A 57,671-nucleotide genomic window follows, 5' to 3' on the forward strand; every position below is an offset into this window, starting at 1 on the left:
CTTTGGTAATTTCTTGGTGAATATTATCTCAGGCCTTATTGCATATAGCTTCTTGCCCAAGAAACCTAGCATCAAATATCAAACCGTTAAAACAAATCAACTAGTTATGTTTTAATCGAACTCAGGTTATTAAATACTTAACCAACATGAATGCTCAATTTAACCACGCTGTATCAAAAGAAAAAGTACAAGTATACCGAAATGATTTTTTCAGCGGATTTTTAAGACTTACTAAAAAGTTATTTATGATATAACGTATTTTCTATCAGTTAAAAAAGAGCGACTTAGACAAGTCGCTCTTTTTTTTGCCAAATTTTACCAATTACTTAGAATCAAGTTATTCACATAGGAGAGGTATAAGTAGAATTTTGTTATCCTTCTCAACTAAACTTGTATAGCTACACAACAAGTATAGTGCGTTTTACCACAAATATTAAAATGTAAGAAAAAAGCTACATATATTTGTATTGTAATACAAAGTGAATCCCAAATCGCTTTATAAACTTAACCTAACATGAAATCCGTATTAAAGTGCATGCTCCTATTGGTACTGGTTAGCTCCTGTTCAAAAATTGAATTAAATGATGACCCGATTATTGGTATTTGGAAACATTCCGTAAAAACTGCCACCAATACTAATAAAATGGTGATAGACAATGAGGAATGGATTTTCAACGATGTCTATATGGGTCGTTTTCATGGCTATAGAAAAGGTCAAGTAGTTTTCTTAACCGATTTTAAATGGTCTGTAGAAAATGGAACTTATATAGTTAGGTATCCTGGCACCGATTTCCCAGATGACTTAGTTGAAATGAAAGAGACAGAAGATGGTACTGTTCTCATCAGAGCAGAAGGTAAAATATTCGCACAAAAAGAGAAATCTTAATAAAATATCTTTAGGTATGCAGTTTAATTAGGAAGAAAATATAGTAAAGTTGAAAATTGCCCTGTTAACGATTGACTTACTAATACGAGAAATTCCAAAGTGGTCAGAATAATTCGTTAACCCAAGTTTTAATTATTAAATTCCCCCGAATGGAGCAAAGAAATTTGCTCCTTTTTTTATTTTAGCGGTATGGTACTTAAATATAGAAAATGTAAGACTACTGATTTAAATCAATTGATTCAAATTTCACAACAAACCTTTGTTGAAGCTTTTGAAAAAGATAACAATCGCAATGATTTTGCAAACTACATAGAAAAGGCTTTTTCTGAAAATTCATTAAAAGGAGAGTTAGCAAATACAAACACTCAATTTTACTTTGTGTATAACAACGTAGAATTGGTAGCTTACTTCAAGCTTAATGTCGGAACCGCACAAACAGATGTTAAATTGAGTGATAGCTTAGAGCTTGAGCGCATTTATGTCTTGTCGATATATCAAGGGATGGGACTTGGGGCACAGCTTCTTGTTCAGGTCAAGAATATAGCAATTGAAGATGGTAAAAACATGCTTTGGTTAGGGGTCTGGGAAAAGAATGTACGGGCCATACAATTTTACCAAAGACACGGTTTTCAGAAATTTGGAACACATCCTTACTTTATAGGTCTAGATGAACAAACAGATTGGCTAATGCGTTTTGATTTAGGTAACTTGTAGGTTTAAATACTGTCCTATGAAAAAACGTTACCTAATTATACTCCTGTTTTGTTGTTTCCTGAAATTACATGCGCAAGAATATTATTTCCCAGAAGCTAATTCCAGCTGGGAACGTAAAACTCCTAAATCTTTTAAAATTAACGAAAAGGAACTGAATAGTGCAGTGGCATTCGCAGAGGCCAACGAATATTCTGGTTCACGAGATTTGCGTATCGCAATTTTAAAAGGATTTGAACTCGAACCTTTTCATCAGATTCTGGGGCCTACCAAAAAGCGCGGAGGTCCGGCTGGGATTATTCTTAAAAACGGTTATATCGTAGCACAATGGGGTGATACGAAAAGGGTAGATATGACTTTTAGTGTTACCAAAAGTTTTTTGAGTACTATGGCGGGTCTGGCAGAAGATGACGGTTTGATGTCCAATACCAAGGATAATGTTGCTCATTATATATGGGATGATACTTTTAAGGGCGCTCATAATTCTAAAATTACTTGGGAGCACTTATTACAACAAAATTCAGCTTGGTCGGGTGAGTTATGGGGCGGTAAGGATTGGGCCGATAGACCATCAAGTGAAGGTGATATTGATGATTGGAAGTTCGAGGAACCAAAAGAACCAGGTACGGTAATGGAGTATAATGACGTTCGTGTAAATGTTTTAGCCTATTCTCTAACCCATCTTTGGCGTAAGCCCATGCCACTTGTACTTAAAGAAAGAATAATGGACAAAATTGATGCATCAACTACTTGGCGATGGTTCGGGTATGATCATGCATGGACAGAAATCGATGGACTTAAAATGAAATCGGTTACCGGTGGAGGTCATTCTGGCGCTGGACTATTTATTAATACAGAAGATATGGCGCGATTTGGGCTGCTTTTTTTGAATAATGGTAAATGGCAAAACGAACAATTGATTTCCTCCTCATGGATTAAAAAAGCAACTACGCCATCTACTCCAAATCCTAATTATGGATATATGTGGTGGCTGAATAAAAAAGGTGACCGCCATTGGGAAGGACTTTCTGAAAATATTTATTATGCCGCCGGTTTTGGAGGTAACTTTATCGTAATTGACAAGGAACATGATGTAGTGGTCATAACCCGTTGGTTAGAACCCAATAAAATTGAAGAATTCATGAAGAAAGTTACTGCTGCCTTCAAGTAAAAGTTAACTGTATAAATTAAAAAGAGCAGAGTATTTCTATAGCCTTTTCTAAAGTATCCTGTTTTTTAGCAAAGCAAAACCGTAGCATATGGTCATTACGGTTCTTAATGTTAAATGAAGAAATCGGAATACTAGCTAATCGATGGTCTACAATCAATCGTTTTCCGAGAGATTCATCATTTTCCATGGTAATATCTGTGTAGTCTAGTAATTGAAAATAGGTTCCTTGGGAGGGAGTAAATTTAAATCGACTTGCTTTTATACCATTAAGAAAAAAATCTCTTTTCTGTTGATAGAAATTGTTTAATTCAAGATAATGGGCTGTATTTTTCAAATACATAGCTAAAGCACGTTGAACCGGATGGTCCACGCAAAAAACAGCGAATTGATGTACTTTTCTAAATTCATTCATGAGTTCAGCTGGAGCGGCACAATAACCAATTTTCCATCCAGTTACATGAAATGTTTTTCCGAAGGACGCACAGATAAAACTTCGTTCGGCCAAGTCTTTAAAACGGGAGGCACTGTGGTGGGTCTCTCCATCAAAAATGATATGTTCATAGACTTCATCACTGAGCAGAATACTATTAGTAGGCTTCAATAGTTCTTGAAGCATTAACATATCTTGCTTAGATAGTATTTTTCCACTCGGGTTGTGAGGAGTGTTAATAATTACCATCTTCGTTCGGTTACTGATTTTTTCTTTGAAATCTGACCAGTCAATAGTATAATCCGGAGCGTTTAATTGTACATATATAGCTTTCCCTCCGTTTAAGGCAATTGCGGGCTCATAACAGTCGTACGCAGGTTTAATGACAATTACCTCATCCCCCAAGCCAATAAAGGCAGTAATGGCTGTATAGATAGCTTGAGTTGCGCCTACAGTTACAGTAATCTCATTTTCCGGATTATAACGGTGGTTATGTAGCGTTTCGATTTTTTCTGAGATAACTTCTCTAAGGCCCAAATAACCGGGCATAGGTGCGTATTGGTTATGTCCACTCTCCATAGCATCGGTAACTAAGGAAAGTAATTTGGGGTCAGCGTCAAAATTTGGAAAACCCTGTGAGAGGTCAATCGCATTATGTTTTCGGGCTAAAGTTCCTACAGTTGTAAAAATTGTCGTCTTTACATCTGGCAGTTTAGATTTGGAAGTAAGCAAAGCATAGTTCATAAAAGTAAATGTATGAAATTTAGAAAAGGTCATAAAATAAAGCCAAACCATTTGGTTAAGCTTTCTTCTTCCTTTAAAGTATGCATGTTGCACTTCATGTTTACCTACTTTAATCCCTTCGATTAGTTCAGCATTTAATAAATCATCTTTAACTGAATAGAAAGATGTCATTTCCTTCCTTTTAATACTCCGGCGCTAATTAAGATCCATTGTGTATGACATATAGCAGCAACAGGTTTTTTTATTTTAAAGAATTCACGAACATACTCTAAGACATTCTCGTTTGGTCTTAACATATTTGGATTTATTACCCCACCTTGTTAGTACAAAGGCGGAATAGTCTTCTGCTTTGACTTCCTATAAGCTCTTACCTAACTTATAACTGTTTGACTAAATCCAATCGGCCCAACCTTTGATTACACCGCTTTCTGGGCTTACTATTTCTACAGCAAAGCCTTTTCTTAGCATTGCTTCCTTTGGTGATGTTAATTCACTTTCTTCAAATCCATTGGTAGCTAAAAGTGCTATCCTCTTTATATGTAGTTTTAATGATTAAAACATTCTTTGATACTTAATTACAAATAATAAGGGGTAGATGCCGTTAAATGCACATTAAATAATAGACCCCAAGGGTTGAGGATTTCCTAATGGAGCTCATATATAATCAGTTTTCGCTCAATTAAACTGATTTTAAAGGTACAATGGTTTCTCCTAGTCATTTTGACAAGTTTTTTTTAACATCAATTTCCCAATACCGGATTACGGTATAGCCAAGTTTCTTTAATTCAGTAGTTACCTCTTTATCACGTTTCATATTACGTTCAATTTTGGCAATTTAAAATTCTCTATTTGTTTTTATTTTGGGTTTGCGTTCTTCCCAATTCTTTAAATGTCAGTATGCACCATCTATAAAAAAGATTGTTTTGTATCTGGGTAAGGCAATTTCTGATTAACTTTTTATAATCGATACGGTATCGGAAGCCAGCGGCATACAAATTTTTTCTAAAGGCTAATTCGGGTTTTGTATTCTTACCCCGAATTTAACTCATGATTTTAGAACACTGGGTGTGGTGAAAAAGCCAGATTCTTCGTTAAAACCCTGAACCTTAATGTGGTTTTCTTTATAGTCTTCAGGCAAAGTCTAAAACTAAAAAATCCCACGCCTTTTAGCATGGGATTTTTAGATTTATTATGAGTGGTAATTATCCTTTTAAAGTAGCACTTAAATATTCACGGTTCATACGGGCAATGTTTTCTAATGAAATGCCCTTTGGACATTCAACCTCACAAGCCCCGGTATTGGTACAATTACCAAAACCTTCAAGATCCATCTGGCGAACCATATTCTGTACACGCTCGGTAGCTTCTACTTGACCTTGCGGTAGAAGTGCATATTGAGAAATCTTAGCTGAAGTAAACAACATAGCACTCGCATTTTTACAAGCTGCGACACATGCTCCGCAACCAATACAAGCTGCTGAATAGAAAGCATCATCAGCTTTTTCCTTCGCAATAGGAATAGCGTTAGCATCTTGTGTGTTTCCTGAGGTATTTACAGAGATAAAACCACCTGCTTGTTGAATTCTATCAAAAGAAGTGCGGTCAACAATTAAATCTTTGATTACCGGAAAAGCTTTTGCTCTAAATGGTTCTATTACGATAGTATCACCATCATTGAACTTTCTCATGTGTAATTGACAGGTAGTTACTGCCCTGTCTGGACCATGTGGCTCACCATTAATTTGCAATGAACAAGACCCACAAATACCTTCTCGACAATCATGATCAAATTCAACGGGTTCTTCATCCTTATTAATCAAATCCTCATTAAGAACGTCCATCATTTCAAGAAAAGACATGTCGCCGTCTATACCATCTATGGTATAGTTCATCATGCTTCCTTTGGATTTGGCATCTTTTTGACGCCATATTTTTAGATTCAGCTTCATAGCTTCTTATTTATAACTTCTAGTTTTTAGTTCGATGTTTTCGTACTTCAGTTCTTCCTTATGCAATACTGCATCTTTAGGTTCCCCTTTGTATTCCCAAGCGGATACGAACTTAAAGTTTTCATCATCACGCAAAGCCTCTCCGTCTGGAGTTTGGTATTCTTCACGGAAGTGACCGCCACAAGATTCATTTCTAGCTAATGCATCTTTTGCGAACAATTCACCCAATTCAAGGAAATCGGCAACTCTACCAGCTTTTTCTAATTCTTGGTTTTTACTATTTGCGGTTCCAGGTACTTTTACATTTTCCCAGAAATCTTTTCTCAAAGCAGAAATCTCATCAATTGCTTCCTGTAAATCTTTTGCATTCCGAGACATACCACATTTGTCCCACATAATTTTACCAAGCTTTTTGTGATAAAAATCTACGGAGTGCAATCCTTTACCGGTCATCAATTTATCCATACGGTCACGAACCTCTTTTTCTGCCTGATTGAATTCAGGGGAATCCGTAGGAATTTTTCCGGTTCTAATATCATTAGAAAGATAATCTCCAATCGTATAAGGTAGCACAAAATAACCATCTGCTAAACCTTGCATTAAAGCAGAAGCACCCAATCTGTTTGCACCGTGGTCGCTAAAATTAGCCTCTCCCGCAGCATAACATCCTTCTATAGTGGTCTGTAAATTATAATCTACCCAAAGTCCACCCATCGTATAATGAACCGCAGGATAGATCATCATTGGCGTCTTATAAGGATTTTCATCAACAATCTTCTCATACATTTGAAAAAGATTGCCATATTTGGCCTCTACAACCTCTTCACCTAAAGCTCTTAATTCTTTGTCCGTGGGATCTTTATGACCACTTGTCAAGGCTTTTTCTCTACCGTAACGCATGATAGCAGCATCAAAATCTAAATAAACTGCTTCGCCTGTTTTATTTACACCAAAACCAGCATCACAACGCTCTTTTGCTGCTCTAGAAGCTACATCACGAGGCACCAAGTTACCGAAAGCAGGGTAACGTCTTTCCAAGTAGTAATCCCTATCCTCTTCCTTAATTTGAGTTGGCTTTAATTTACCCTCACGAATTGCGAGTGAATCTTCTTTTTTGTTAGGTACCCAAATACGTCCATCATTTCGAAGCGATTCTGACATTAAAGTCAATTTCGATTGATGATCTCCAGAAACTGGTATACAGGTTGGGTGTATCTGCGTATAGCAAGGATTAGCGAAATGCGCACCTCTACGGTGTGCTCGCCAAGCAGCCATAACATTGCTTCCCATAGCATTTGTAGATAGGAAAAAGACATTACCATATCCGCCAGTAGCCAAAACTACAGCATGTGCTGAGTGACGTTCTATTTCACCGGTTACCAAGTTACGTGCAATTATACCACGGGCCTTGCCATCAACCTTTACCAAATCCATCATTTCATGACGGTTAAACGGTTGAATCTTACCTCTATTTATTTGACGGTTCATAGCAGAGTATGCACCTAACAATAATTGTTGTCCTGTTTGTCCTTTTGCATAAAATGTTCTGGAAACCAAAACCCCACCAAAAGAGCGATTGTCTAAAAGGCCACCATATTCACGTGCAAAAGGAACCCCTTGTGCTACGCATTGATCAATTATTTGACCCGATACTTCTGCTAAACGATATACATTACCTTCTCTAGAGCGGTAATCACCACCTTTTACAGTATCATAGAACAAGCGATAATTACTATCCCCATCTCCTTGATAGTTCTTTGCGGCGTTAATACCACCTTGTGCAGCAATAGAGTGCGCACGCCGAGGTGAATCTTGATAGCAAAACGTTTTTACATTATATCCTAATTCTGCTAACGTTGCCGCAGCAGACCCGCCAGCTAATCCTGTGCCAACAACGATAATATCTATATTACGTTTGTTCGCTGGGTTAACCAGGTTAATTTTGTTTTTATGTGAAGTCCACTTGTCGGCCAATGGCCCAGCAGGAACTTTTGCATCCAATATGCCCATACTTAGTGTGTTATTGGGTTAAGGTGATGATATATAGCAATGAATGCAAAGCCAAGTGGTATTGCAATGGCATATATCTTTGTAAATGTTTGTATTGCCGGAGAGTATTTATTATTGAGACCCATTGACTGAAATGAGGATGCAAAACCATGTAATAAATGCAAAGCCAATAGACCAAAGGCAATTACATAAAGAACTGTTCTCCATATCGGTTCGAATTTTTCTACCGTCTCTGCATAATAACGTGTTGGATCTTCTAAGCTACCCTCTATGTATTTATAGGCCATTTCATGTACCCAAAAGTCATACATGTGTAATCCAAGAAAAGCAAGTACAACCAGCCCAGTAATAAACATATTTCTGGAAATCCAAGAGGAGTTGGCACCACCATTATACTTTGCATAGCTTATAGCTCTTGCTCTATTGTTTCTAATTTCCAAAATAATTCCCATAACAAAATGTACAATGACACCGGCAATTAATATTGGTTGTAAAACAAATTGTACCAAAGGATTATAACCCATAAAATGGGACCAAGAATTAAATGTATCTGGGGCAATCACAGAGGTAATATTGATGACGAAGTGTTGGCCTAGGAAGAAGACCAAAAAAAGACCAGAAAGTGCCATCACTACTTTTCGGGCTATTGAAGATTTTATCAATCTACTCATTATGTTGATTTTTTTTGCGATGTAAAGTTACGGTACAGGTAAGTTATTAACAAGTTTTCAAGAACTTTAGTATCTCTATTTAGACTGATTTTAAGATCAATTTTTTCGGTGTTGAAGAATTTAATAGAATATCGACTCAAAGAATTAAATTTATTAAACAAAAACTCAGAGGTTTATTCTTCGGTAGGTTGGTTAATGGCATTTGATTTATCTAATGCCCATAGTAGGGCATCGTCTAAATCTTGAAAATGAGCGATGAAATTCTTAAAGAATATTCGTTCTAACACAACACTGGCAAAACTTCCTTTTGTTTGCCCTACGCCTGCACAGTATGCCAACTCATTTCTATTTTTATAAAACATCACCCAACTAGATGGAACAACGTAGTAACTGTTAATACGATTGGCAATGTAAATTATGGGAATTTCCATTCCAAAAATGTCTTGTGCCGCAGACATAACCTTTTCGGCATTTTCCCATTTAAAAAGAACACCTTCATTTATTTCCGATATTATTATTCCTCCCTTGAAGAAATAAAAAACACCAAATTCAAACTCCCTTATTTCTCGAATGCGTTTAAATATATCAAGTTCCTTAACCCGCTTCATAAATGGAAATTTATTGGGGGTAAATGTAATTATTATTAATAAAATAGCTTGTCAAATCCTTTATAAAGGTCACATTTAAGGGCCACAATATTATTCTAAAATTGACACATATTTTAATGTCCTTAAAGTTGAATGGATATTGCTTTGGGGGGGGGAGTATAAAACTAACAACTAAAGTAATTTCACCTACTGCCGAATACTAATTTCACTCCTATTTTTAGAATTAAAAGATAGTAGTACCATGGCGTTAATATGTAGCGATGTAAAAATAGCATCGACTTACATTTGTCTCTTATGGGTTTTCTTGGGTATGTAGTTCACTTGGATCTGTAGGAATACAGTTCCGGGGCCGACTTCAAACTCTTTGCCTTCTATTGCGAAAATAGCGTTGCCGGTTTGTCTAAAAAAAACTTCATACCTTGTATTAGATTTATGAAGCTCCACTTTTTGACAAGGTTTAAAGATGGCAGTACCTAACATGATTAATAGTTGAATTTCATTAGAACCGATTAACATTCTTTTTTTAATTTAGGGGTTATGGATAACCAGTAAATTTGGTAATATATTCTAATCAACTATTTTCATGTTCACTACTCAATTTCAAAAGTAATCTGTTCTGTTTCTCCATTACCTTGAAGTTCTAGAGAATAGGAGCCTTTGGGAAGATAGGTTTTTCCATTATCGGCTTGCTTCAACGCTGTTTTGTGCTTTTTAAGGTAGTTCAATTTCCCAATTTTAGAAAAGGCCATGTCAGAGGATAAAATGTTTAATCCTTGGTCAGATATAATATCGGTTTCACTCACTACAATATCATCGGAAGATTTTATTGTAGCATGATATACTTCATCAGTTCCCGAATAAAAGGAAATGTTCAGACCGGGCGTGCTCGATTTGGACCATGAGCCCCGCGAATTCCCCCATCTGCTTGAAAATCTTATGTTTTCCAGCGGATAGAGGTGCAACCCTTTTTGTAAGATTTCTGGAGTTAATTTTTCTATTTGAGAGATATCTGCTTTGTATATACTTCTACCATGTGTGCCCACTAATAAATGTTTGGCTTCTGACTGAATAGCAAGATCGTGAACAGCCACATAAGGCATTCCGTTTTGAAATGACTCCCACGATGCTCCTTGATTAAGGGAAAGATAAAGTCCGTTATCGGTTCCTACGAACAGTAAATTTTCATTTTGTGGATCTTCGATAATTACGTTTACGGGCGATGTAGGAATGTTACTTGTAATATCTTTCCAAGTCACTCCTTTATTTTCACTAACATAAATATATGATGTAAAATCGTCTGCGCGATAGCCATTTAAGGTAACATATACCCTTTCCTCTTTATGTTTAGATGCGATGACCCTGCTTACCCATAAATTTTGTGGTAAACTTTTAGAAATCACGTGCCAACTATCACCACCGTTGTCGCTACGCTGAATGAGTCCGTCATCACTACCGGTGTATAATAAACCAAATTTGAATGGAGATTCGCTTATAGTAGCTAAGGTGCCGTAAGCCACGTTTCCATTTTTCCCACCATGTGTCAAATCATCAGATATAGTTTCCCAGTCATCACCTTGGTTTAAAGAGCGATGTAGTTTATTACCGCCCATGTATATAATATCTTGATTATGTGTGGATAATAAAATTGGAGACTGCCAATTGAATCTATAGGGTGTTTCACCTAACTCATGCTTTGGTTGTATGTATTTGTTATTCTTGGTTTCGAGATTTAACCTGTAGTAATTTCCAAACTGATACCCTGTGTAGAGAATATTAGGGTTGCGATTGTCTATTTGAACCTGCATACCATCACCTCCCATAATTGATTTCCATGGATACTGACCATCTTGATGCCATTCTGAATTTTCATCCGCATTATGTGGCCCCATCCACACACCATTATCTTGCAAGCCACCATATACATTATATGGTTTTTGGTTATCTACCGCAATTGCATAAAACTGACCTACTACCGGAGAATTATTTTTAACCCAATGTTCACCATCATCATAGGTTGTATTTACACCACCGTCGTTTCCATTGATTAAATGACCCTTTAACTTTGGGTTGATCCAAAGTGCATGATGATCAGAATGTACATTGTCACTATTAATAGATTTGTAGGTATTGCCGCCATCTTTGGAAGAAATAATGGGAACACCGGCCAAATAAATCGCGTTGGCATTATTTGGGTCTACATTAATTTGTGCAAAATAATAGCCATAACTATAGAAAAGGTCATCGATGTATTCGTCATTTTGTTTTTTCCAGGTTTTACCGCCGTTATTGCTTCGGTATACCTCGGCACCAATAACTGGTGTATCGAATAACATAGCATTTGCATTTTCTAAATAAAGCGCTAGGTCTGCAGGTTTAACCGCATCGCTCTGTATCATTTGCTTTACATTGGCAGCGCGGTACTTTTCTTGAAAATTGTTAGTCTTTAAAAAATCGTTCAGTTCTTTATCATTCAGGTTGAGGAATGCTTCTTTTGAAAGTGATTTAAAATCGTCTTTTGACAAGCCTTGCTGTTTATCTTTTTTTTCTTCAGATTTTTTTCTTCTATTTTGATTGTCATGTACGGCATAAACCGTGTTTTCATCAAAGACCGCCAGTCCTATTCTACCAACACCTTCACCCGTAGGAAATCCGCTGGATGATGTAGAAACTTTATTCCATGTACTACCAGCATCAATACTTTTATAAATGCCAGAACCTTCACCGTTACCGATAAAATTCCATGCTTTTCTATCCTTTTGCCATGCTGCGGCGTATTGTATGTTGAAATTATTAGGAGCAAAAGCCACATCTATTATACCCGTCTTATTATTGATAAATAAGGTCTTTTTCCATGATTTTCCACCATCGGTAGTTTTATAGACCCCACGCTCTTCATTTGGTGAATAGAGGTGACCTACTACACCAACCGTAACTTCATCTGCATTATTAGGATTGACCAAAATACGGCCGATATGATGCGAATCGGACAGGCCCATATGTTGCCAAGTTTTACCTTTATCCGTAGATTTTAAAATACCGATACCTGCATAAGAAGAACGTGAGGCGTTATTTTCTCCGGTTCCCACCCAAATGGTCCCACTAGCCCAGTGCACAGCAATATCTCCCAAATTTTGGGTTTGAGTTTCGTCCATTACAGGAGAAAAGGACGTGCCGTTATTATTGGTATACCATAATCCACCAGAGGCATAGGCTACATAATATTCTGTTGGCTTATCTTCGTTTACCGCCAAATCTACCACACGGCCGCTCATAATCGACGGGCCAATATTTTTTAATGGAACATTCTTGACCAATGAATTTGCCTCCATTGCCTTTTTAGAGACAAGTGACTCATCAACTTTTTGGGATGCTGTAGGTCGTATTTGAGCCGTAGCCATTGAAATGCCAGCGAGTAGAAGAAAGTAAAATTGTTTCATTTTGTAGCGTATACTATTGTTGATGGTAAGTTAAGGAATAGTTTGTCCCTTGGTAATAATGAAAAGAGAGCGATTGGGCTTATAGTGCGCTCAGTTTTTCTAATAAAGCATCCGATTTCGATTCGATTTTTTTTTGTGCATCATTAATCGCGTTCTTTACAGAACTATCGTCTTCATTCACAACATCGATTACGGATGCAATGGCCTTATTATACCAATCATTCCATGCATTTAGTATTTGAATTTCATGGGCTAATTTTTCGCCATTTTCAATTGCTGTTTTACTTAATTCAAATTCATTTGACAATCGAAGTAACGCTTGCTCTTTTAAAACTGATATCTGTTCTAGTGCAAAACTCGAATCTGAATTGACCAATTTTAAACCACTTACCAACGCTGCAGTTCCTACATTTTTTAAGGTTTCTTGCGACACCTTATCTATTCGGTCATTATCGGTATGGTAGAATTGGTCTGTAAAATGCCAAAGTAGGAGTCCGGGAATATTTGCTTCTAAAAATGGAGTGTGATCACTACCGCCCTCAAACGGATTCGTTCCAACTACCCAGTTAGCAAAATTGCCCTGTTCTTTGAAAGTGGTATATATAAAATCGTTGAGGTAATGGGGTTTCATATCTTCTAAGGACAAAACGTCACCGCCCCATTCCGTATGCTTATCCGCACCACGTGTCCAAATTGCACTTGGGTCAGGCATTTTCTCAATTAAAAACGAACCACCCGTTATTGATGTATTTTCACCTACCATATCTAAACTTATGCCCCATCTTATGCCTATGGCACGTTCTTGATTTTCTTGAATATACCTGCGCGTAGAGATGATTTCATCGCCCCATAAAAAAGTCATGGTACGATCTAATTCTATAGTTCCATTCCTGAAAAGTTTTGCGGCCACTTTAGCAATTTCTAATTGCGCACCAATTCCGGTGGCGTTGTCATTGGCACCCGGTTCTTGAATATGTGCGCTGAATACAAGTCGCTCATCTGGTTTCTTTGAACCTTTGATATTTGCTACAATGGTCAATTCTTCGGATGTGTACCGTTTGGTTTGAATAGTAACTAGCACCTTGGTTTTTCCTTTTTGTAATTGGCTAGTCAATTTTTCTTTTGCTTCATAGGAAAGTGCAATACCCCAAAAATTAGTTGAATCTTGTGATGGTAGACTTCTAAATTGTATTGATGTTTTGTTTTTTTTCGGTTGTAGATAATTCGGATTATCATAAGTGATGATGCCTAACGCTCCGTTTTCTAATACAGTTTCAAAAATTCTTCTGGCGCTTAATTCGGTAAAAACTATTTTATCCTTAATCGTTATAGTAGCTAACTCATCAATACTTTGAATATGTACAATTTCAGCTTCAACTCCATTTTCAGGAGTAGATGCCGAATTTAGGTAGGTCATATTTCGGTTCGAGACAGACTCTAAAAAAGGTTCGTCTTCACCAACGATTTGCAAAGATGCGGAAACCGGTTCCCACGTTTGGTGGTCCATTGTTCTCTTTTCAATGCGATAGGTTAGTCGGTCTGTAGTACTTGCTTTTTCTTCTAATACATAGCCAGCGGCTTTTAAAGTATCGGCAATGAGATAGATCGTATTATTAAATCCGGTATTCCCCACAACGCGCCAATAATCTTCCACAAAGTCCGTGGTTTCATAGGCAAGTTTTCCCGTAAATTCTGGACGTATCAATTCAAAATAATTGACCGATTTTTCTTCTGAATATTGCGAACATCCAATTAAAAAAGAAAAGCAGAGCAAAATGGGAATAATGCCCTGCTTAAACATTTTTTTTAATAAGGATTGTAGAATTTTTATTTCTCCCATTTCCAATCATTACCAATAATCAATTTTTCTTTCAAGTTATTTTTGATCATGAATTCTTTAGTAGTTTCACTATCCATTTTGGTTGCAGGTAATTTGTCTGCATTGGCTACTGAATAAAGCATCATTGTTCCAAAACGAGCGGTATTGGTCATGTGGTCTTTATTCACCAGATTGAAATTATCACAATCAGAATGGTAGCAGCCATAAATAGAACGGTCTAAATTGCTGTTTACGGATAGAATTGGAACACCTTCTAGCATAAATGGTTGATGATCGCTATGCAACCCAGAATTATTCGAAAAAGTATTTTGGTAGATGGTATCTTGTTGTTGAATCGCAGCACCTAACTCCTTAAAAAACTGCTCATCGTCTAATTTGCCACCAGCGTTCATACCTATTGGGTTACCAGACATATCTAGATTCATCATATACTTTATTTTGTCTATGGTGTTGTTTTTAATAGCTTGCTCTACTAAATATGTAGAACCTAAAAGCCCTTGTTCTTCCCCCATGAACATCACAAATTTTACGGTACGTTTTGGGTGCAAATTATTGGCTTTAAAAGCTCGTGCTATATCTATAACAGCAAAAGAACCAATACCATTATCGATAGCACCGGTTGCCAAATCCCAAGAATCTAAATGACCACCAAGTACTATTTCCTCTTCTGGAATTTCACTACCTGGTAACGTCGCTACGACATTTCTGGCTTTTATAACATCACTTTTGTTGGTCATTGCTATTTTAGCAGTGGCTTTTTTAGTTTTCAAGGATTCTTTTAGAGCCATACCATCTTCCTTGCCAATACAAACTGCAGGAATTGGGATTAACTCTCCGGTTACAGACGCAGTACCCGTTAATAGCACTCCGTTATCCACTTGATTAACGATGATGATACCGATAGCACCATTTTTAATAGCCAAGGCTGATTTTTCACTTCGATGAAGATTGGTCAACCCTTCTGGACTATCAGGTAAAATATTAATATACACCAAGGCAATTTTTCCCTTTACGGCATCTGGGTTGACAGTATAATTTGCATCCAAACCATTACCCATATCTACGATTTCTCCTGATACAATAGCTTCAATAGGAGAATGACCTAGCGTAACAACTTTTACAGGTTCATTATTGATTTCTAAGGAAACGTTACCTCTAGACCATGCTTCCACCTCAAAAGTTTGATATTCTACATTTTCAAAACCATATTCCTTAAACTTATTATAGGTGTATTCTTCGGCTTTTTCGCCGTTAGAAGACCCCGTCAATCTATGGCCGATTGTTTCGGTAGCCTCTTTTAAAGTACTATAGCCTTTAGTGTTTGCTATGATTTCAGTATCTATCCGTTTAAATAATTCGGCTTGTGATTCTTCTTTTTTGGTTTCACCGCAAGAACTCATCAAGATTGCTAATAAGGCGAAAGAGATTGGTTTTTTCATGTTTTGATGTATTATGTTATAATTTGAGTTTTTTGTTATTTTGGATTTGTAGTTCACTTTTTTTCAATTGAGTATTCAATTTTTTGATTTCAACATCCATAAACTTTTTGAACCTTGCATCCACATCTTTCAAACGTTTGTTAAAAATAGCATATACTTCTCTCTGTTGGTCTGTGGGTTTGAAATCGGCTCCGTATCCGCCAATATCACTAGCTAGAGCGCTCAACCTTCCATATAATTTCATAGGTGACCTAAAAGCATCTTCTCGTGCTCCGGTTAGTTGAATATCATATAGCGAGCTTACAATATTTTCGGCCAATTTTCTTAACTCTTGTGATTTTTTACGATCAGTACTACGCTTTAATTTTGGAATTATTTCGTTTAACTCTGCTCTAATGGTCTCCATATCATTTATCATCGTAACGGCAAGGTTCATGGCATCTCGTAGTTCTAATGAGAAAGCTACCTGCTCTTCTATTTCCTTTATAGTTCCTTCAGAACTAGGGTCCTTTAAAACCTTTAGTTCTCTGACAAATTCTTCTTCTCCGACAATCAGTTTTACTTTGTAATTTTTTGGTACCACACGTGGGCCAAATTGACCTCTCCATAAATCTAGATCCCAAGTAACTAAAGGGCGCCAACCTTCTCCATTCAATTGTACCCATGGTCTTCCCGGAGGCGTGGTTTGTAACTTTGCGGTATAGGTGGGTTCGTACCTTAAATCCCACATCACACGATGGATTCCTTCATTCTGTTTACCTTCTAAAGTTCTGATTATCTCATCGGAATCCGTCAATATTTGAATTTCAACTTTTCGGTCTGTACTATCCTTTAAATAATAATGGATATCCGCGCCGTATTCCGGGTTAGTTCCGGAGTTTAAACTAGGGCCATCGGTTTTTATACTTTGTTGGTCTATAAATCGATATGCAGGTCGAAGACTAAATAAATGAGCTGATTTATCTTTTGCATCTAAATCAAATTCACGTAATGGCGCCACATTGTCTAAAATGTAATAGCCGCGGCCATAGGTGCCCACTACTAAATCATCGAACCGTTCTTGTATTTCAAGCCAATATACAGGTGCTGGAGGTAGGTTGTTTCGAAAGCGCATCCAACTATTTCCATCATCATGACTTATATAGAGCCCATTGTCAACTCCCAAATATAACATTCCTTCCCTTTTGGGGTCTTCCTTTATAACATGTGCAAAACTATGCACTGATTTAGGTACAGACGCACTTATCAATTTCCATGTTACTCCGTAATCTTCCGTTTTATATACATAAGGGTCAAAACTGCCCATTTGATGTAAATCTACCGCTATATAGACAGATCCTTTTTTATAACGCGATACTTCAATATTGGCAATTGTTCCCCATTTTGGTAAATCTGGAATATTTGCTGTAACATTGGTCCAATTCGTACCCCCATTTTTAGTCAATTGTACCTGCCCATCATTACTACCTGTCCATATAAGGCCAGGTTCCAATTCAGATTCTTCAATACTAAATAATACAGAACCATCAAAAGTCATTAGGTTGTCTACTGCTATTCCCCCAGAATTTTGTTGGTGTGTTTTATCATTCAAAGTTAAATCAGGACTAATTACTTGCCAACTTTGGCCACCATCATCACTTTTATGAACGTATTGACTACCTACATAAACTCTATGTTTGGTATGAGGTGAAAAGGCTAATGGAAAGTTCCAATGCCATCGATATTTTAGTTTGCCTGGCTCCCAACCATACCCTGCCTCTGGCCAAACACGAACGTCACGAACATGTCCTGTTTTTGCATTATAACGTTGCAGCCCGCCATCATAGCAACCAGACCATACAATGTTATTATCAAAAGGATCTGGTTGAGCAAAACCGCTTTCACAGCCTCCGACGCTTTCCCACAATCCTAAAGGAATATAGCCTTGTCGGCTATTACTAGGACCTTTATAAGAATAGCCATCTTGTCGATTTCCATAAACATTATAAGGAATCTGATCATCAACTGATACGTGGTACATTTGTGCGATAGGCAGCACAATACGTTGAAAAGTTTCACCGTGATTCATACTAATACTCGCACCTCCGTCATGAGCGACCATTATACGGTCGGCATTGGTAGGGTCTACCCAAATATCATGATTATCACCCCCTGCACTATACCCACTCTTAATTGTTTTTCCGCCATCCTTTGAAATACTGAATTTTACACTTGCAAAATATAGCTCGTTCGGATCCGTGGTAGAAACCGCCATTCGGGTGTAATAGGGAGCACGTTCTGCAATGTCATGATTGTGTGTTTGTAATGCCCAAGTTTCTCCAAAATCTTCAGAACGATAAAGTGCAGGACTATCCATTTCAAAAAGGGCATATACGATGTTAGGTTGTGATTGAGAAATGGCAACTGCTGTTTTGCCTACCGGATTATCTTTACCGCCGGGAAGACCTTTTTCATTAAGTGGCTCCCAATGTTCACCACCATCTATTGTTCTATATACTCCGCCGCCAGGCCCGCCGCTATTCAACCCCCAGGTATTTATTTTTATAGACCACATGCCTACTAAAAGGCGATCCGGGTTTTTAGGATCTATGGCTAGTTCGGCAGCACCTGTGTTTTCATCTACAAAAAATATACGTTTCCAAGTCTTCCCTCCATCTTCAGTTTTATAAACGCCACGTTCTTGTTGTTTGCCATAGGTGTGGCCTAAAGCGGCGGCGTAAACAATATCTGGATTGGTAGGATGCACGATAACTCGACCTATACGACCTGTCTTTTCTAGACCCATGTTTTTCCACGTCTTTCCTCCGTCAATAGATTTATATATGCCGTCACCCATGGCATGGGCTGGTCTAATAATGAAGGTTTCACCTGTACCGACCCATACAATATCTGGGTTGGTTGGCGTGATTGCTAAAGAACCAATAGAAGATACATTCTGGTCATCGAAAATAGGTTTCCAAGTAATTCCTGCATCAGTGGTTTTCCACAACCCGCCAGATGCTGCGCCAATATAAGTGGTCATTGGGTCTCCGGGTATTCCCGCTATTGCAATAGTACGATTGCCTTCGGGTCCAATAAAGCGGAAGTTTAGATTCTCAAAAACTGAGTTTTTGGTTTGTGCTATAGTGAAACAGAAAGCTAAAAAAAAGAAAGGAGTAAGAAGTAGCCTATTTTTCATTAGTTGTTTGTTTTTGGTTGAAGCATCCAAGTTAACCAATTAGATGCTAAAATTAAGGGGAATATTATGTGTAAATTTTATTATTCTATGCCCTATTTTCTAAGTAAACAACTCATTATCCGTAATTTCATATCAAAATATAAATTCATGAAATACGAACAGATACCTAATTCCTTATTTGTAAAGAACCGAAGGAAGTTTATGGAACGCATGCAGCCAAAAACTATTGCCGTTTTTAATTCGAATGATGTTTACCCAATTGGTGCCGATAGTGTATTGCCTTTTGAGCAACATAGAGATATCTTTTACCTGTCTGGAGCGGATCAAGAAGAGACTATTTTAGTATTGTTCCCAAATGCAATAGATAGAAAACACCGCGAAATTCTTTTCGTACGCGAAACCAATAAACACATTGCCGTTTGGGAGGGTGCTAAATTGACGAAAGAAAAGGGAACTGAAGTTTCAGGGATACAGACCATTTATTGGTTAAAGGAATTTGACAAGGTATTCTTTGATTTAATGACCGAGGCCGAAACTATTTCGTTCAATACCAACGAACATTATAGACAGGCTGTTGAAACACAGACCCGTGAAGATCGCTTTATAGAAAAATGTAAAAAAGAATACCCGGCTCACAAAGTAGCGAAAAGCAATACTATTCTTCAAGAAATTCGTGGTATAAAGGAGCCAGAAGAATTAGTTTTGATGCAAACTGCTTGTAATATCACTGAAAAGGGTTTTCGCAGGTTACTTGGTTTTGTAAGACCAGGCGTAATGGAATACGAAATTGAGGCTGAATTATTACATGAGTTCATCAGCAACCGCTCAAAGGGATTTGCATACCCACCAATTATTGCTTCTGGAAATAATGCCAATGTGTTGCACTATTTGGAGAATAACAGACCTTGCAATGATGGGGATATGATTTTGTTGGATGTTGCAGCAGAATACGCAAACTACTCTAGTGATTTGACCAGAACCGTTCCTGTCAACGGAAAATTCACCAAGCGACAAAAAGAAGTGTATAATGCAGTTTTGCGTGTAAAGGATGATGCTACTAAAATGCTGGTTCCTGGTACGCTTTGGGCAGAGTACCACAAAGAGTGTGGTAAACTAATGACATCTGAGTTAGTCGGGTTGGGATTACTTGATAAGGCCGATGTTCAAAATGAGAATCCAGATTGGCCCGCATATAAAAAATACTTCATGCATGGTACCAGCCATCATATTGGTTTAAATACGCACGATTATGGCACATTAAAAACCCCTATGAAAGCTAATATGGTTTTTACAGTAGAACCAGGTATTTATATTCCTGAAGAGCAAATAGGTGTTCGTTTAGAAGATGATGTGGTGGTTCAAGAATCTGGAGAACCATTTAACCTAATGGGCAACATTCCTATACGTGCAGAGGAGATTGAAGAATTGATGAATTAATACTATAGCATAATGAAATTAGTATCGTGGAACGTTAATGGTATAAGGGCTTCTGTAAAAAAAGGGTTTGAACAAATTGTTTCAGATTTTGATGCGGATATTTTCTGTATTCAAGAAACCAAGGCACAAGATGATCAGGTGAGTGAAGCTTTGAAGGATTTAGATGGCTATGAACTATGTACCAATAGCGCTGATAAGAAAGGATATTCAGGTACCGGAATATTAGCGAAGCAAAAGCCCATAAAATTCGATAAGAACATGGGCGTGGAAGAGCATGATATGGAGGGGCGTATTACACATTCTGAATTTGAACAGTTCCATTTAGTTAATGTATATGTTCCGAATAGCGGAAGTGGCTTGAAAAGACTCGATTATAGGGCAGGATGGGACACCGATTTTACCAAATATTTATCCAAATTATCTAAAAGCAAACCGTTAATTATTACCGGTGATTTTAATGTAGCCCACACAGCGAATGATTTGGCCAATCCCAAAAGTAATTATAACAAAAATTCTGGATTTACGCAGGTAGAAATTGACGGTTTTGATACGATATTAAATGATTTGAATTTGGTGGATAGTTTTAGAACTTTACACCCAACAACTTTTGACAAATATACATTTTGGAGTATGCGTGGTGGTGCTAGAGGGCGAAATGTGGGCTGGCGTCTCGATTATTTTTTGGTGAGTGAATCAATATGGTCTAAAGTGAAATCTGCCCAGATTCATGATCAAATTATGGGAAGTGATCATTGCCCTATTAGTTTGGAAATAGAATTTTAGTTTTTAGAATAAAAAACGGCCCATATTTTATGGGCCGTTCATTTAAATTAGAGGAATTTTATTTTTACATTCCTGGTAGAACTACAGAATCAACAACATGAATTACTCCATTTGATTGATTAACATCTGCGATAGTAACCATTGACATGTTACCGGCAGCATCTTTTAATTCTACATTCTTACCTTTTAACATCGCAGTTAATTTACCACCATTGACTGTAGTCAATTCGGCTTTACCTTTACCTTCTTTAATCATTTTTATTAAATCCAAGGCACTGATTTTTCCAGCAACCACGTGATATGTAAGTACAGATTGTAATTTCGCCTTGTTCTCTGCCATTAGTAACGTTTCAACTGTTCCTTTAGGTAATTTTTCAAATGAGGAATTAGTAGGTGCAAAAACTGTAAAAGGACCATCACCTTGTAACGTCTCAACTAAACCTGCTGCTTTTACTGCGGCAACTAAAGTTGTGTGGTCTTTTGAATTCACTGCATTTTCAATAATGTTTTTATCTGGAAACATTTCTGCACCACCAACCATTTTGGTATGCATCACCATTTTAACCTCTTTCATCATTTTCTTTTCTGCCTTCATCATTTTTTCACTCTTCTTCATTTCCATGCCACCATCTTGAGCAAAAGAAGAAGCGCTTAATCCTAATGTTAGGGCAAGTGTCGCTAGTTTAATAGTTTTTGAAATTTTCATATTGATTTATTTTTTTAGTATACCCTATCTACGCAACCTTTTTAGTGAAGGTTTGGTTTTAACACTTTTAATTTCTAAAGGATGTTTTAAACTTTAGAGACAAACCGGTAGTATTATAACCTTAACAATGGTAGATTTTCTAATTAATTTATGAAAGGAAATTTTCTATTAGTAAGAATTTCAAAATAAAGAATATGAGTTTTTATTTCCTTAAATAAACTTTTTCCAAAAAAATGGAGCGTTCTGCCCTGTCCGAATGTTTTCTAATTTGGGAAACCTCAAGCTCTCTAAGAAAAATAAAGGAAGGGACTAAATGGATTCTAGCATTAGAAAAGTTGAACTAATTAAATGAATTTTATTTTTTCTTGGACAAAAGAATAGTGTTTAAAAAAACAAATACCACCAATGCAGGTAAAACCCATCCTAAACTATATTGCTGCAATGGAATCCAAAAGAACGTTTCGGGTGAAGGGGCAATAGCACTAATACTTCCTAAAAAATCGGGTACACTAAAAAGAATAGTCGCAATAGTAACTACTTTGAACACTAGCGGAGAGGCAAATCTATCTGGTACTACATTCAACAAAATCAAAATGATAGTAATGGGGTAAATAAACATCAAGGAGGGTAACGCCACCGCAATAATATAACCAACATTGAATTGGCCCATAAGTACGCCCAAAACGCTACCTATGATTGCTGTAATGTTATAAGCTGTTTGAGAATTGTTGAATCTTGATTTTACAAAATCTGCGGTTCCTGTAACGATTCCTACGGCTGTGGTAAAACATGCGATACCTACCAATACGCTAAGAAAAAAATTTCCGACATTGCCTAAACTCTGTATTGCCAATCCCGAAAGTAGGGCAGTTCTTGTGGTATCCGCATCAAAGACTGAGTGGACCAAAGCTCCAGAAAGTATTAAGCCCATATAAATTAGAAATAGCGCCAAACCAGCTAGCCATCCGGCATTACGAATTAATGATTTTTTGTCTTCGTATGAAGCATGGGTGTGCTTTAAATTGATGGAGATAATAATTACGCCACCTACCACTACTGCGCCTATTGCATCAAATGTTTGGTACCCTTCCAAAATACCATTGGTAAACGGACTTACAATTGTTGTTGTTCCAAAATCGAACGGAAAAGAAAATAGTGTAATTCCGATTACAAAAATCAAAATCAGGATGATGGCAGGGGTCAATAGTTTACCCAATATGCCCAATATTTTCGAACGATTCATGGCAAAAATAAATACTAAGCCAAAATAAATACTGCTCGTAAACCAAGGAGAAATATCCCAAAATGGCTGTATTGCCATCTCATGGGTCACGGAAGCCGTTCTTGGTCCAGGTAAGGTAATAGCAATTGTATAAATGAAAAAAGAATAGACCAGGCTAAAGGTGGGTGATATTTTTTTTCCAAAATCGATCAAAGTACCTTGAAGTTTGGCATGTGCCAAAATACCCAAAAGAGGAATCACCATTGCGGAAAGACAAAAGCCAATTGTAACAATAAGCCATTGGCCCCCAGCTTTAAAGCCTAGCAACGGAGGTAAAATTAAATTACCGGCGCCAAAAAAAAGCGAGAATAGCGCAAAGGCCGTAACCAAAATTTCCTTTTTCTTGAACATGGCTACAAATTAAGTGAAAGATTATGATATAATTGGCTAGCCGAGGTTTTTGATTTGGTAAGACACCAAAAAAAAGTAGGTTGACAACAGGTTGGGGAACACTCACAACAATTACTGGTACAGTCCTTTAATATACAGTACATTAACACAAGGAAGTTTAGTATTATCGAATTTCTGAACAATTTTAATCTAATAAATTTTTAATCGCATTTCTCGATAACCCAAATCGAAACCCTTGCAACAAAAACCTATCGCATGAAAAAATTATTCTGCAACATTTTTGGTCACCATTACTCTATTTCAAAAAAGGTAACATCACACATCAAAGAATACAAATGTATTCATTGCCAAAAACAAGTAACAACAGATGTACGTGGAAACCTTTCTAGTTTGACACCTGAGTTAGAGGACATCAATAGAACTTTAGAACATATTTACCAAAGTAGGCATACTGCCACGCAACAAGTGGCCTAAACGTCATTTTTTAGGTGAATGAATTCCAACCCTGAGCGGTCAATGGAATCTTCGTATTATTCCTAGAGATCAAGAAAGCATCTTCATCTTTACCCGTCGTATGCCCCACAACGGTTAAATTAGGATTGCCCTTTATTTTTGGGAATTCTTTTTGGTCTAAAGTGAATAACAGTTCATAATCCTCACCACCACTAAGTGCAATAAGGGTACTGTCCATTTTAAATTCCTCACAGGCAGCAATAACCGTTGGGTCTAATGGAATTTTATCTTCATATAAATCGATACCCAATCTACTGCTTTTGCTCAAGTGCAATATTTCTGATGAAAGACCGTCGCTTATATCTATCATCGACGTAGGGTGAACATCTAATTTTTTCAATAATTCAATAATATCCTTTCGTGCTTCTGGCTTTAATTGCCGTTCTACGAGATAGGAATAAGGTTCTAAGTCGGGTTGGCTATTAGGGTTAACCTTGAAAACTTCTTTTTCACGTTCTAAAACCTGTAAACCCATGTAGGCAGCACCAAGATCACCAGATACGACTAAAAGGTCGTTTGGTTTAGCGCCTGATCTATAGGCAATATTTACTTCATTGGCTTCTCCAATTGCGGTTACACTGATCATTAAGCCGGTTTTAGACGAGGTAGTGTCACCTCCAACTAAATCTACGTTATATGTTTTGCACGCCATGGCTACACCGGCATACAATTCTTCTAATGCTTCTAAAGGAAATCTATTTGAAACTGCAATAGAAATGGTGATTTGAGTAGCCGTCGCATTCATAGCATAAATATCGGACAGATTTACCATCACGGCCTTATATCCTAAATGCTTTAGAGGCATGTAGCTGAGGTCAAAATGAACCCCTTCAATTAATAAGTCGGTACTAATGACTGCCTTTTTGTCTTTGAAATCTAAAACTGTGGCATCATCACCAATACCTTTTATAGTCGATTTTTGTTCAATCTTAAAATCTTTGGTGAGGTGTTCTATGAGTCCAAATTCTCCTAGTTTTTCTATGGATGTCCTTTCTTGATCTTTGTCTTCTAACATGCTGCAAATTTAAGAAGTAAAATAAGACTAGAGAATAAAAAAACTGGAGCTTTTCAACTCCAGTTTTAATTCTTGATTAATTAAAAGGTATTTGGCCTATCCTACTGAATATCCATCCCTGTACGTGCGTTTTACATATTTATTCGCAGGTTCAAAATTGGTGATTTTCATATTTTCTGCATCCCATAGTAAACGTTTTCTGCCATAGTATTGTTTGCCACTACCCCAGAAACCTTTGTTTTCGGCACTTGGATCTACTTCAAAATATGATTTTAATGCCAAGTTACCAATTAGAATACTTTCTGTAAATGGCCCTGCATAATCAAAGGAAGAACTGGTCTCTGCATTGCCATAACCAGCCATACATGCATTTACCCACTGTAAATAATGACCTTCTGGTACACGAGCAATGGTTTCTTCCACCTCAAATTGTTCATTAAGGCTTAATGGAAGAAGTCTTGGATTTGCTCCATAACAATCGGCCATTAATTTTCCTTTGGTACCAATAAACATCACACCACCATCCCAATTGCCTAAAGATTCATCATCTCCCATTTCTTCGGGTCTTTCGGGTAATAATCCGCCATCCATCCAGGTAACTTTAATTTTACCTTTTCCATCTGTTCTAGGATAGCTTAAATGTATCTTACTGGAATTAGGAAAACTTTTTGGGTAATCTTTATATTCAAAATTACCGCTAAAAGAATCCGAAACGCTACATTCCACATGTTCGGGATATAAAATCGGCAATATTCTATAAACAGGATCCATAATATGGCAGGCCATATCACCTAAAGCACCAGTACCAAAATCTGACCATCCTCTCCAATCAAAAGGTAGGTAAGCGTTATTGTAATCGCGCATTGCCGCAGTCCCTAGCCAAAGATTCCAATCTAATCCTTTTGGTACCCTATCTTTTTTAGAAGGGGTTTGTAATGCTTGTGGCCATATGGCCCTATTAGTCCAGCATTTGACAGTATGTACATCTCCAATAATACCGGTATCATACATTTCTTTCATTGTACGAACACCATCACCAGAACCTCCTTGATTCCCCATTTGTGTGACAACCTTATATTTTTTTGCAGCCTCAGTTAGCATTCTTGCTTCCCAAATATCATGGGTCAATGGTTTTTGTACATAGACATGTTTGCCCATTGCCATAGCCTGGTAAGCTGCTACCGCATGGTTATGGTCAGGTGTTGAAACAGATACTGCATCGATATTGCTTCCTTCTTTTTCAAGCATATCCCTAAAATCACTATAATAACTGGCCTTTGGGAACGCTTCTCTAGATGCAATTGCCTGCCTATCGTCAACATCACAAAGAGATACTATATTTACGTTTGGACTTTCAGCAAAAGAAGCAATATCACTTTGGCCTTTCCCACCAACTCCAATTCCTGCAATATTCAATTTATCACTGGGCGCCACATACCCTGGTCCGCCCAACACATGTCTTGGAACTATCATAAAGCCGGCTGCTGCCATACCGGTGTTTTTTATAAATTTTCTACGGGTGTTTTTTTTTAAATCGGTCTTTTTGTTTGACATAAGGTACTATTGTTTTATTCTTAGTTGATTTGACCGTTAATATAATTCAATTCTTTCAGTTACATGACGGTAGCGGCGGATTTATCAATAATTAAATGATGCAATTAGTATCTTTAGGTATTGAATATAAATTGATTGCATGAAAAACGTGTTGTGGTTTTTAACTTATTTTATTTTTGGTGGATGTTCAACAAATGACGCTATGCAGGAAACTTCTGTTTCCAATGGTGATATTAATACTATTGTACCATGCGAAAATGGTATGGCTGGGATATATCCATGCAGCGGTTATGATTTATTGGCTACTATTTCATTAGAAGTCATGTCTGCAGAAGCAGCAAATGATATTTGGGGATGGACGGATGCAGAGACAGGGAATGAATATGCCATAATGGGATTGGATAACGGTACTGCTTTTATTGACATATCGAATTCAGTAAACCCTATATATCTTGGAAAACTGCCCACGGCAACTACGTCAAGTTCTTGGAGGGATGTTAAGGTGTATGGCGATTATGTCTATATAGTTGCGGAAGCAAATAATCATGGAATACAGGTTTTTGACCTCAAAAAATTAAGAGATGTAGACAACGCTTCTCAGACTTTTTCTGCAGATGGGAATTATAGGGGCTTTGGCAATGCACATAATATCGTTATTAATGAACTATCTGGTTTTGCGTATCCTGTTGGTACCGATAGAGATGATCAGTTTAATGGTGGTGTACATTTCTTAAATCTTCAAAACCCTTTAATCCCTACTCTTGTGGGTGGTTGGGGTTTGAATGGGTATACGCATGATGCACAGGTTGTCACCTATAAAGGTCCCGATGCCAATTTTGTCGGAGCAGAACTATTTGTCGGCGCGAATGAAGATCAAGTGGTAGTTGTTGATATTTCGAATAAGGAAACTCCAATAACATTGTCGACATTGCCCTACCCGAATATTGGATATACGCACCAAGGGTGGTTTACAGAGGACCATCGCTATTTTATTTTAGGCGATGAGTTAGATGAGGTACGGCAAGGTTTTAAAACCCGAACACTAATTTTTGATATGGCAGATTTAGAGAATCCGGTTTTGCATCATACCTATTTGGGGCCAACAAATGCTATTGATCATAATGGGTATGTTTTAGGAGATGCGTTTTTCTTGGCAAATTATACTGCTGGTGTTCGCGTTCTGGATATTACCGATATTGAAGGAAGAGTAGTAGTCGAGAAGGCTTTCTTTGACACCTATCCAGCAAACAACAACACTCAATTCGCTGGGGTGTGGAGTGTTTACCCGTATTTTGAAAGTGGTAAAATTATCATCAGTGATATCAATAGCGGGTTTTTTGTAATTCGAAAATCGAACTGATTATGCGAAATATGTTTTTACTAGTATTCGCTTTCTTCATCTTTTCCTGTGCTAAAGAAGATGCTGAAATAGCATTTGATTCGGTGGATACTGAATTTAAAGGGGAGCTTGATTGGTCTAAGAATTTTGGGGGAAGTGGAAATGAAAGTGCACAAGCAATTATTAAAACAATTGATGGTGGTTATGCCATATTGGGATATACAAGCAGTACCAATGGAGATATCTCAACAAAGTCACAGAAGGAAAATGATTATTGGTTTTTAAAGTTTGATGGAAATGGAAATTTAAAATGGAACAAAACCCATGGTGGCAGTAAGGATGATATCGGTCAAAGCCTAGCACAAACAAGTGATGGAGGTTATATTTTGACAGGCTATTCTATGAGTAGTGATGGCGATGCTTCCAATAACGAAGGTTTTCATGATAATTGGATTCTGAAATTGGATGCTCAGGGTGATTTGGAATGGGAAAGCAGTTATGGCTTTTCAGGGCATGATCATTCATATGATATTCTCGAAGCATCGCAAGGTGGATATTTCTTTACTGGGTTTTTAGACATAACATCGGCCAGGTCAGATGGAAATACAGAAAAAGGAAGTTCATTGACAAGCCATGGTGTTGGAGAGTTTTGGGGGACTAAAATTGATGAGGAAGGTAACGTTCAATGGAGAGGTTATTTTGGAGGCACGAATAATGATCGGGCACATGGTGTTGTGCAAACGGATGATGGCGGCTTTGTAATGGCAGGTTTTACCGAGAGTGATGATTTCGATATTACTAACACCAATGGTAGTTACGATTTTTGGGTGGTCAAAGTAGATTCATTCGGTAATTTAATTTGGGAGCAATCTTTTGGTGGCGAAGGTATCGAGGTGTCTTATGATATCGGCAAAACAGCAGATAAGGGCTTCGTAGTAGTGGGAAATACGTTCAGTACCAATGGTGATATTCTGCTAAACCATGGAGAATCAGACATGTGGATGATAAAACTTGATGAAGAGGGAAATTTGATTTGGGAACAAACCTATGGAGGCAGGCAGTTCGATTTAGCTCAAGCAGTCGTTCAAAGTAAAGATGGCGGATTCCTTATAACGGGGAATACTAAAAGTGATGATCAAGATAGTACTTTCAATAGGGGTGAAAACGATATTTGGGTGGTTAAAACCAATAGGGTAGGTGACCTTGTTTGGGAAAAATCCTTTGGAGGTTCTGGCCTTGATTTTGGTTTTGATTTACTAGAAAATTTTGATGGAAGTATTTTGGTAGTAGGTGAATCTTCAAGCACAGATTTCAATTCATTGACCTCTAAAGGAAACACTGACTTAATTTTACTTAAAATCAAATAGTTAGTAGATCCTGCTCATTTCTTATAGGATTCTTCTATACGGATATACGTTATAATAATGTTAGGATCCATGGAATAAGCTTACATATAGTGTACATTTGTATATCTATTTAGATTAAATCTAGTTAATTATGATTCAAGTATCAGAAACGGCAAAACAGAAAGTCATTAACCTTATGACAGAAGAAGGTTTTGATGCGTCAACGGATTATGTACGTGTGGGTGTGAAAAGTGGTGGATGTAGCGGATTATCTTATGAATTAAACTTCGATAGTAAGAAGGATGATGCCGATAAGGTTTTTGAGGATAATAACGTTCGAATTATTATAGACAAAAAGAGCTTTTTATATTTAGTAGGTACTGTCTTAGAATACTCTGGTGGCCTCAATGGTAAGGGTTTTGTTTTTAATAACCCAAATGCCCAACGAACTTGTGGTTGCGGAGAGAGTTTTTCATTATAAATCGATAATTGTTAATTGAGTAAAACCAATTAACTAATTAAACTATATGGCATATACAGAAGAAGAATTAAAAAAAGAATTGGAAACCAAAGAGTACGAATATGGTTTCTATACAGACATTGAATCTGATACATTTCCTATTGGCTTAAGCGAAGAAATAGTTATTGCCATTTCAAAGAAAAAGGAAGAACCAGAGTGGATGACACTATGGCGTTTAGAAGCTTTTCGGATTTGGAAAAAAATGGAAGAACCTGAATGGGCTAATGTTCATTATGATAAACCAGATTTTCAGGCAATCAGCTATTATTCAGCTCCAAAATCTGCGGACCCTAATAAATCATTAGATGATGTAGATCCTGATTTATTAGAAATGTATCGCAAGCTCGGTATTTCGGTTGATGAGCAAAAGAAATTACAAAACGTTGCGGTAGATATTGTTGTAGATTCAGTTTCTGTAGCAACTACTTTCAAAAAGACGTTAGCAGAAAAAGGAATTATTTTTATGCCTATTTCAGAAGCTATTCAAGAGCATCCTGAATTGGTGAAGAAATATATGGGTACGGTTGTACCGAAGACGGATAATTTTTATGCCGCTTTAAATTCAGCGGTCTTTACAGATGGTAGTTTCTGTTACATTCCAAAAGGCGTAAGATGCCCAATGGAACTTTCGACATACTTTAGAATCAATCAGGCTAACACGGGTCAGTTCGAACGTACCCTGCTTATTGCTGACGAGGATAGTTATGTTAGTTATTTAGAAGGGTGTACCGCTCCATCAAGAGATGAGAATCAATTGCATGCCGCAGTGGTAGAATTGATTGCTTTGGACGGTGCAGAAATTAAGTACTCAACAGTACAGAACTGGTTCCCTGGAGGTAAAGATGGTAAAGGTGGGGTATTCAATTTTGTAACAAAAAGAGCGTTGTGTGAAAAGAACGCTAAAGTGTCTTGGACACAAGTTGAAACAGGTTCAGCCGTTACTTGGAAATATCCATCTTGTATCTTAAAAGGAGATAATTCAATTGGAGAATTTTATTCAATAGCCGTCACCAACAATTACCAACAAGCAGATACGGGTACTAAAATGATCCATATCGGTAAGAATACAAGAAGTACCATTATCTCAAAAGGTGTTTCTGCTGGAAAATCACAAAATAGTTACCGAGGTTTGGTGCAAATAAATAGTCGTGCCGACAATGCACGTAATTTTTCTCAATGTGATTCACTATTGATGGGAAATGAATGTGGCGCTCATACTTTTCCTTATATAGAGGTGAAAAATAAGACTGCCCAAGTAGAGCATGAGGCTACCACTAGTAAGATTGGTGAGGATCAAATATTTTATTGTAATCAAAGAGGTATAAGCACCGAAAAGGCTATCGCCCTAATCGTTAATGGCTTTAGCAAAGAAGTGCTAAATAAATTACCGATGGAATTTGCTATAGAGGCCCAAAAACTGTTGGAAATTAGTTTAGAAGGTTCTGTTGGATAAATTAAATCGCTATTTCTAATTTGTGTTGTACAACAATAATGAAGAGATTTTTAGTTATAGTAGTACTTATAGCCGCTTTTAGCTGTAAGGAAAATAAAAGTAAATCTAAAGTCCCTACAGGGATAGCGGAGATAGTTAAGCCTGAGGTGAAATTATATACCTTTAATGGGGGTACTGTAATGGTTAATAATTTAGAGTTGTTCTCTCAGGATACGACGTATCATGGTCAGACAAAGGAATTTTCAGATCCTTTTTATGTAATTAGTCATCCTAAAGGAAATTTAATGTGGGATGCCGGGCTTCCAGAGAATTTGGTTGAAGCCAAAGCACCATATACTACCCCAAATGGTAATTTTACGATTTCCCGAAAAGAGCGTGTTCTAGACCAGTTGAAAAATATTGGAATGTCGACTTTGGATATTAATTATATAGCCTTGTCACATACACATTTTGATCATACGGGACATGCCAATGTTTTTGAAAATTCAGTATGGTTGGTACAAGGAGATGAACATGATTTTATAACTAGTGCGGAAGTTATGAATGGTAATGCAGACCTATACAATGCAATATCTAAATTGGATAATGTACAAAGACTAGATGGTGATTTCGATGTTTTTGGAGATGGTACTGTGGTCATCAAATCGATGCCAGGCCATACACCTGGACATCAAGTTTTATATTTGGATTTATCGGAAAACGGTCCGACTCTTTTAACAGGAGATTTATATCATTTGTATGAAAATAGAGAACACAAGCGTGTACCAAGTTTTAACACCAGCTTAAATCAAACCCTTGCAAGTATGGAAGCGTTTGAAGTGTTTGCAAAAGAGAAGAAAGCAAAAGTGTATTTGCATCACTCAAAAGAAGATTTTAATAAAATGCCTAAGGCACCAGAATATTTAAAGTAGCATATTATGTTGAAAATTAAAGATTTACACGCAAGTGTAGAGGGTAAGGAAATATTAAGAGGAATAAACCTAGAGGTCAAGGCCGGGGAAGTACATGCAATCATGGGACCGAATGGTTCTGGAAAAAGTACGTTGGCGTCTGTAATCGCTGGTAAAGAAGAATTCGAGGTAACTCAAGGTTCAGTTGAGTTATATGGCGAAGATTTAGAAGAGGTTTCTCCAGAGGGAAGAGCGCACAAGGGTCTTTTCCTTTCGTTTCAATATCCTATTGAGATTCCGGGGGTTTCTGTGACTAACTTTATAAAGACGGCTATTAATGAGTCTCGTAAAGCAAATGGTTTGGAGGATATGCCTGCCAAGGACATGCTGAAAATGATTCGTGAAAAATCTGAACTACTAGAAATTGATCGTAAGTTTTTATCTCGATCATTGAACGAAGGCTTTTCAGGTGGTGAGAAAAAACGTAATGAAGTATTCCAAATGGCAATGTTAGAGCCTAAAGTGGCCATTTTGGATGAAACCGATTCAGGGTTGGATATTGATGCCTTGCGTATTGTAGCCAATGGTGTAAATAAGTTGAAGAGTAAGGATAACGCTGTAATTTTAATTACGCATTACCAACGTTTGTTGGAATATATTGTTCCAGATTTTGTACATGTTTTACACAATGGTAAAATCGTTAAGTCTGGGGGTAAAGATTTAGCTCTTCAGCTTGAAGAGAAAGGCTACGATTGGTTAAAGCAGGAGACAGCGGTTTAAAAATAGTACATGGTATAACGTAATAAGTATTTAGTATATACGCTAAATCAAATTATTGCTTTGTACCTGATACTTAATACTAAATATAATGGATTTAAAAGATAAATTAATTTCCTCCTTTATAGCGTTTGAGAATAATGTCGATGTTGAGCATCCAATACACGATGTTCGTATGGCCGCTATAAAGAATTTTGAGGCAAAGGGTTTTCCTTCTAAAAAAGAAGAGGCTTGGAAGTATACATCACTTAATAGTTTGCAAAAAGTAGATTTCAGTATTTTTCCTAAACAGGAAAACACATTGGAATACAAAGATGTAAAGCGTTATTTTCTTCATGAAATCGATTCATATAAAATTGTTTTCGTTGATGGAATATATAGCTCTTTCCTTTCTGAAACTACGCATGATGGGGTTGATATCTGTTTGATGAGCTCAGCATTGACAAAGCCAATGTATAAGCAGGTGATTGATGTTTATTTTAATAAAATAGCATCAAAAGATGAGTCTTTAACTACGCTTAATACTGCGTTTAGTCGTGAGGGTGCTTATATCTATATTCCAAAAAATAAGATGCCTAAAAAACCGATAGAGATTTTGCATTTTTCTACGGGAAATGAAGCGTCATTAATGTTACAACCAAGAAACCTGGTTGTGGTAGAGGAAAATGCAGAAGTTCAAATTATTGAGCGTCATCAAAGTTTAACTTCAAACGAAGTGCTCACTAATGCCGTTACTGAAATATACGCAGCAAAAAGTGCGATTGTTGATTTTTACAAAATTCAAAATGACGTTGCTACAGCGTCTTTAATCGATAACACGTATATTGACCAAAAGGATAAAAGTGTTGTTCGTTTACATACGTTTTCCTTTGGCGGTAAAATGACGCGTAACAATCTTAATTTCTATCAAAATGGTGAGTATATCGACTCTACCATGAAAGGAGTAACGATTTTAGGTGAGAAGCAACATGTTGATCATCATACTTTAGTACATCATATAGAACCAAATTGCGAAAGTCACCAAGATTACAAAGGTATTTATGGGGACAGCTCGACAGGTGTATTTAATGGTAAAATTATCGTAGATAAAATTGCTCAAAAAACGAATGCCTTTCAGAAAAACAATAATATTTTGATTAGCGATAAGGCAAGCATCAATTCAAAACCTCAGTTAGAAATTTTTGCGGATGATGTGAAATGTTCACATGGGTGTACCATTGGTCAGTTAGATGAGGATGCAATGTTCTATCTACGATCTAGAGGTATCCCAGAAAAAGAGGCTAGAGCATTGTTAATGTATGCTTTTGCGAACAATGTATTGGCAACGGTAAGAATACCAGAGTTGAAGAAAAGAATCAATAAATTGATAGCAAAAAAGCTTGGAGTAAATCTTGGTTTTGATTTGTAAGATTACTAAAGAAAAAATGTTAATGTCATTAGAAAAGGATAGTTAAAACATTTTAACTATCCTTTTCTATTTTGTAATAACTAAATATACATCAAGCCACATCCTGAATGTTTTCATTATCTGGTATCTTTGTATATAACAAGATTGACTATGTTAGATATTAAAAAAGTAAGGGAAGATTTTCCTATTCTTAAGCGAGAAGTAAACGGGAAACCATTGGTTTATTTAGATAATGCTGCTACTTCACAAACGCCACAGCAGGTCATAGATGCCATTGTGGATTACTACCAGAATTATAATGCCAATATTCATCGTGGTGTACATACACTTTCACAGGAAGCTACGGATAAATACGAACAGGCTCGTCTGAAAATTCAGAATCATTTTAATGCGGCGGAGTCTCATGAGATAATTTTTACTTCTGGCACAACGCACAGTATAAACCTTGTTGCAAATGGTTTTTCTTCATTTATCAAAAAGGGAGACGAGGTACTGGTATCTGCCATGGAGCATCACTCTAATATTGTGCCTTGGCAAATGCTATGCGAACGAACAGGCGCTATTTTAAAGGTGATTCCTATGAGCCAAGAAGGTGAATTGCGAATGGATGTTTATGACGAATTGCTGTGTGATAAAACTAAATTGGTTTTTTGTAATCATATCTCCAATGCCTTAGGGACGATTAATCCTATTGAAGAAATTATAGAAAAAGCACATCACGTTGGTGCAGCCGTTTTAATTGATGGTGCACAAGCAGTACCTCATTTGGTAGCTGATGTTCAAGCGTTAGACGTAGATTTCTATACCTGTTCCGCACATAAAATATGTGGACCTACGGGTGTCGGTATGCTATATGGAAAAGAAGAATGGTTGAATAAACTACCACCTTACCAAGGTGGTGGGGAAATGATTGCTGAGGTAACTTTTGAAAAGACGACCTATGCAGATTTGCCCCATAAATTTGAAGCTGGTACACCCAATATTTGTGGCGGTATTGCCTTTGGCGCAGCATTAGATTATATGAATGCCATCGGTTTTGAAGAAATTGCGAAGTATGAACACGAGCTTTTGGAATATGCTACACAAGAATTATTGAAAATAGAAGGACTGAAGATTTATGGTACTGCCAAAAATAAGACCTCTGTGATTTCATTTAACATAGAGAGCATCCATCCATATGACATCGGTAGTATTTTAGATAAATTGGGGATTGCGGTTCGTACGGGTCACCACTGTGCTCAGCCCATTATGGATTTTTATAAAATACCGGGAACGGTTCGCGCAAGTTTTGCTTTTTACAATACGAAAGAAGAAGTAGATGTTCTAATAGCAGGAGTATTGAAAGCTAAAAGTATGCTGTTGTAAAACAACGATTTATCGACTAAGCTAACTGTTGAAATCCACCAATTGTTATCGTATTTTTGTATAAAATAAAGCAATGGATATTAAAGAGATACAAGAAGAAATTATCGACGAATTTTCAATATTCGATGATTGGATGCAGCGTTATGAGTATATGATAGACCTCGGTAAGTCCCTTCCATTAATTCAAGAAGAATATAAAACCGAAGATAATATTATTAAAGGGTGTCAGAGTAAGGTTTGGGTTCATGCAGAGCTAGAGCATAATAAATTGGTGTTTACCGCCGATAGTGATGCAATCATCACTAAAGGGATTATTGCCATTTTAATACGTGTTTTTAGCAATCAAAAGCCACAGGATATTTTGAATGCCGATACCCAGTTTATTGACGAAATAGGGTTGAAGGAACATTTATCTCCAACCAGGGCAAACGGATTGGTGAGTATGATAAAACAGTTGAAGTTATACGCCGTAGCGTATCAAACACAAATTGAAAAATAAAGATTATGAGCGAAGAGATTATAGCAGAAGACAGTTCAGAATTAGGAGAGAAAATTGTTAGGGTAATTAAAACAATTTATGATCCAGAAATTCCGGTTGATATATATGAGTTAGGATTGATTTATGATGTTTTGGTCAATGAAGATAACGAGGTTAAGATATTAATGACTTTAACCTCCCCCAATTGTCCTGTGGCAGAATCTTTACCCGCAGAGGTGGAAGAAAAAGTAAAGTCAATTAATGAGATTAAAGACGCTGAAGTCGAAATCACCTTTGACCCACCTTGGACTCAAGATTTGATGAGTGAAGAAGCAAAATTAGAACTAGGCCTTTTATAAGTAACCAAAAAAGAGGTCTAGTTTTTTATAATTAAACTGTGTTCGTATGCAAGACGAAATTATTAATAGAGTAGCCCAGAGTAAACTAATAACATTTAATCTTGAGGATCACTATCCAAAAGGAGATAGGATGGTTTTGGATATTAAAGATTGGCTTTTTGAAGGGTTTATTTTAAAAGAAAAAGACTTTAGAAACTTAGCAGAGCTACATGATTGGCCCCAGTATGAAGGTGCCTTTGTAGCAATGCAGTGCTCTACAGATGCGATTATCCCAGGTTGGGCGTATCTATTGCTATCGATAAAACTCAGTGCTTTTGCAAAGAAGTCTGTGCAAGGTACGTTGGGCGATTTAGAAACGAGTATCTATCAATCTATTATTGAAAATTTGGATGTGTCTGAGTTTCAAGATAAATCAATTATAATCAAAGGGTGTAGTAAAAAGCCCGTTCCATCAAATGCGTATTTGTTTCTTGCAGAAAAATTAAGACCAGTCGCAAAGTCCATTATGTATGGGGAAGCTTGTTCTTCGGTACCTTTGTACAAAAGAAAATAATAATCTCCTATTTAAAGATTTTAGTTACAATTCTTACCTTTGTGCTACTATAAACTATAAACACTAGTAGTATGAAGAAGATTATTTTAACCATAGCACTTGCATTTGTTGCAAGCGTTGGTTTTTCTCAAACAGAAGAGGAACTTAAAGGGCAAATAGGACCGAAAAAGGATTCTATTGCTGCAATTCAAGGTAGGGTTGACGCTTTACAAGGTCAAATAGCAAAATTACCAGGTTGGAAAAAAGGGGCTTTTGGAACTATTGGTGCTAACATCAGTAGTTTTAACAATTGGTACGCACAGGGTTCTCCTAACAACTCCACTGGTAATATTGGAGTTACTGTAAATGGATTCGCAAATCTTAATCAAGATAAATATTTCTGGAGAAACTCTGGGAATCTCAACCTAGGATGGGTAAAATTTGACGACAAAGATGATCCTGCAGATGATGATAGCTTTAGACAAGCAGCAGATGTATTTACTATTACATCATTGTACGGTCGTAAATTAAGCGAAAAATTAGCTATATCAGGTTTAGGAGAATACCGAAGCACAATTCTTGATAATTTTAACGATCCGGGGTATTTGGATTTAGGTGTTGGTGCTACGTGGACACCAGTTACTGACCTTGTAGTGGTTGTACACCCACTTAACTACAACTTCGTGTTTAGTAGTAATGATGCTGTGTTTGAGTCTTCTTTAGGAGCTAAGATCGTTGCAGATTACACTAAAAAAATTGCAGCAGTTAATTTCAAGACAAATTTTTCTATGTTCCAGAGTTATAAAAGTGGGGATTTGTCAAATTTTACTTGGATTAATAGTTTAGGATATACGCTATGGAACGGAATAGGTCTTGGTTTTGAATTCGGATTACGGAATAATAAGCAAGAAGCTTTGAACTATGCATTAACAGGTCCAATACCAGATGGTACAGCTACGTTTGATAATGTAGATAATAAATTGCAAACATACCTATTGTTCGGTTTGAACTATGCGTTCTAGGTTTTGAAATAACAAACGTAATAATTATAAAAAAGCCCTCTTTAAAAGAGGGCTTTTTTCGGTTAAGTAATTATCGTAAAATTTGGGATTTTACTATTGGTCTTTATCAGTTAAATATCGATTTGAATCAACATTAGAACTAGACCCAGGGTAAAATTAAAGCTATACCTTAATTATTGATAATTTATGTTGTGAACCGAACGTAAATTGTTGTGAGATTTATTAGCGGTTCGTTTTCATCGGTGAACTGCGCAATTTAGATTATAATTGGTAATTAATATTCGTCCAAATGCTCAGGATAAAGAAAATTGTTATATGGAAAACGGGTTACATGAATATCTCTTACCTCGTCATAAACTCGTTTTCTGAATTCATCAAGATTTTCCTTATTCAAGGCTGATATAAAAATTGCCCGATCACCGACTTTTTCCATCCATGTATTTTTCCAATCGGTAATGGTAAAATGTTTGCCGGTACGTTCTGTAATCAAATCATCATCATCTATAGTTTCATACTCGTACTGATCGATCTTATTAAAGACCATGATGATTTTCTTATCTGAACTTTTTATTTCAGCCAAAATCTTGTTTACTGATTCAATATGCTCATCAAATTGAGGGTGTGAAATATCTACTACATGCAATAACAAATCTGCTTCACGCACTTCATCCAAAGTGCTTTTAAAGCTTTCTACCAGCTGCGTAGGTAATTTTCGAATAAAGCCTACCGTGTCACTTAAAAGGAAAGGTAGGTTGCCGACAACAACTTTCCTTACTGTAGTATCTAAAGTAGCAAAAAGTTTATCCTCTGCGAATACGTCACTTTTGCTTATAACATTCATCAACGTAGATTTCCCTACATTGGTATACCCAACAAGGGCAACTCTAACCAAGGCACCGCGGTTACCCCTTTGAGTTTCCATTTGCCTGTCTATTTTGGTTAATTTCTTTTTGAGCAACGTGATACGATCACGAACGATACGTCTATCCGTTTCTATTTCAGTTTCACCGGGTCCACGCATACCAATACCCCCTTTTTGGCGCTCTAAGTGAGTCCAAAGTCCGGTAAGTCTAGGTAGTAAATACTGATATTGTGCGAGCTCTACTTGCGTGCGAGAATAACTTGTTTGTGCTCTTTGCGCAAAAATGTCTAAAATTAAACTCGTTCGATCAATGATTTTACAACGTAGTTGTTTTTCTATATTACGCTGTTGACCAGGGCTAAGTTCATCATCAAAAATAACAGAACCGATTTCATGTTCTTCAACATATTTTTCGATTTCCTCCATTTTTCCAGTTCCAATCATGGTCTTGGGATTAGGGATGTCCATCCGTTGAGTAAAGCGCTTTAAAACCTCTCCTCCGGCAGTATAGGTTAGAAACTCTAGCTCATCTAGATATTCCTTGACCTTTTCCTCATTTTGGTCTTTATTGATTATACCAATAAGAACCGCTTTTTCATAATCTATACTTTTCTTTTCTATCATAATAACGTAAAGTGCAAAATTAAGCATTTAGCTATAAGCCATTTTGTATTTTTATTGACCCAATAAATAGCGACATGCGAATACCATTTTTTAATAAAAAGGCTAAAAAGCAACGATATACCATCGCATTCTACAATTTAGAGAATCTATTTGATCCAGAACGAAATACAAGCACATTAGATAGGGATTATACGCCAAATGGTTTAAAAAAGTGGACTCCAGAAAGATATCATCGAAAACTTTCCAAACTAGCAAAAACGATTGCAAAGATTGGGGAAGAAGGGCATCAGTATCCACCTGTATTAATAGGAGTGGCAGAAGCTGAAAACAAGAGCGTTCTTAGAGATCTTTTGGATACACAACCGATGGATGATTTGGATTATGATTTTATTCATTTTGATTCTCCCGATGAACGTGGTATTGATACCGGTCTAATTTTTCGTAAAAAGTTTTTTAAAGTGTTACATGCTGAACCGCTTGCATTAATGGTCAATAACCCTGGGGGTATTAGAGATACAACTAGGGACATTTTATATGTAAAAGGAGAATTAAATAAAGAGGTGGTTCACATTTTTGTAAATCATTGGCCATCTAGACGAGATGGGGATATTGAAACTGAGTACAAGCGAATAGTGGCTGCGAAGCAAATTATAGAAAAGGTTCAAGAAATCAAGTTGTCGGAGGTAGATCCCAATATTTTGGTTATGGGTGATTTTAATGATGATCCATCTTCAACAAGTGTTGAATTATTATCACAGGATGCTGGTTTGTACAACTCAATGAAAAGCTTGCATATCCCTAATAGTAAAGGGACTTCAATTTATAATATGAAATGGAATTTGTTCGATCAAATCTTGATTTCCAATTCTTTTTTCAATTATGTAAAAAACACCCATAGTTTCGACAGTGCTGCTATCTACGATCATAAATCTTTAAAGGAAAAAGAAGGCAAGTATAGAGGTACCCCATATAGAACTTTTGTATCACATAGATATATGGGTGGGTATAGCGATCATTTTCCCGTATACGCAGTTTTTACTTTAAATTCTTGACCCTCGAAACGTGAAAGAAAAAACCTACACATCATAAAAACGCATTTTCACAACAGTTCGCCTACACTCTAGGTGTATTTCGTCGAATAAAAACGTTGTTTCATCTAGCGTAAGCATAGTATTATATATTTGTAGTCCAATACTTACAAAATATAATTTACTCATGAATTTAAAAAATTCAACCCACCAGATAAAAAGTATTTTCCTATTAATATGTATCGTTTTTTGTTGTTCTAGTATTCTAAGAGCACAATCTAAAAAACAACGCTTAGAAATAACATCTAGTTATAAAAGTGCTAAGTTGAACAATTTCAAATCTAATTTGATTTCTGAGCACGCTGCTAAAACATTACGCATTAGCGAACTTGCGAAGCTGAATAATTGGAAAATCAAGGAAACATTAGCTAACGGTAAGAAAATAGAATTAAAGGAGATAGGTTCTGACGGTAGTCCTTTATATTATGAAACCTATTCTGATCAAGCAGGCTTAGTATCTAGAGCAAGTACTTTAAATACCAACGGTATGATGGGACTACATTTAGATGGTGAAGGAATGGAGGTAGGTGTTTGGGATTCTGGTATTGCATTAGAAAACCATGTTGAATACAATTCAAGAATTATAATTGGTGACGAAAGTACAGAGGTTGATGCCCACGCTACACGTGTTACGGGAAGTATAATCTCTGCAGGGTATAAAAACGAAGCAAGAGGAGTTGCAAATAAGGCGAAAGTTTTAAGCCACGATTGGAGTAGGGATAAGATTGAGGTTACTGAAGCTGCAGCAAATGGATTGTTACTATCTAATCACTCTTATGGTATTAAGGCCGACCGTGTGCCAGACTGGTATTTCGGTGCTTACACGAAAGTTGCGCAAGATTGGGATAAGATAATGTATAACGCACCGTATTACTTAATGGTTTCTGCTGCGGGTAATGCACAAAAAAGCAGGGATAACGACGTACCTAGTTTTGGTGCTAGTACAGATGGTTTTGATGTATTGCTAGGGTTCACCTTGGCTAAAAATGCGATTACTGTGGCGGGTGCAGATTCTAAAATTGATAGAAATGGTAATTTAAAAAAAGCGAATGTATCTGCGTATAGCAGTTTCGGCCCTGTAGATGATGGAAGAATTAAGCCGGATATCGCTGGTAATGGTTCTTCGGTACTTTCCACTGACTCCTATAGTAACACAAGTTATAATACTTCTTCTGGCACTTCAATGGCTACCCCTGGGGTTACCGGTTCTTTGTTATTGCTACAACAATATAACGAACAATTATATGGTTCTTATATGAAAGCAGCGACCTTGAAAGGTTTGGCGCTTCATACAGCAGACGATGTTCACGAGCAAGGTCCTGATTATAAAATGGGTTGGGGTGTAATGAATGCCAAAAAAGCTGCGGAGGTTCTTTTTAATAAAGATTTCAGTAGTTATGTTGCCGAGGAATCACTAGAAAATGGAGAAACATTTTCATTCACTGTTTCTGCAGAAGGTAATGAGACGCTTATTGCTTCTATTTCTTGGACAGATATAGAGTCAAATTTCATTAATAGAGGTGAATTAAATAATACTAAAGCAGCGTTAGTTAATGACCTTGATATTCGAATCACTAAAAACGGGGAAACTTTTTTACCTTGGAAATTAAACCCTGCACGAGCCAGTAGTGCAGCAATAAAAGGCGATAATAGTGTAGATCCATATGAGCGTGTAGAAATACCTAATGCAAATGGCACATATACCATCACTGTAAGTCACAAGGGTGAATTACAAAATGAGAATCAAGATTTTTCATTAATTCTTTCGGGAGTAATGATGACTACATGTTCGGTACAAGCACCTGAAGAAATTGTTTTAGGTGAAGTTGATGCAGTAAAATTGAATTTAACATGGGAGAACAGTAACGATGGTCTTTATGAAGTACAATACAAGGAAGTAAATCAACAAGAATGGTCTACAGAGTATGTTACCAGCAATACTTTTGTTTGGAACGGATTAATTCAAGACCAAACATATTCTTTTAGAGTTAGAACGTTCTGCTCTCAAAATGTAGCTTCGGAATATAGTACTCCCGTAACATTTACGTTTAATGGTGTTGATACCGTAGTGGAAACCTTTAATGCATTAAGCACAGATTCTGATATTCCTTTTAGTGTATATCCTAACCCAGCCGTTGATGAAATTCAATTAAATATTGAAACTAGTGATACCACAATGTATCGAATAATAAGTACAGGTGGGGTTGAGTTAAAAATGGACTCGGCTACAAATTCACGAATTAATGTTTCGGACCTACCTTCGGGGTTATATGTGTTGCAGATTCAAGACTTGGACTTTAGTAAGAGCACAAAATTCTATAAATATTAATATTATTGTATTCTCCGTGATTGCGTAGTAAATGAAAGTCCTTGTTGACCTACTGTTGAGTTCATTACCCCTTCAAACAGCGGTTCAGGACAATCTTTAGGTGATTTCCATTCAAAGATAAAGTTAGATCCCGTACCACCTTCTACATCCATTTCATCAATGATAATTTCAGCAGTTTCTAAGGGAGCCAAATAGATTGGATGGGCAAAGTAGCTTCGTAAAGAAGTACCATGGGTATCAAAATATTTTGCTTTTAAAATAAATATAGTATCCTTTTCACTAGTGTTTCTTAAACTAACCATGGCAGTTAGATTATGGGTTTTATGCTCAGTACTGCTATAAATTTGGGAATAGATGGATAAATATGATTTTCCATGTTCTAAAGAATCAATTACGGATATGGAGACCTCCCTTTTCGACCAATTTTCAGGATGGATTGAACTTATTTCTTTTTTTTCTTTACAACTTAGAAAGAGTACGGTTATTGAGAATAATAGGATAAACATTTTCATGGTAGTCGGTTGTTTAGGAAGAGAATATTGGTAACAAAATTACAGCATTAGCGCTATTTTTTAAAGGTAGATATATGATTTACTAAAGTATTCTTGAATTGAATGCTCGAATTCATCACGTTCTTTACTTCATCATCAATCAATAAAGGTTGATTTCTTAACCGTAGAAAGACTTGTGCGGTGGTTAGCACATCTAGTTCGCAATAGGTCACAATACGCGGTAGATTTTTTTCTTCATAATACACCACTCTCACCATACTACCATCTATATCTTCTTTTGGTGAAGGTATACCCAGAACATGAGCCATTAATTTTAGGGAAGTAAAGTGTTTATAATCTCCGAACTTCCAAAGTTCCATAGTATCTATATGGGGTATTTCCCACGGTTTCTTGCCGAACAAATCTAATTTATGGGGTAATGAAATACCATGAATGGTCATTCTTCGTGCGATATATGGAAAATCAAATTCCTTGCCGTTGTGCGCACATAAGACATTTTTGGAATGGTTGAAATGTTCGTTCAACAATGTTTTAAAATCAAGTAATATCTTTTCTTCTTCGCCATGAAAGGTTGTTAGCCTAAAACTTCTAGTGCTCCCCTGCAATGTGAAATAACCTACAGAAATGCAGATTATTTTACCGAACTCTGCCCATATGCCTGCTCGTTCATAAAATTCTTCAGCACTAAATTCTTCTTTCCGTTGATATTGCGATTTGTGTTCCCAAAGTTGTTGTGTGGTAGTATCCAATTCGTCAAAAGAACTTTTTTCTGGTACTGTTTCTATATCTAAAAAAAGGATATGGTCTAATGGTGTTTTGTCTAGCATTGATTTGTAAATTACTACAGAAGAGTAAATTAAGATAATTTATTTACATATGTGCGGTAGTAGGTTAGTCTGAAGATTTGGTATTTTTAAAAAAGGATATCAATTGCTATGAAATTCATTAATGACCTTGGTTCTTAGGGTTTTTTAAATTTTAAAATGAGTATGATATCTTGGTGTAAATTTCGCGTCATTTTAAGCGGTCTAATTAGTACTGTGTTGTATTGAAGAGCGTAAAGAAGTAGAAAGTAGCCAAAATATAAATATATATATATCACCATTATCGGTGAGAATTCTATCTTGGATATTAGGATTAATCAACGCTTTAAAGACAAAAAAAGACTTGGCTATTAGACCTGTATTGGGGTGGAATCTATTACATCAAAATATGTTTGCTATATTATATGCGCTTCAAAACACAACATAAACTGAGATAGGGGGCATGTTAATTTCTTTGAATGGAAATCTGGTTGTTCAAAAGAATTTGAACTTCCTACCTATTTTGTGGAATAGCCTAAAATCGACAAAGCGGTTGGTTTAAAAAACCGTAATAGATTGATGAATAGAATAAATTATGGTAAAAAACATTGCGTATCGATTAAGGACGTTTTTTCAAGTTAGGGTTTAGCCTAAGCGACGATAAACAAACCATGCGTTCTGTTTTATACACATTATTTCTAATTGTTTAGAACAAACGCTGCTGTTTGTGCGGACTCTCATGTTCCAACAACCACTTTTTACGGTGTAGGCCACCGGCATAGCCAGTAAGTGTACCATTACTGCCAATTACCCTATGACAAGGAATAACAATCCATAATGGATTTTTACCATTTGCGGATGCTGCTGCTCGAATGGCTTTCACATCACCTATTGATTTAGAAAGCTCCAAATAAGAAATTGTTTTACCATAGGGAATGTTCTGTAATGCTAACCATACCTTCTTTTGAAATGCTGTACCCTCTGGATTAAGATTCAAAGAAAACTCTTTTCGGGTTCCTTCAAAATATTCGTTCAATTGATAAACGGTATCTTCTAAAGTTTCTGGTATCACATCAGTAACGCGTTCTTCAGTATTTAAGATAATAATAGAGGTGACACCATCAGAATTACCAGTTATCTTAGCAATGCCTAATGGTGTTAAAATATATGCAAGGTCCTCCATGATGTTATTTATTTTTTATCAAGGGTAGGAGTAGTTTTTTCAATAACACCCGATGCCTTTGCGCGCACTTCCCAATTTTTTCGAGCTAGTACCTGCAGATCTGCTACATTATCACTCTCGTCCATTATTTCAAGTCCTAGAAGTGTTTCTATAACATCTTCCATGGTCACCAAGCCGCTCACCGAACCATATTCATCAACGACAAGTGCAATCGCCTCACGCTTTTGAATAAGTGTTTCAAATAAAGTTGGTATTGGGGTACTTCTACGCGTAATTAAAATTTCACGTTTAATTTCTTTAAGTGGAGACGCCCCATTTTGATTGATCATTTCTTCCAGAACATTATCCTTTAGTACAAATCCAGTAATGTTATCCATTTTTTCGGTGTACACGGGAATTCTAGAAAATCGTAATTTTTGATTATCCTTAAAAAAATCTGCAATTGATCTTTCTTCTGAAGCTATTTTCATAACTGCTCTAGGCGTCATGATATCTTTTACTAGAATGTCATCAAAGCGCAGTAAATTTTTTATAATGGTAGATTCAGATTTCTCAAATACACCTTCTTTATGTGCCATATCGGTCATGGCATGGAAATCTTCACGGCTCAGAACGCTACCATGATGTTTACCGCCACCAACCATTTTCGTAAAAAGACGTAATACCCATAGTAGCCCTGTATATTTTAAACCGACTACCATAATGCTTAGGGTCTTTGCCGAAAAGTTAGCAAGTTGTTTCCAGTACGTGGCACCAATGGTTTTAGGAATGATTTCTGATGCAACGAGTATGAGAATGGTCATTAAGGTAGATACTACACCTACCATTAGGTCTTCGGTAAATTCTATGCCAAAAAGCGAACGACTTTCATTACCATATAATTCAGCATAGGCTGTTTTGGCTTGTACACCAACTAAAATCGCACCTACTGTATGGGCGATGGTATTAATGGTGAGGATGGCTATTAAAGGTTGGTCTACATCTTTTTTAAGAACTTCTAACGTATGGGCGTATGCTTTTCCTTCCTTTAATTTCACATTAATGAATGTAGACGTTATGCTTAACAATACAGCCTCTAAAATTGAACATAGAAAGGAAAAGAAAATGGAGATAAATGCGTAAAATATTAATAAGCCCATAGGGTTGTTTTATACCTCGAAGATATCAATAAAATCACTAAGGTTTGAGCTGTTTAGCATTATCGAACGCTTGATAAAATACCTGTTGAAGAGCAGATCGGATGTTGAGGTCATATATGTCGCGATTCTTTCTAGTAGGATATACTCGATTTGAAAGGAAAATGTAAACTAATTGATGTTCAGGGTCTGCCCACACAAACGTTCCTGTGAAGCCGCTATGTCCAAAGCTATTTTGACTTACTTCTGGCGTAGGATATGCATCTACCAATGAAAACGTGCTATTGTTTAAATACGGCTTATCAAAACCTAAACCTCTTCTGTTTTCATTTTTCGGGTATTGTACCCGAGTAAATTCTTTGAGAGTTTTTTCAGAGATATAACGATTACCGCTATAAAGTCCATTTTGAAGATACATTTGCATGATTATCGCTACATCATCTGCAGTTCCAAAAAGTCCGGCATTACCCGAAACCCCTCCTAACAAAGATGCGTTTTCATCATGTACCCATCCATTGGTTAAGGTATGTCGGTATACCGTATCAATTTCAGTTGGAACTATAGTATTGGGAAAATGTTTTGTGCTAGGTAGAAACCCAAATGTTTTCATACCAAGTGGTTTATAAAATTCCTCCTCTAGATACTGCTCATAGGGCATGCCGGTTAATTGCGAGATTAACTCAGGAAATAGTAGAAAAGTCAATCCGGAATAGGTGTACTTTTTTTCTGGAGAAACTTCAGACCTGTTTATCATTCTATACATTTTTCTATTGAACCTATTTTTCACATAGATACTTTCAAATGCTTCATTAGTAAATCGTTTATTCGACTTCGTGCGAATAAATCTATTTTTAAACCGACCGTTATTTTTTATTACTTCATTCAAGAAAATTATGTATGGTTTAAGACCTGCTTGATGTGCAAGAATTTCTCTTAAGGTAATATGTTTCTTATCTCTTCTATGTTTCCACGGCTTCCAATACGTGCTAAATGGTTTATCTAAATCAAGTTTACCTTCGTCAATTAATTTCATTAATACTGGTAGCGGACCTAAAATTTTTGTGACTGATGCTAAATCATATATGTCATTTAGCTCAACCGATTGAATACTATCGTAGGTATGAAATCCGTATGCTTCATGAAAAATGATAGTACCTTCTTTAGTAATTAAAATTTGTGCACCAGGAAACGATTGGCTTATTATACCAATCGTCATAATGCTATCAACCTTCTGGTAGATGTCAGCAGAGTCTAATTCAAAGTGTGTCAACGATGACTTTTGCAGACTTGAGCCAATCGGCAAACCAAGTGGTAACTTTGAATTTTCTTGAGCAATAGATAAGCCATTAAAAATACCGAACAGTATTAAGATGTAAATTTTCATTCTGTGTTAGTTCACTTGGTGAATTATCCCATTAGTTTAACCGCGTCTTTTGCAAAGTAACTTGCAATGATATTGGCACCTGCCCTTTTCATAGCAATTAGTTGTTCCATCATTACGGAATCATGGTCTAGCCATCCTTTTTCTGCAGCAGCTTTTACCATTGCATATTCACCAGATACTTGGTAAACGGCTACTGGTACATCGACCTCATTTTTTATTTCACGTACGATGTCTAAATAACATAGGCCCGGCTTCACCATTACAATATCTGCACCTTCTTCAATGTCCATTTGTGTTTCTCTAATGGCCTCAAACCGATTCGAAAAATCCATTTGATAGGTGCTTTTATCTTTTGGAATGTTTTTAATAGTTACGGGAGCGGAATCTAGGGCATCTCTAAACGGACCATAAAATGCGCTTGCATATTTTGCACTATAGGCCATAATACCGGTATTGATATATCCTTCATCTTCTAAAGCTTCACGAATGCTTAGAATACGACCGTCCATCATATCACTAGGAGCAACAAAATCGGCTCCGGCTTTTGCGTGTGATACGCTCATTTCTGTCAAAACTTCAACACTTTCATCATTTAATATTTGGCCGTCAGAGACAATGCCATCATGCCCATAAGAGGAATACGGATCGAGAGCCACATCGGTCATGACCAACATATCTGGACACGCATTTTTAACCGTTTTTATTGCCAATTGCATTAATCCATTTTCATTCAAAGCTTCCGAACCGTGGTTATCCTTTAAATTATCAGGGACTTTCACAAAAAGAAGCACCGAACATAAACCCATTTTCCAAAGCTCTTTTGCCTCTTTTGCTAAATTATCGAGACTTAGTCTATAGTAGTTGGGCATAGATGCTATTTCCTCTTTTATGCCTTTACCTTCAACAACAAATAGGGGCACCAAAAAATCGCTTGGGGTTATTATGGTTTCACGCACTAAATGGCGTATAGCTTCTGAACTTCTAAGTCTTCTATTTCTAATAAGTGGATACATATTTAATTATTTTCTGTTATGTTAAATTTCTATTTCACCAATTAAATAGCAAACCGCATTACCTGAAATTTTAATGCGTTCACCATTATATTCACATTGAAGCATGCCGCCTCTTTTAGAAAGTTGTTTTGCCGTTAAGGTGGTTTTATTTAATTTTTTCGACCAATAAGGTGTTAAGGTAGTATGTGCAGAACCTGTAACTGGGTCTTCTGGTATACCACACTGAGGGGCAAAAAACCGAGAGACAAAATCAACTTCATTTCCTTTGGCGGAAACAATGATTCCTCTACACTCTAATTCATTCAAGAGATGAAAATTTGGCCGAATAGATTCTATTATTTCTTGAGATTCATAAATGAGCAAGAAGTCGGTTTTGCCTTTAAAAGTTTCTAATGGTTTCTTTCCGATTGCTTTTGTAATAGCTGCTTGCTCAGTTATAGTGTTTAAATCATCCGTAGGGAAATCCATAGTTAACAGCCTATTTTCATTGTTTTGAACCAGCAGTTCACCGCTTCTAGTCGAAATAAACCGAAGAGTATTTTCTTTGAAACCATAGTAGTTGTAAAGTACAAAGGCGGTGGCTAAGGTGGCATGGCCACATAGGTCTACTTCAATTTCTGGCGTGAACCATCGAAGCTCATAATGGTTTTCCTTTTTGACTGCAAAAGCAGTTTCTGCTAGATTATTTTCTGCAGCAATGTTTTGCATGGTTTCATCTGACAACCAAGAATTAAGGATGCAAACAGCCGCAGGATTTCCGCCGAATAAGGTTTTAGTAAAAGCGTCTATTTGGTATATTTTTTGCTTCATGTTCTATGCATCAATTCAAACCAAATTTACGATTTATCTCCTTGGCTTTTTCTATCAACTTTCTAGGAGCATCGAATCGATATCCAATGTAAAATTCAAGAAAACTAATCGAATCATCAAGCACAAAGTTATCTGCTGAAGTGTGTGTTAATATTTGGGTATTGATAGTTATACCGTTAAAAAATGATTCTGAATTATAACCTCCTGTTAGCCTAAATATAAATTGGGCTAACCCTGTTAGTGAAGTTTCTCCTGCAGATTTAGATAGATTAAAGCCTAAACCACCAATACCACCAGCAGAAACGATATAGTTATCATCAAATACCCAATTGTGATAATAACCAGGTCCAATTGCTAGATTAAAAGAGTGTTCGATTTGGTTTTCAAGCACTGGATCTTGTAATTTAAACTTAGTGTAATAGTATGTCGCGCCAGGAATAAAACTACCAGCACTTTTCTTTTGCCACTCATTCTGAAAACCAATAGCACGGAAAGAAAAATTTGGATTAAATATATAACTGGTACTCCCACCAATTTTTATCGTCCTTAAATTATCAACAGGTAACGTGAGATCTTTTGTGCGAATGAAAAAACCTTTTTGCTTATAGAAATCAAAAGTTTGCATGAACTGGTAAAAAAACATTCTAAAGTTAAGTGTAATCAATTTCGAGTCTCCATTGTCTTTATTTTCAGATAGAAAATTCGGTGCATATCCTAAATCAAGTTCTACAGAACGAAATGAGATGGAGAGGCCTAAATAACTTTTATCATTAGGGATAAATTCGGTTTTGCTCTTTGTAAGCTTATCTCTAAGCGCGAAACTATTTGATGTGGTCTGTACGCTTAGTCTAGCGGTGATTTTATCGGGAAATTCTTTTATATGAGTTGAGTCTTGAGCAGAACCAAGGTGGGCCAAAAATAGAAGACAGCTTAAAAGGATCAACCTTAAACCCATTCCTTAGGATGCATTAAAATATGAAGTAACCGTTCTTCTGCACTACCCTCCTCGGGCTGATGGTCATATACCCATTGCACATGAGGTGGGAGGCTCATTAAAATACTTTCGATTCGCCCATTTGTTTTAAGACCGAACAAAGTTCCCTTATCGTGAACTAGATTGAATTCTACATACCTACCTCTTCTAATTTCTTGCCAATCTCTTTGTTGTTGAGAATAGTCAAGGTCTTTTCTTTTTGTAACAATTGGTATATAGCTCTCAAGAAAACTATTGCCTACTTCGGTAACAAAATTAAACCAATCTTGCATACCCATAGCTTCAGTAGCTTTGCAATAATCGAAAAATAGACCGCCTATACCACGTGCTTCATTTCTATGTGTATTCCAGAAATAATCATCGCATCGTTTTTTGTAGGTCTGATAAAAGAATTCATTGTGTTTATCACAGGCCTTTTTGCACACCTCATGAAAATGAACGGCATCTTCATCAAATAAGTAATAAGGGGTTAAGTCTTGACCGCCACCGAACCATTGATCGACTATTTCGCCATCATTTCCGTACAATTCAAAATAACGCCAATTTGCATGAACCGTGGGTGCCTTGGGATTCTTTGGATGCAGCACTAAACTTAGTCCGCAGGCAAAAAAATTACCTTCCTTAACTCCAAAATAGGTTTTCATACTATCGGGAAGTTCTCCATGAACGCCGGAAATGTTTACGCCTCCTTTTTCAAAAACAGAACCGTTTTCAATCACTCGCGTACGGCCACCACCGCCTTCTGGTCGTTGCCAAATATCTTCTTTAAATTTTGCCGTCCCATCAACCTCCTCTAATTTTGAAGTAATGGTCTTTTGAAGGGTTTCTATATATGTGTAAAATTTATCTTTCATTTTTAAGGATGTAAAGTTCCATATCTAATGGTTCTTCGTTGGGTGGAGTGTGCTCTTTTGCTAAAGTTTTTTTCCAAATATAACCACAATTTTGAGCTACTTTAAGACTGGCAATATTAGAATGATGTACAATTATCCTTAGGGTATCAAGGTGTGGTTGTGCAATTGCCCACTCAGAAATCGTTTTCACGGCAAGGGAAGTGAATCCTTTATTTTTATAAGAATATCCAATACAATAAGCGATTTCGGCTTTTTTTTTTATCCTATCGACTTCCTGCACGTAGATAAGCCCAATGATTTTTCGATGTTCTGGTTCCTTTAGCGTAAAGAGATACTCGTGGCCAGAAACAAATTCTGATACTTTTTCCTGAACGAAAATGTTCGATAAATCGGGAGTGAGGTTAGCTGCGACAGTATTCGGAAAATAACGTTTAAGGTAGTCTTCATTAGAGGATATGAAATCACATATGCGCCATCCGTCCCGATCTAAAATTGGATTTATTTCGAATTGGGCTAAATGGAATGAATTCATGCTTATGGAAACGAATTTATTAACTTCTATAACAATTTCCTACCTACCACTAAAACCTTTAGACCGCTTTATATTCCTTTACCGCATCAATAAACGCTTTTGCATTCTCAACAGGTATATTTGGTAAAATACCATGTCCTAAATTAACGATATAACGATCCTTGCCAAACTCGTTAATCATTTGGTGTACCATCTTTTTTATTTCAGAGGGAGGTGATAACAAACGTGAAGGGTCAAAGTTACCTTGTAATGTTATTTTACCTCCACTTAGGTAACGAGCATTTTTAGCGGAACAAGTCCAGTCTACTCCAAGTGCACCCGCACCCGATTTTGCCATATCGCCCAGGGCAAACCAACATCCTTTTCCAAATACAATAACAGGAGCTTCATCCTTTAATGCGTCGATAATCTGTTGAATGTATTGCCAAGAAAATTCGTTATAATCGGTTGGGGAAAGCATACCGCCCCAAGAATCGAATACCTGAACAGCATCAACACCAGCGGCAACTTTAGCTTTTAAATAGGCAATGGTAGTATCTGTAATTTTTTGTAAAAGTTCATGAGCTACCACGGGTTGTGTAAAACATAACTCTTTGGCTTTATCAAACGTCTTGCTTCCTTGACCTTGAACGCAATAACATAAAATGGTCCATGGTGAGCCGGCAAAACCAATTAAAGGAACCTCATCATTCAATTTTTCTTTCGTTGCTTTTATTGCTTCCATGACATAACCCAATGTTTCATGAACGTCTGGAACGATTACGCTATCGAGGTCTTTTCGTGAGCGAATTGGATGCGGTAAATAGGGCCCAAAATTAGGCTTCATTTCCACTTCAATATTCATGGCTTGTGGAATGACCAGGATATCGCTGAACAAAATTGCTACATCCATACCGTACCTGCGAATGGGCTGTACGGTGATTTCTGAAGCTAATTCTGGAGTTTGGCACCGGGTAAAAAAATCATATTTTTCTTTAATGGCCATGAATTCAGGTAAGTATCTACCCGCTTGGCGCATCATCCAAACTGGAGGTCTTTCTACAGTCTCTCCTTTTAAGGCTTTTAGGAATAAATCGTTTTTTAAACTCATAGGGTTAATCTTGTTCGTCTTTGCGAGTAGATTTTTTGCTCTGAAGCAATATGTTTAATCGTTGTTCTTAAGAAACAGATTGCTTCGCTATGCTCGTAATGACGTTTATTTATATAATATCTCTTTAATGTGGTAGCTAAAAGCAAATAATTACTTTGTATAATCTTCGTTCACTAAATCAATTACACTTTCTACAGTTGGTATTTTGGCAACTTTCACTTCCTTAAAGTAGGTTCTAGCTGCTTTTGCAGTAGTTTCCCCAATACAATACGCAATTTTATCAGCTGAATTTTCTTCAAGGTAGCTTTCAACGTTTGATGGACTGTAAAACATGATACCTTTTACTTCATTAGGTATCTCTTTTCCAGATAATTTCGTTCTATATGCTTCAATAGCATTAATCGCAATATTGTTTTCTTCCAGAATCGTAGGTAAATCTTTTAAACTCAGGTTTCCATGAAAATAAGTAACTTCGGTTCCATCGATAAACTCTACCAAATAGTTGGCTAGATCTGTGGCATTATTTTCAAAATGCGCTACAATTCCAAATTTCTTTTTTATAAGTCTGCGTGTTTTTCTACCGACACAATAAATGTTTTCAAACTTTAGTTCTTCAGCACTACAGCTTGTTAAAACTGATTCCACCGCGTTTTTACTGGTAAACACGACATTTTTGTGCTCTTTTTTCAGAACAATAGGAGAAATACGATTGGGACTAACTTTTATAAAATCGTCAGAATCTGCATTTGCGGATATATTTAAACGCAACTGTTGTTCGTGTGTTAATTTTTTGGTTGAAAATATGTTGACAACGGCATCCGCACTGGCCAATTCTGTCATTAGTCTTTTACCACCTCTGGCCAAGATACTTTTGGCACAATCAATACCTAAGTTTTTATGCTTACCTAAAGGAGCCGTTAATTCAGCCTCTAATTTTTTACTTCCATCGACATTTAATAAAACTCCCTTAAGAGTGACAACATTCTCTTTGTCGATATAGGATAAGGCACCGATGGGAGCACTGCAACCACCCTCAAGTTCTCTAAGAAAATCTCGTTCTAAGGTTACGCAAGTGTCTGTTTCTTCATGGTTTAATTGGGCACAGGCTTCACGAATCTCCTCATCGTCTTCCATTGCAACAACCATAATAGCCCCTTGTGCAGGTGCAGGCAGCATCCATGTGAGTCCTATTGTGTTCTCAGGTTCCAAACCAATACGTTCCAAACCTGCAGCGGCAAATATGGCACCGTTCCAATTATTATCGTATAGTTTTTCTAATCTACTGTTTATATTTCCTCTTAAACCGACAACGGTATGTGTAGGGTATCGGTTCAGCCATTGTGCCTGGCGACGCAAACTTCCTGTTGCAATAATTCCCTCTCGTTGCCCTAGAAATTCTTCATTTTCTTTGAAGGCAAGAATGTCCATATAGTTGCCACGTTTTAAAACGGCTGCTTTCACAATACCAATTGGTAATGCAGTAGGTACATCTTTCATGGAATGTACGGCTATATCTATAGTGCCATTAAGCATGGCGACATCTAAGGTTTTGGTAAATATACCTGTAACGCCTAGTTCATAGAGAGGTTTGTCTAAAACTAAATCTCCGGTAGATTTTACGCGAACTAATTTAACAACATGCCCTAACGCTTGTAATTGGCCCTTAACGGTATTCGCCTGCCATAATGCTAATTCACTATCGCGTGTTCCTAATCGTATTACTTTACTCATTTTTGGTCCAATTCTAATTGAAATACTTTTTGGATAAATTCTAAACTTGAATTGGAATCTACCGTGTCATCCTTAAGATGGTTTGCAAATTGTGTAGTTATTTTTTGAATGATGCGATTTGTAATGACATCGGCCTGATCCGCATTGAAATTGACTGTTTTTTTCGACTGATAGTCAAGTTCCTCATCCTTCATCGTCTTTAGCTTTTTCTTTAATGCTTTAATGACAGGTGCAAACTTTCTGGTCTCTAGCCACTGATTAAAATCATGCATTACCTCTTGATTAATAGCTTCGGCTTCAGGAATGAATTGTTTTCTTCGCTCTAAGGTCTTATCGGTCATTTGCGATAAATGATCTAAATGAATTAGTGTGACATTTTCCATATCTGAAATAGAATCGTCCACATTTTTTGGAACTGAAAGGTCTAATATCAGTAATGGTTTCTTTGTATGAATTAATTCTCTGGTAATAGTAGGTTTCTGAGCGCCAGTGGCAACTACCAAGATGTCTGCTTTTCTAATTTCGGGTTGTAAGTCACCATAGTCCTTCACCATAAGGTTAAACTTTCCAGCAATTTGTTCAGCTTTGCCTTTTGTTCTATTAATTAAGGTAATGTGAGGGTTCTTGGTGTGCTTAATAAGGTTTTCACAGGTGTTGCGGCCTATTTTACCGGTTCCAAAAAGAAGAATATTTTTTTCTGAAACATTTTCAATGTTTCGTAGAATATATTGAACAGAGGCAAAAGCTACAGAAGTTGCCCCAGATGAAATTTCTGTTTCATTTTTAATACGCTTGCTCGCCTGTATGATATTATTGCATAAACGTTCAATGAAAGGATTTGCGATGCCGAGCCCTTTAGACCGTTTAAAACTTTGTTTCAACTGACTAATGATTTCAAAATCTCCTAAAATCTGACTATCCAACCCTGTGCCTACCCGAAAAAGGTGATTGATGGCTTCTTTGTTTTTGTAAACATAGGCTACTTCTTGAAACGCCTCAACGGTACCATTTGAATGGTCACATAATAACTTGATAAGTTGAAAGGGATGTTCAGCAAAACCATGAAGTTCTGTGCGGTTACAGGTGGAAGTGGCCAATAGACCATCAATTCCCTGATTTTTCGCCTCTATCAAAAGCTTTTTTACAGCGACCTCGTCCAAGCTAAATTTACCCCGTGCCTCAGCATCGGCCTTTTTATAGTTAAGGCCAATTGTATAAAAGGAGTTGTGTTTAGAAATATGATAGTCCTTCATAGAGCAGATGCAAAAGTATGGGCATCAATCTAATAAAAATAACGCTAGCGGTACAATTAGTGTCGACTGCAGAATTTTTAGACCAAATTGGCAATAATTTGTTTGAATTACTATAATTTTATGGTGCTATCAGCGTAATGGATGGATTTATTTAGATGCTTTCTAAATAGGATTAAAAAAATATAAAAAGTATGGAGGTTAAAAATAACGCTCAAGGTTCATTTGATGAGGTGCGTATAGAAGAAGGATTTTATGTGCTTAAATTTCAAAATGAAAGTGATTCATTCACAAACTATTCCCGTGAAATTAACAAAGGCTTTATACAATTTCATTTTTGTTTAAAGGGTAGTGGCACTTTTTTGTTTAACAAAGGCACTTATACATTGAATGTTTCTGAGGAGAATTCTCTGTTATTATATAATACACAATTAGATCTACCGCTTAATTTAAATCTTGAACCGAAATCTTCACTCGTTTCTGTAGTGATGACCTTGCGTAAATTTCATTCCCTATTTACAGCAGAAGCCGATTATATTCCTTTTCTAAGTACAGACAATAAAGAGAAAAAGTATTATGCTCAAGAACCATTTTCGCCTTCTATAGCGATTATTTTGAGTCAGATCATAAACTTTAACCTACATCCATCCATCAAGTCTTTATATGTAAAGGGAAAGATATATGAGCTAATAGCGTTGTATTTTAATAAGAGTCCGAATGCTGATATTGAACAGTGTCCTTATTTAGCAGATGAGGAGAATGTAAAGAAGATTAAAAAGGCAAAAGAAATCATTTTAGCAAATATGGCCGAGCCACCTACATTAGCCGAACTGGCAAGTGAAATCGGATTAAGCTTAAAGCGATTGAAAGAAGGCTTTAAGCAAATTTATGGGGATTCTGTTTATAGCTTTTTATTCGACCATAAAATGGAGTATGCCAAGCGATTATTAGAAACCGGACAGTATAATGTTAATGAAATAGGGTTAAAGGTTGGGTACAGTACTGCCAGTCATTTTATAGCCGCTTTCAAGAAAAAATACAATACCACTCCTAAAAAATACTTGTTGGCGTTGGTAGGCAATTAGTATAAAAATTAGAGCGGCCTGGCCACCATAATTCCTGTATTGCTTTTGATGTCTTTTAAATACTCGGCCAAGGGTAATTTAGATACTTCAACTTCCATCGAGCCTGTTGAAGCATGTAGCAAATGAATTCTACCATCATTTTCTCGTGTCGCAATGCCCGTATGTGTAACATCCAATCCATTAATTG

At 36.7% G+C, this 57,671-nt stretch carries 52 protein-coding genes (1 of these 52 running past the window's edge); 21 read left to right on the forward strand and 31 right to left on the reverse strand.

The window, feature by feature from the left end; genetic code table 11:
• The first annotated feature begins 514 nt into the window (after positions 1-514).
• From ES765_RS12680 to ES765_RS12690, 3 genes are all read left to right on the forward strand, one after another.
• Positions 515-886 carry a hypothetical protein gene (locus ES765_RS12680; RefSeq protein ID WP_138114696.1) on the forward strand — a complete coding sequence of 124 codons (372 nt, stop codon included), beginning with the start codon at positions 515-517 and terminating at the stop codon, positions 884-886.
• Positions 887-1,075: 189 nt separating this feature from the next.
• Complete coding sequence (locus tag ES765_RS12685) at positions 1,076-1,600, forward strand: GNAT family N-acetyltransferase (protein ID WP_138114697.1); 525 nt, start codon at positions 1,076-1,078, stop codon at positions 1,598-1,600.
• A 16-nt stretch (positions 1,601-1,616) separates the two neighbouring features.
• Positions 1,617-2,768: a serine hydrolase domain-containing protein gene (locus ES765_RS12690; protein WP_138114698.1), complete on the forward strand. Its 1,152-nt coding sequence runs from the start codon at positions 1,617-1,619 to the stop codon at positions 2,766-2,768.
• 16 nt (positions 2,769-2,784) lie between these two features.
• On the opposite strand, the gene ES765_RS12695 is transcribed toward ES765_RS12690, so the two are convergent.
• From ES765_RS12695 to ES765_RS12745, 12 genes are all read right to left on the reverse strand, one after another.
• Entirely contained in the window at positions 2,785-3,942 is a 1,158-nt protein-coding gene (locus tag ES765_RS12695; protein ID WP_138114762.1) for a methionine aminotransferase, read from the reverse strand.
• Between the two features lie 167 nt (positions 3,943-4,109).
• Complete coding sequence (locus tag ES765_RS22730; protein ID WP_317131417.1) at positions 4,110-4,238, reverse strand: DJ-1/PfpI family protein; 129 nt, start codon at positions 4,236-4,238, stop codon at positions 4,110-4,112.
• 94 nt (positions 4,239-4,332) lie between these two features.
• Positions 4,333-4,479 (reverse strand): DJ-1/PfpI family protein, encoded by a 147-nt coding sequence (locus ES765_RS22735; RefSeq protein WP_317131418.1) that lies wholly within the window; start codon positions 4,477-4,479, stop codon positions 4,333-4,335.
• 178 nt (positions 4,480-4,657) lie between these two features.
• Complete coding sequence (locus ES765_RS22320) at positions 4,658-4,756, reverse strand: very short patch repair endonuclease (protein ID WP_249356372.1); 99 nt, start codon at positions 4,754-4,756, stop codon at positions 4,658-4,660.
• 388 nt (positions 4,757-5,144) lie between these two features.
• Positions 5,145-5,891 carry a succinate dehydrogenase/fumarate reductase iron-sulfur subunit gene (locus ES765_RS12710; RefSeq protein WP_138114699.1) on the reverse strand — a complete coding sequence of 249 codons (747 nt, stop codon included), beginning with the start codon at positions 5,889-5,891 and terminating at the stop codon, positions 5,145-5,147.
• Between the two features lie 6 nt (positions 5,892-5,897).
• Entirely contained in the window at positions 5,898-7,901 is a 2,004-nt protein-coding gene (locus ES765_RS12715) for a fumarate reductase/succinate dehydrogenase flavoprotein subunit (RefSeq protein ID WP_138114700.1), read from the reverse strand.
• Between the two features lie 2 nt (positions 7,902-7,903).
• Positions 7,904-8,572: a succinate dehydrogenase cytochrome b subunit gene (locus ES765_RS12720; RefSeq protein WP_138114701.1), complete on the reverse strand. Its 669-nt coding sequence runs from the start codon at positions 8,570-8,572 to the stop codon at positions 7,904-7,906.
• Positions 8,573-8,745: 173 nt separating this feature from the next.
• The gene (locus tag ES765_RS12725) at positions 8,746-9,180 is read right to left on the reverse strand and encodes a hypothetical protein (RefSeq protein ID WP_138114702.1); all 435 of its coding nucleotides are present in this window, start codon (positions 9,178-9,180) and stop codon (positions 8,746-8,748) included.
• Between the two features lie 590 nt (positions 9,181-9,770).
• Complete coding sequence (locus tag ES765_RS12730) at positions 9,771-12,617, reverse strand: VPS10 domain-containing protein (RefSeq protein WP_138114703.1); 2,847 nt, start codon at positions 12,615-12,617, stop codon at positions 9,771-9,773.
• 79 nt (positions 12,618-12,696) lie between these two features.
• A complete protein-coding gene (locus ES765_RS12735) occupies positions 12,697-14,457 on the reverse strand; it encodes a M28 family peptidase (protein WP_249356377.1) in 1,761 nt (586 codons plus the stop codon).
• Positions 14,445-15,896: a M20/M25/M40 family metallo-hydrolase gene (locus ES765_RS12740; RefSeq protein ID WP_138114704.1), complete on the reverse strand. Its 1,452-nt coding sequence runs from the start codon at positions 15,894-15,896 to the stop codon at positions 14,445-14,447. Before ES765_RS12740 ends, ES765_RS12735 begins: the two co-directional genes overlap by 13 nt.
• Positions 15,897-15,912: 16 nt before the next feature.
• Positions 15,913-19,074 carry a WD40/YVTN/BNR-like repeat-containing protein gene (locus ES765_RS12745; protein WP_138114705.1) on the reverse strand — a complete coding sequence of 1,054 codons (3,162 nt, stop codon included), beginning with the start codon at positions 19,072-19,074 and terminating at the stop codon, positions 15,913-15,915.
• Positions 19,075-19,221: 147 nt separating this feature from the next.
• On the opposite strand from ES765_RS12745, the gene ES765_RS12750 reads away from it, so the two are divergent.
• Together ES765_RS12750 and ES765_RS12755 are read left to right on the forward strand one after the other, a co-directional pair.
• A complete protein-coding gene (locus ES765_RS12750; protein WP_138114706.1) occupies positions 19,222-20,511 on the forward strand; it encodes an aminopeptidase P family protein in 1,290 nt (429 codons plus the stop codon).
• 12 nt (positions 20,512-20,523) lie between these two features.
• Positions 20,524-21,294 (forward strand): exodeoxyribonuclease III, encoded by a 771-nt coding sequence (locus tag ES765_RS12755; protein WP_138114707.1) that lies wholly within the window; start codon positions 20,524-20,526, stop codon positions 21,292-21,294.
• Between the two features lie 64 nt (positions 21,295-21,358).
• On the opposite strand, the gene ES765_RS12760 is transcribed toward ES765_RS12755, so the two are convergent.
• Complete coding sequence (locus tag ES765_RS12760; protein WP_138114708.1) at positions 21,359-22,000, reverse strand: fasciclin domain-containing protein; 642 nt, start codon at positions 21,998-22,000, stop codon at positions 21,359-21,361.
• Between the two features lie 355 nt (positions 22,001-22,355).
• Positions 22,356-23,633 (reverse strand): branched-chain amino acid transport system II carrier protein, encoded by a 1,278-nt coding sequence (locus tag ES765_RS12765; RefSeq protein ID WP_138114709.1) that lies wholly within the window; start codon positions 23,631-23,633, stop codon positions 22,356-22,358.
• A gap of 255 nt (positions 23,634-23,888) precedes the next feature.
• Here ES765_RS12765 and ES765_RS12770 point away from each other — a divergent pair, with 255 nt between their 5' ends.
• Positions 23,889-24,107, forward strand: coding sequence for a hypothetical protein (locus ES765_RS12770; RefSeq protein ID WP_138114710.1), 219 nt, complete (start codon positions 23,889-23,891; stop codon positions 24,105-24,107).
• A gap of 10 nt (positions 24,108-24,117) precedes the next feature.
• Here ES765_RS12770 and thiL read toward each other — a convergent pair whose 3' ends face one another.
• On the reverse strand, positions 24,118-25,161 hold the full coding sequence (gene thiL, locus ES765_RS12775) for a thiamine-phosphate kinase (RefSeq protein WP_138114711.1): 1,044 nt from the start codon (positions 25,159-25,161) through the stop codon (positions 24,118-24,120).
• Between the two features lie 96 nt (positions 25,162-25,257).
• Positions 25,258-26,715, reverse strand: coding sequence for a Gfo/Idh/MocA family protein (locus ES765_RS12780; protein WP_138114712.1), 1,458 nt, complete (start codon positions 26,713-26,715; stop codon positions 25,258-25,260).
• Between the two features lie 139 nt (positions 26,716-26,854).
• Here ES765_RS12780 and ES765_RS12785 point away from each other — a divergent pair, with 139 nt between their 5' ends.
• The 12 genes from ES765_RS12785 to ES765_RS12840 all read left to right on the forward strand — a co-directional run bounded on the left by ES765_RS12785 (position 26,855) and on the right by ES765_RS12840 (position 38,204).
• A complete protein-coding gene (locus ES765_RS12785; protein WP_138114713.1) occupies positions 26,855-28,075 on the forward strand; it encodes a choice-of-anchor B family protein in 1,221 nt (406 codons plus the stop codon).
• An 11-nt stretch (positions 28,076-28,086) separates the two neighbouring features.
• Complete coding sequence (locus ES765_RS12790; protein ID WP_249356380.1) at positions 28,087-29,421, forward strand: hypothetical protein; 1,335 nt, start codon at positions 28,087-28,089, stop codon at positions 29,419-29,421.
• A 130-nt stretch (positions 29,422-29,551) separates the two neighbouring features.
• A complete protein-coding gene (locus ES765_RS12795) occupies positions 29,552-29,881 on the forward strand; it encodes a HesB/IscA family protein (protein ID WP_138114715.1) in 330 nt (109 codons plus the stop codon).
• A 46-nt stretch (positions 29,882-29,927) separates the two neighbouring features.
• A complete protein-coding gene (gene sufB / locus ES765_RS12800; protein WP_138114716.1) occupies positions 29,928-31,373 on the forward strand; it encodes a Fe-S cluster assembly protein SufB in 1,446 nt (481 codons plus the stop codon).
• Between the two features lie 38 nt (positions 31,374-31,411).
• The gene (locus ES765_RS12805) at positions 31,412-32,284 is read left to right on the forward strand and encodes an N-acyl homoserine lactonase family protein (RefSeq protein ID WP_138114717.1); all 873 of its coding nucleotides are present in this window, start codon (positions 31,412-31,414) and stop codon (positions 32,282-32,284) included.
• A 6-nt stretch (positions 32,285-32,290) separates the two neighbouring features.
• Positions 32,291-33,043 (forward strand): Fe-S cluster assembly ATPase SufC, encoded by a 753-nt coding sequence (sufC, locus tag ES765_RS12810; protein ID WP_138114718.1) that lies wholly within the window; start codon positions 32,291-32,293, stop codon positions 33,041-33,043.
• Positions 33,044-33,131: 88 nt separating this feature from the next.
• Complete coding sequence (gene sufD, locus ES765_RS12815; RefSeq protein ID WP_138114719.1) at positions 33,132-34,448, forward strand: Fe-S cluster assembly protein SufD; 1,317 nt, start codon at positions 33,132-33,134, stop codon at positions 34,446-34,448.
• Between the two features lie 150 nt (positions 34,449-34,598).
• Positions 34,599-35,813 carry an aminotransferase class V-fold PLP-dependent enzyme gene (locus tag ES765_RS12820; RefSeq protein WP_138114720.1) on the forward strand — a complete coding sequence of 405 codons (1,215 nt, stop codon included), beginning with the start codon at positions 34,599-34,601 and terminating at the stop codon, positions 35,811-35,813.
• A 73-nt stretch (positions 35,814-35,886) separates the two neighbouring features.
• On the forward strand, positions 35,887-36,312 hold the full coding sequence (locus ES765_RS12825; protein ID WP_138114721.1) for a SufE family protein: 426 nt from the start codon (positions 35,887-35,889) through the stop codon (positions 36,310-36,312).
• 5 nt (positions 36,313-36,317) lie between these two features.
• Positions 36,318-36,650 carry an SUF system Fe-S cluster assembly protein gene (locus tag ES765_RS12830; protein ID WP_138114722.1) on the forward strand — a complete coding sequence of 111 codons (333 nt, stop codon included), beginning with the start codon at positions 36,318-36,320 and terminating at the stop codon, positions 36,648-36,650.
• Positions 36,651-36,696: 46 nt separating this feature from the next.
• On the forward strand, positions 36,697-37,203 hold the full coding sequence (locus tag ES765_RS12835) for a DUF2480 family protein (protein ID WP_138114723.1): 507 nt from the start codon (positions 36,697-36,699) through the stop codon (positions 37,201-37,203).
• Between the two features lie 71 nt (positions 37,204-37,274).
• Entirely contained in the window at positions 37,275-38,204 is a 930-nt protein-coding gene (locus ES765_RS12840; protein ID WP_138114724.1) for a DUF3078 domain-containing protein, read from the forward strand.
• Between the two features lie 274 nt (positions 38,205-38,478).
• On the opposite strand, the gene hflX is transcribed toward ES765_RS12840, so the two are convergent.
• Entirely contained in the window at positions 38,479-39,690 is a 1,212-nt protein-coding gene (gene hflX / locus ES765_RS12845) for a GTPase HflX (RefSeq protein WP_138114725.1), read from the reverse strand.
• A 74-nt stretch (positions 39,691-39,764) separates the two neighbouring features.
• On the opposite strand from hflX, the gene ES765_RS12850 reads away from it, so the two are divergent.
• Both ES765_RS12850 and ES765_RS12855 read left to right on the forward strand, forming a co-directional pair.
• Complete coding sequence (locus ES765_RS12850) at positions 39,765-40,742, forward strand: endonuclease (RefSeq protein ID WP_138114726.1); 978 nt, start codon at positions 39,765-39,767, stop codon at positions 40,740-40,742.
• Positions 40,743-41,043: 301 nt separating this feature from the next.
• On the forward strand, positions 41,044-43,107 hold the full coding sequence (locus ES765_RS12855) for a S8 family serine peptidase (protein ID WP_249356383.1): 2,064 nt from the start codon (positions 41,044-41,046) through the stop codon (positions 43,105-43,107).
• A gap of 2 nt (positions 43,108-43,109) precedes the next feature.
• On the opposite strand, the gene ES765_RS12860 is transcribed toward ES765_RS12855, so the two are convergent.
• The 13 genes from ES765_RS12860 to hemA all read right to left on the reverse strand — a co-directional run bounded on the left by ES765_RS12860 (position 43,110) and on the right by hemA (position 56,402).
• Positions 43,110-43,619, reverse strand: a complete 510-nt coding sequence (locus tag ES765_RS12860; protein WP_138114728.1) for a DUF3124 domain-containing protein — start codon at positions 43,617-43,619, stop codon at positions 43,110-43,112.
• A 53-nt stretch (positions 43,620-43,672) separates the two neighbouring features.
• A complete protein-coding gene (locus ES765_RS12865) occupies positions 43,673-44,446 on the reverse strand; it encodes a 3'-5' exonuclease (protein ID WP_138114729.1) in 774 nt (257 codons plus the stop codon).
• 682 nt (positions 44,447-45,128) lie between these two features.
• The gene (locus tag ES765_RS12870; RefSeq protein WP_138114730.1) at positions 45,129-45,605 is read right to left on the reverse strand and encodes a methylated-DNA--[protein]-cysteine S-methyltransferase; all 477 of its coding nucleotides are present in this window, start codon (positions 45,603-45,605) and stop codon (positions 45,129-45,131) included.
• Between the two features lie 8 nt (positions 45,606-45,613).
• A complete protein-coding gene (locus ES765_RS12875) occupies positions 45,614-46,744 on the reverse strand; it encodes a CNNM domain-containing protein (RefSeq protein WP_138114731.1) in 1,131 nt (376 codons plus the stop codon).
• A gap of 37 nt (positions 46,745-46,781) precedes the next feature.
• A complete protein-coding gene (locus ES765_RS12880) occupies positions 46,782-48,125 on the reverse strand; it encodes a serine hydrolase domain-containing protein (protein ID WP_138114732.1) in 1,344 nt (447 codons plus the stop codon).
• 23 nt (positions 48,126-48,148) lie between these two features.
• Positions 48,149-49,138 (reverse strand): porphobilinogen synthase, encoded by a 990-nt coding sequence (hemB, locus tag ES765_RS12885; protein WP_138114733.1) that lies wholly within the window; start codon positions 49,136-49,138, stop codon positions 48,149-48,151.
• 21 nt (positions 49,139-49,159) lie between these two features.
• Complete coding sequence (locus ES765_RS12890) at positions 49,160-49,948, reverse strand: PhzF family phenazine biosynthesis protein (protein ID WP_138114734.1); 789 nt, start codon at positions 49,946-49,948, stop codon at positions 49,160-49,162.
• 10 nt (positions 49,949-49,958) lie between these two features.
• Complete coding sequence (locus tag ES765_RS12895) at positions 49,959-50,864, reverse strand: DUF4421 family protein (RefSeq protein WP_171017298.1); 906 nt, start codon at positions 50,862-50,864, stop codon at positions 49,959-49,961.
• A gap of 29 nt (positions 50,865-50,893) precedes the next feature.
• On the reverse strand, positions 50,894-51,796 hold the full coding sequence (hemF, locus tag ES765_RS12900; RefSeq protein WP_138114736.1) for an oxygen-dependent coproporphyrinogen oxidase: 903 nt from the start codon (positions 51,794-51,796) through the stop codon (positions 50,894-50,896).
• The gene (locus ES765_RS12905; protein WP_138114737.1) at positions 51,786-52,328 is read right to left on the reverse strand and encodes a GNAT family N-acetyltransferase; all 543 of its coding nucleotides are present in this window, start codon (positions 52,326-52,328) and stop codon (positions 51,786-51,788) included. Before ES765_RS12905 ends, hemF begins: the two co-directional genes overlap by 11 nt.
• A gap of 58 nt (positions 52,329-52,386) precedes the next feature.
• Entirely contained in the window at positions 52,387-53,418 is a 1,032-nt protein-coding gene (gene hemE / locus ES765_RS12910) for a uroporphyrinogen decarboxylase (RefSeq protein ID WP_138114738.1), read from the reverse strand.
• A 150-nt stretch (positions 53,419-53,568) separates the two neighbouring features.
• Positions 53,569-55,149, reverse strand: a complete 1,581-nt coding sequence (gene hemC / locus ES765_RS12915; protein WP_138114739.1) for a hydroxymethylbilane synthase — start codon at positions 55,147-55,149, stop codon at positions 53,569-53,571.
• On the reverse strand, positions 55,146-56,402 hold the full coding sequence (gene hemA / locus ES765_RS12920; protein WP_138114740.1) for a glutamyl-tRNA reductase: 1,257 nt from the start codon (positions 56,400-56,402) through the stop codon (positions 55,146-55,148). The genes hemC and hemA overlap by 4 nt, the downstream gene beginning before the upstream one ends.
• A 191-nt stretch (positions 56,403-56,593) precedes the next feature.
• Between hemA and ES765_RS12925 the strand changes: the two genes are divergently transcribed.
• The gene (locus tag ES765_RS12925) at positions 56,594-57,484 is read left to right on the forward strand and encodes an AraC family transcriptional regulator (RefSeq protein WP_138114741.1); all 891 of its coding nucleotides are present in this window, start codon (positions 56,594-56,596) and stop codon (positions 57,482-57,484) included.
• An 8-nt stretch (positions 57,485-57,492) separates the two neighbouring features.
• Here the strand turns inward: ES765_RS12925 and ES765_RS12930 are convergent, their stop codons facing one another.
• On the reverse strand, positions 57,493-57,671 hold the final stretch of the coding sequence (locus ES765_RS12930) for an N-acetylmuramoyl-L-alanine amidase-like domain-containing protein (RefSeq protein WP_138114742.1). It continues 664 nt past the right edge of the window; 179 of the gene's 843 nt are visible here — the last part of the coding sequence; the start codon falls outside the window, past its right edge; it ends in the stop codon at positions 57,493-57,495.

The organism is Maribacter sp. ACAM166 (assembly GCF_005771495.1).
Taxonomy (GTDB): Bacteria; Bacteroidota; Bacteroidia; order Flavobacteriales; family Flavobacteriaceae; genus Maribacter.

Bases quoted from the DNA above. Each gene is read 5' to 3' on its own strand.
- thiL (WP_138114711.1), bottom strand. From the start codon at position 25,161: ATGTTAGAAGACAAAGATCAAGAAAGGACATCCATAGAAAAACTAGGA.
- ES765_RS12835 (WP_138114723.1), top strand. From the start codon at position 36,697: ATGCAAGACGAAATTATTAATAGAGTAGCCCAGAGTAAACTAATAACA.
- ES765_RS12790 (WP_249356380.1), top strand. From the start codon at position 28,087: ATGTTTTTACTAGTATTCGCTTTCTTCATCTTTTCCTGTGCTAAAGAA.
- ES765_RS12765 (WP_138114709.1), bottom strand. From the start codon at position 23,633: ATGTTCAAGAAAAAGGAAATTTTGGTTACGGCCTTTGCGCTATTCTCG.
- ES765_RS12725 (WP_138114702.1), bottom strand. From the start codon at position 9,180: ATGAAGCGGGTTAAGGAACTTGATATATTTAAACGCATTCGAGAAATA.
- hflX (WP_138114725.1), bottom strand. From the start codon at position 39,690: ATGATAGAAAAGAAAAGTATAGATTATGAAAAAGCGGTTCTTATTGGT.
- ES765_RS12740 (WP_138114704.1), bottom strand. From the start codon at position 15,896: ATGAAAAAACCAATCTCTTTCGCCTTATTAGCAATCTTGATGAGTTCT.
- ES765_RS12865 (WP_138114729.1), bottom strand. From the start codon at position 44,446: ATGCTAGACAAAACACCATTAGACCATATCCTTTTTTTAGATATAGAA.
- ES765_RS12880 (WP_138114732.1), bottom strand. From the start codon at position 48,125: ATGAAAATTTACATCTTAATACTGTTCGGTATTTTTAATGGCTTATCT.
- ES765_RS12690 (WP_138114698.1), top strand. From the start codon at position 1,617: ATGAAAAAACGTTACCTAATTATACTCCTGTTTTGTTGTTTCCTGAAA.
- ES765_RS22320 (WP_249356372.1), bottom strand. From the start codon at position 4,756: ATGAAACGTGATAAAGAGGTAACTACTGAATTAAAGAAACTTGGCTAT.
- ES765_RS12795 (WP_138114715.1), top strand. From the start codon at position 29,552: ATGATTCAAGTATCAGAAACGGCAAAACAGAAAGTCATTAACCTTATG.
- ES765_RS12830 (WP_138114722.1), top strand. From the start codon at position 36,318: ATGAGCGAAGAGATTATAGCAGAAGACAGTTCAGAATTAGGAGAGAAA.
- hemB (WP_138114733.1), bottom strand. From the start codon at position 49,138: ATGTATCCACTTATTAGAAATAGAAGACTTAGAAGTTCAGAAGCTATA.
- ES765_RS12905 (WP_138114737.1), bottom strand. From the start codon at position 52,328: ATGAATTCATTCCATTTAGCCCAATTCGAAATAAATCCAATTTTAGAT.
- ES765_RS12750 (WP_138114706.1), top strand. From the start codon at position 19,222: ATGAAATACGAACAGATACCTAATTCCTTATTTGTAAAGAACCGAAGG.
- ES765_RS12805 (WP_138114717.1), top strand. From the start codon at position 31,412: ATGAAGAGATTTTTAGTTATAGTAGTACTTATAGCCGCTTTTAGCTGT.
- ES765_RS12730 (WP_138114703.1), bottom strand. From the start codon at position 12,617: ATGAAACAATTTTACTTTCTTCTACTCGCTGGCATTTCAATGGCTACG.
- ES765_RS12870 (WP_138114730.1), bottom strand. From the start codon at position 45,605: ATGGAGGACCTTGCATATATTTTAACACCATTAGGCATTGCTAAGATA.
- hemF (WP_138114736.1), bottom strand. From the start codon at position 51,796: ATGAAAGATAAATTTTACACATATATAGAAACCCTTCAAAAGACCATT.
- ES765_RS12680 (WP_138114696.1), top strand. From the start codon at position 515: ATGAAATCCGTATTAAAGTGCATGCTCCTATTGGTACTGGTTAGCTCC.
- ES765_RS12850 (WP_138114726.1), top strand. From the start codon at position 39,765: ATGCGAATACCATTTTTTAATAAAAAGGCTAAAAAGCAACGATATACC.
- hemA (WP_138114740.1), bottom strand. From the start codon at position 56,402: ATGAAGGACTATCATATTTCTAAACACAACTCCTTTTATACAATTGGC.
- ES765_RS12685 (WP_138114697.1), top strand. From the start codon at position 1,076: ATGGTACTTAAATATAGAAAATGTAAGACTACTGATTTAAATCAATTG.
- ES765_RS12715 (WP_138114700.1), bottom strand. From the start codon at position 7,901: ATGGGCATATTGGATGCAAAAGTTCCTGCTGGGCCATTGGCCGACAAG.
- hemE (WP_138114738.1), bottom strand. From the start codon at position 53,418: ATGAGTTTAAAAAACGATTTATTCCTAAAAGCCTTAAAAGGAGAGACT.
- ES765_RS12735 (WP_249356377.1), bottom strand. From the start codon at position 14,457: ATGGGAGAAATAAAAATTCTACAATCCTTATTAAAAAAAATGTTTAAG.
- ES765_RS12860 (WP_138114728.1), bottom strand. From the start codon at position 43,619: ATGAAAATGTTTATCCTATTATTCTCAATAACCGTACTCTTTCTAAGT.
- ES765_RS12875 (WP_138114731.1), bottom strand. From the start codon at position 46,744: ATGGGCTTATTAATATTTTACGCATTTATCTCCATTTTCTTTTCCTTT.
- ES765_RS12890 (WP_138114734.1), bottom strand. From the start codon at position 49,948: ATGAAGCAAAAAATATACCAAATAGACGCTTTTACTAAAACCTTATTC.
- ES765_RS12745 (WP_138114705.1), bottom strand. From the start codon at position 19,074: ATGAAAAATAGGCTACTTCTTACTCCTTTCTTTTTTTTAGCTTTCTGT.
- ES765_RS12695 (WP_138114762.1), bottom strand. From the start codon at position 3,942: ATGAACTATGCTTTGCTTACTTCCAAATCTAAACTGCCAGATGTAAAG.
- ES765_RS12825 (WP_138114721.1), top strand. From the start codon at position 35,887: ATGGATATTAAAGAGATACAAGAAGAAATTATCGACGAATTTTCAATA.
- hemC (WP_138114739.1), bottom strand. From the start codon at position 55,149: ATGAGTAAAGTAATACGATTAGGAACACGCGATAGTGAATTAGCATTA.
- ES765_RS22730 (WP_317131417.1), bottom strand. From the start codon at position 4,238: ATGTTAAGACCAAACGAGAATGTCTTAGAGTATGTTCGTGAATTCTTT.
- ES765_RS12925 (WP_138114741.1), top strand. From the start codon at position 56,594: ATGGAGGTTAAAAATAACGCTCAAGGTTCATTTGATGAGGTGCGTATA.
- ES765_RS12720 (WP_138114701.1), bottom strand. From the start codon at position 8,572: ATGAGTAGATTGATAAAATCTTCAATAGCCCGAAAAGTAGTGATGGCA.
- ES765_RS12780 (WP_138114712.1), bottom strand. From the start codon at position 26,715: ATGTCAAACAAAAAGACCGATTTAAAAAAAAACACCCGTAGAAAATTT.
- ES765_RS12755 (WP_138114707.1), top strand. From the start codon at position 20,524: ATGAAATTAGTATCGTGGAACGTTAATGGTATAAGGGCTTCTGTAAAA.
- ES765_RS12840 (WP_138114724.1), top strand. From the start codon at position 37,275: ATGAAGAAGATTATTTTAACCATAGCACTTGCATTTGTTGCAAGCGTT.
- ES765_RS12785 (WP_138114713.1), top strand. From the start codon at position 26,855: ATGAAAAACGTGTTGTGGTTTTTAACTTATTTTATTTTTGGTGGATGT.
- ES765_RS12710 (WP_138114699.1), bottom strand. From the start codon at position 5,891: ATGAAGCTGAATCTAAAAATATGGCGTCAAAAAGATGCCAAATCCAAA.
- ES765_RS12820 (WP_138114720.1), top strand. From the start codon at position 34,599: ATGTTAGATATTAAAAAAGTAAGGGAAGATTTTCCTATTCTTAAGCGA.
- sufD (WP_138114719.1), top strand. From the start codon at position 33,132: ATGGATTTAAAAGATAAATTAATTTCCTCCTTTATAGCGTTTGAGAAT.
- sufB (WP_138114716.1), top strand. From the start codon at position 29,928: ATGGCATATACAGAAGAAGAATTAAAAAAAGAATTGGAAACCAAAGAG.
- sufC (WP_138114718.1), top strand. From the start codon at position 32,291: ATGTTGAAAATTAAAGATTTACACGCAAGTGTAGAGGGTAAGGAAATA.
- ES765_RS12760 (WP_138114708.1), bottom strand. From the start codon at position 22,000: ATGAAAATTTCAAAAACTATTAAACTAGCGACACTTGCCCTAACATTA.
- ES765_RS12770 (WP_138114710.1), top strand. From the start codon at position 23,889: ATGAAAAAATTATTCTGCAACATTTTTGGTCACCATTACTCTATTTCA.